The organism is Craterilacuibacter sinensis, from assembly GCF_009831765.1.
GTDB lineage: Bacteria > Pseudomonadota > Gammaproteobacteria > Burkholderiales > Chromobacteriaceae > Craterilacuibacter > Craterilacuibacter sinensis.
This window is the reverse complement of record NZ_WSSB01000002.1, coordinates 1-56538: the sequence shown is the minus strand read 5'-3', so window position 1 is coordinate 56538 and position 56538 is coordinate 1. Positions and strand designations below refer to the sequence as shown.

At 58.7% G+C, this 56538-nt stretch carries 53 protein-coding genes (1 of these 53 only partly in view); 19 read left to right on the top strand and 34 right to left on the bottom strand.

What is annotated here, in order from left to right; translation table 11 throughout:
* Positions 1 to 237: the 3' portion of a nucleotide pyrophosphohydrolase gene (locus GQF02_RS02795; protein WP_124735534.1), read on the top strand. 96 nt of this gene lie to the left of the window's left edge; only the last 237 of its 333 coding nucleotides appear in the window; its start codon lies off the left edge, out of view; its stop codon occupies positions 235 to 237.
* A gap of 4 nt (positions 238 to 241) precedes the next feature.
* On the opposite strand, the gene GQF02_RS02790 is transcribed toward GQF02_RS02795, so the two are convergent.
* The 3 genes from GQF02_RS02790 to GQF02_RS02780 form a co-directional block, all read right to left on the bottom strand.
* On the bottom strand, positions 242 to 1456 hold the full coding sequence (locus tag GQF02_RS02790; protein WP_160794699.1) for an HD-GYP domain-containing protein: 1215 nt from the start codon (positions 1454 to 1456) through the stop codon (positions 242 to 244).
* A 45-nt stretch (positions 1457 to 1501) separates the two neighbouring features.
* Complete coding sequence (locus GQF02_RS02785) at positions 1502 to 1990, bottom strand: YaiI/YqxD family protein (protein ID WP_160794697.1); 489 nt, start codon at positions 1988 to 1990, stop codon at positions 1502 to 1504.
* A gap of 89 nt (positions 1991 to 2079) precedes the next feature.
* Complete coding sequence (locus GQF02_RS02780; protein WP_160794695.1) at positions 2080 to 6249, bottom strand: DEAD/DEAH box helicase; 4170 nt, start codon at positions 6247 to 6249, stop codon at positions 2080 to 2082.
* 159 nt (positions 6250 to 6408) lie between these two features.
* Between GQF02_RS02780 and GQF02_RS02775 the strand changes: the two genes are divergently transcribed.
* Both GQF02_RS02775 and GQF02_RS02770 read left to right on the top strand, forming a co-directional pair.
* Positions 6409 to 7029, top strand: a complete 621-nt coding sequence (locus GQF02_RS02775) for a LysE/ArgO family amino acid transporter (RefSeq protein WP_160794693.1) — start codon at positions 6409 to 6411, stop codon at positions 7027 to 7029.
* Positions 7030 to 7090: 61 nt separating this feature from the next.
* Positions 7091 to 7282, top strand: coding sequence for a Lar family restriction alleviation protein (locus GQF02_RS02770; RefSeq protein ID WP_124735541.1), 192 nt, complete (start codon positions 7091 to 7093; stop codon positions 7280 to 7282).
* 7 nt (positions 7283 to 7289) lie between these two features.
* Here the strand turns inward: GQF02_RS02770 and GQF02_RS02765 are convergent, their stop codons facing one another.
* Complete coding sequence (locus GQF02_RS02765) at positions 7290 to 7796, bottom strand: FUSC family protein (RefSeq protein WP_124735542.1); 507 nt, start codon at positions 7794 to 7796, stop codon at positions 7290 to 7292.
* A gap of 48 nt (positions 7797 to 7844) precedes the next feature.
* Positions 7845 to 8237 (bottom strand): helix-turn-helix domain-containing protein, encoded by a 393-nt coding sequence (locus tag GQF02_RS02760; RefSeq protein ID WP_160794691.1) that lies wholly within the window; start codon positions 8235 to 8237, stop codon positions 7845 to 7847.
* Between the two features lie 560 nt (positions 8238 to 8797).
* On the opposite strand from GQF02_RS02760, the gene GQF02_RS02755 reads away from it, so the two are divergent.
* From GQF02_RS02755 to pyrI, 4 genes are all read left to right on the top strand, one after another.
* Positions 8798 to 10621 carry a phosphoenolpyruvate carboxykinase (GTP) gene (locus tag GQF02_RS02755; protein ID WP_124735544.1) on the top strand — a complete coding sequence of 608 codons (1824 nt, stop codon included), beginning with the start codon at positions 8798 to 8800 and terminating at the stop codon, positions 10619 to 10621.
* Positions 10622 to 10914: 293 nt separating this feature from the next.
* A complete protein-coding gene (locus tag GQF02_RS02750) occupies positions 10915 to 11280 on the top strand; it encodes a hypothetical protein (RefSeq protein ID WP_160794689.1) in 366 nt (121 codons plus the stop codon).
* Positions 11277 to 12197 carry an aspartate carbamoyltransferase gene (pyrB, locus tag GQF02_RS02745; RefSeq protein WP_124735545.1) on the top strand — a complete coding sequence of 307 codons (921 nt, stop codon included), beginning with the start codon at positions 11277 to 11279 and terminating at the stop codon, positions 12195 to 12197. Before GQF02_RS02750 ends, pyrB begins: the two co-directional genes overlap by 4 nt.
* 28 nt (positions 12198 to 12225) lie before the next feature.
* Complete coding sequence (gene pyrI, locus GQF02_RS02740; RefSeq protein ID WP_124735546.1) at positions 12226 to 12684, top strand: aspartate carbamoyltransferase regulatory subunit; 459 nt, start codon at positions 12226 to 12228, stop codon at positions 12682 to 12684.
* Between the two features lie 114 nt (positions 12685 to 12798).
* Here pyrI and GQF02_RS02735 read toward each other — a convergent pair whose 3' ends face one another.
* Positions 12799 to 16284 carry an indolepyruvate ferredoxin oxidoreductase family protein gene (locus tag GQF02_RS02735; protein ID WP_160794687.1) on the bottom strand — a complete coding sequence of 1162 codons (3486 nt, stop codon included), beginning with the start codon at positions 16282 to 16284 and terminating at the stop codon, positions 12799 to 12801.
* A gap of 254 nt (positions 16285 to 16538) precedes the next feature.
* On the opposite strand from GQF02_RS02735, the gene rarD reads away from it, so the two are divergent.
* On the top strand, positions 16539 to 17441 hold the full coding sequence (gene rarD / locus GQF02_RS02730; RefSeq protein WP_124735548.1) for an EamA family transporter RarD: 903 nt from the start codon (positions 16539 to 16541) through the stop codon (positions 17439 to 17441).
* Position 17442: 1 nt separating this feature from the next.
* On the opposite strand, the gene GQF02_RS02725 is transcribed toward rarD, so the two are convergent.
* The gene (locus GQF02_RS02725; protein ID WP_124735549.1) at positions 17443 to 18234 is read right to left on the bottom strand and encodes an inositol monophosphatase family protein; all 792 of its coding nucleotides are present in this window, start codon (positions 18232 to 18234) and stop codon (positions 17443 to 17445) included.
* Positions 18235 to 18354: 120 nt separating this feature from the next.
* Between GQF02_RS02725 and GQF02_RS02720 the strand changes: the two genes are divergently transcribed.
* The gene (locus GQF02_RS02720) at positions 18355 to 19080 is read left to right on the top strand and encodes a 16S rRNA (uracil(1498)-N(3))-methyltransferase (protein ID WP_160794685.1); all 726 of its coding nucleotides are present in this window, start codon (positions 18355 to 18357) and stop codon (positions 19078 to 19080) included.
* 3 nt (positions 19081 to 19083) lie between these two features.
* Here GQF02_RS02720 and GQF02_RS02715 read toward each other — a convergent pair whose 3' ends face one another.
* Both GQF02_RS02715 and GQF02_RS02710 read right to left on the bottom strand, forming a co-directional pair.
* Complete coding sequence (locus tag GQF02_RS02715; RefSeq protein WP_124735551.1) at positions 19084 to 19626, bottom strand: hypothetical protein; 543 nt, start codon at positions 19624 to 19626, stop codon at positions 19084 to 19086.
* Positions 19627 to 19719: 93 nt separating this feature from the next.
* Positions 19720 to 20157 carry an Mpo1 family 2-hydroxy fatty acid dioxygenase gene (locus GQF02_RS02710; protein WP_160794683.1) on the bottom strand — a complete coding sequence of 146 codons (438 nt, stop codon included), beginning with the start codon at positions 20155 to 20157 and terminating at the stop codon, positions 19720 to 19722.
* A gap of 137 nt (positions 20158 to 20294) precedes the next feature.
* On the opposite strand from GQF02_RS02710, the gene hutC reads away from it, so the two are divergent.
* Positions 20295 to 21023 carry a histidine utilization repressor gene (hutC, locus tag GQF02_RS02705; RefSeq protein ID WP_124735553.1) on the top strand — a complete coding sequence of 243 codons (729 nt, stop codon included), beginning with the start codon at positions 20295 to 20297 and terminating at the stop codon, positions 21021 to 21023.
* A gap of 418 nt (positions 21024 to 21441) precedes the next feature.
* On the opposite strand, the gene GQF02_RS02700 is transcribed toward hutC, so the two are convergent.
* Positions 21442 to 21987, bottom strand: coding sequence for a DUF2059 domain-containing protein (locus GQF02_RS02700; RefSeq protein ID WP_124735554.1), 546 nt, complete (start codon positions 21985 to 21987; stop codon positions 21442 to 21444).
* A 267-nt stretch (positions 21988 to 22254) separates the two neighbouring features.
* On the opposite strand from GQF02_RS02700, the gene GQF02_RS02695 reads away from it, so the two are divergent.
* A complete protein-coding gene (locus tag GQF02_RS02695; protein ID WP_160794681.1) occupies positions 22255 to 23643 on the top strand; it encodes an aminopeptidase P family protein in 1389 nt (462 codons plus the stop codon).
* A 123-nt stretch (positions 23644 to 23766) separates the two neighbouring features.
* Positions 23767 to 24234, top strand: coding sequence for a GNAT family N-acetyltransferase (locus tag GQF02_RS02690; RefSeq protein ID WP_160794679.1), 468 nt, complete (start codon positions 23767 to 23769; stop codon positions 24232 to 24234).
* Here GQF02_RS02690 and GQF02_RS02685 read toward each other — a convergent pair.
* From GQF02_RS02685 to GQF02_RS02670, 4 genes are all read right to left on the bottom strand, one after another.
* Entirely contained in the window at positions 24212 to 25111 is a 900-nt protein-coding gene (locus tag GQF02_RS02685; RefSeq protein ID WP_160794677.1) for an NAD(P)-dependent oxidoreductase, read from the bottom strand. The two genes, GQF02_RS02690 and GQF02_RS02685, sit on opposite strands and share 23 nt — an antisense overlap.
* Positions 25112 to 25129: 18 nt before the next feature.
* On the bottom strand, positions 25130 to 25759 hold the full coding sequence (locus GQF02_RS02680) for a YbhB/YbcL family Raf kinase inhibitor-like protein (RefSeq protein WP_160794675.1): 630 nt from the start codon (positions 25757 to 25759) through the stop codon (positions 25130 to 25132).
* A gap of 18 nt (positions 25760 to 25777) precedes the next feature.
* Positions 25778 to 25981: a hypothetical protein gene (locus GQF02_RS02675; protein WP_160794673.1), complete on the bottom strand. Its 204-nt coding sequence runs from the start codon at positions 25979 to 25981 to the stop codon at positions 25778 to 25780.
* A gap of 85 nt (positions 25982 to 26066) precedes the next feature.
* Positions 26067 to 26480 (bottom strand): hypothetical protein, encoded by a 414-nt coding sequence (locus GQF02_RS02670; protein WP_160794671.1) that lies wholly within the window; start codon positions 26478 to 26480, stop codon positions 26067 to 26069.
* A gap of 117 nt (positions 26481 to 26597) precedes the next feature.
* Here GQF02_RS02670 and GQF02_RS02665 point away from each other — a divergent pair, with 117 nt between their 5' ends.
* Positions 26598 to 27182, top strand: coding sequence for a phosphatase PAP2 family protein (locus GQF02_RS02665; RefSeq protein ID WP_160794669.1), 585 nt, complete (start codon positions 26598 to 26600; stop codon positions 27180 to 27182).
* Between the two features lie 44 nt (positions 27183 to 27226).
* Here GQF02_RS02665 and GQF02_RS15780 read toward each other — a convergent pair whose 3' ends face one another.
* The 12 genes from GQF02_RS15780 to GQF02_RS02605 all read right to left on the bottom strand — a co-directional run bounded on the left by GQF02_RS15780 (position 27227) and on the right by GQF02_RS02605 (position 41450).
* Positions 27227 to 27421, bottom strand: a complete 195-nt coding sequence (locus GQF02_RS15780; protein WP_220789303.1) for an aquaporin — start codon at positions 27419 to 27421, stop codon at positions 27227 to 27229.
* A gap of 215 nt (positions 27422 to 27636) precedes the next feature.
* The gene (locus GQF02_RS02655) at positions 27637 to 29400 is read right to left on the bottom strand and encodes a solute:sodium symporter family transporter (RefSeq protein WP_160794667.1); all 1764 of its coding nucleotides are present in this window, start codon (positions 29398 to 29400) and stop codon (positions 27637 to 27639) included.
* Between the two features lie 436 nt (positions 29401 to 29836).
* On the bottom strand, positions 29837 to 30610 hold the full coding sequence (locus tag GQF02_RS02650) for a sulfite exporter TauE/SafE family protein (protein WP_160794665.1): 774 nt from the start codon (positions 30608 to 30610) through the stop codon (positions 29837 to 29839).
* Between the two features lie 310 nt (positions 30611 to 30920).
* Positions 30921 to 31985 (bottom strand): LacI family DNA-binding transcriptional regulator, encoded by a 1065-nt coding sequence (locus GQF02_RS02645; protein ID WP_220789302.1) that lies wholly within the window; start codon positions 31983 to 31985, stop codon positions 30921 to 30923.
* Positions 31986 to 32169: 184 nt separating this feature from the next.
* Positions 32170 to 32955, bottom strand: coding sequence for an SDR family NAD(P)-dependent oxidoreductase (locus GQF02_RS02640; protein ID WP_160794663.1), 786 nt, complete (start codon positions 32953 to 32955; stop codon positions 32170 to 32172).
* A gap of 236 nt (positions 32956 to 33191) precedes the next feature.
* Positions 33192 to 35207 carry an alpha-glucosidase gene (locus GQF02_RS02635; protein ID WP_160794661.1) on the bottom strand — a complete coding sequence of 672 codons (2016 nt, stop codon included), beginning with the start codon at positions 35205 to 35207 and terminating at the stop codon, positions 33192 to 33194.
* A gap of 51 nt (positions 35208 to 35258) precedes the next feature.
* Entirely contained in the window at positions 35259 to 36122 is an 864-nt protein-coding gene (locus GQF02_RS02630) for an NAD(P)-dependent oxidoreductase (RefSeq protein ID WP_160794659.1), read from the bottom strand.
* Between the two features lie 59 nt (positions 36123 to 36181).
* Positions 36182 to 37060, bottom strand: coding sequence for an SMP-30/gluconolactonase/LRE family protein (locus tag GQF02_RS02625; protein ID WP_160794657.1), 879 nt, complete (start codon positions 37058 to 37060; stop codon positions 36182 to 36184).
* Positions 37057 to 37959, bottom strand: coding sequence for an aldose 1-epimerase (locus GQF02_RS02620; protein WP_160794655.1), 903 nt, complete (start codon positions 37957 to 37959; stop codon positions 37057 to 37059). The genes GQF02_RS02625 and GQF02_RS02620 overlap by 4 nt, the downstream gene beginning before the upstream one ends.
* A 4-nt stretch (positions 37960 to 37963) precedes the next feature.
* Complete coding sequence (locus tag GQF02_RS02615) at positions 37964 to 38785, bottom strand: HpcH/HpaI aldolase family protein (protein WP_220789301.1); 822 nt, start codon at positions 38783 to 38785, stop codon at positions 37964 to 37966.
* Between the two features lie 13 nt (positions 38786 to 38798).
* The gene (gene araD / locus GQF02_RS02610) at positions 38799 to 40535 is read right to left on the bottom strand and encodes an L-arabinonate dehydratase (protein WP_160794653.1); all 1737 of its coding nucleotides are present in this window, start codon (positions 40533 to 40535) and stop codon (positions 38799 to 38801) included.
* Between the two features lie 216 nt (positions 40536 to 40751).
* Positions 40752 to 41450 (bottom strand): oligogalacturonate-specific porin KdgM family protein, encoded by a 699-nt coding sequence (locus GQF02_RS02605; protein ID WP_160794651.1) that lies wholly within the window; start codon positions 41448 to 41450, stop codon positions 40752 to 40754.
* Positions 41451 to 41635: 185 nt separating this feature from the next.
* Here GQF02_RS02605 and GQF02_RS02600 point away from each other — a divergent pair, with 185 nt between their 5' ends.
* Positions 41636 to 42400: a sulfite exporter TauE/SafE family protein gene (locus GQF02_RS02600; RefSeq protein WP_160794649.1), complete on the top strand. Its 765-nt coding sequence runs from the start codon at positions 41636 to 41638 to the stop codon at positions 42398 to 42400.
* A gap of 8 nt (positions 42401 to 42408) precedes the next feature.
* Here the strand turns inward: GQF02_RS02600 and GQF02_RS02595 are convergent, their stop codons facing one another.
* From GQF02_RS02595 to dnaA, 7 genes are all read right to left on the bottom strand, one after another.
* Entirely contained in the window at positions 42409 to 42804 is a 396-nt protein-coding gene (locus GQF02_RS02595) for a DUF2721 domain-containing protein (RefSeq protein ID WP_160794647.1), read from the bottom strand.
* Positions 42805 to 43422: 618 nt separating this feature from the next.
* The gene (locus GQF02_RS02590) at positions 43423 to 43977 is read right to left on the bottom strand and encodes an antibiotic biosynthesis monooxygenase (protein WP_160794645.1); all 555 of its coding nucleotides are present in this window, start codon (positions 43975 to 43977) and stop codon (positions 43423 to 43425) included.
* 275 nt (positions 43978 to 44252) lie between these two features.
* Positions 44253 to 44519, bottom strand: coding sequence for a UDP-N-acetyl glucosamine 2-epimerase (locus tag GQF02_RS02585; protein ID WP_160794643.1), 267 nt, complete (start codon positions 44517 to 44519; stop codon positions 44253 to 44255).
* A gap of 995 nt (positions 44520 to 45514) precedes the next feature.
* A complete protein-coding gene (gene hepT / locus GQF02_RS02580; RefSeq protein WP_160794641.1) occupies positions 45515 to 45856 on the bottom strand; it encodes a type VII toxin-antitoxin system HepT family RNase toxin in 342 nt (113 codons plus the stop codon).
* Positions 45857 to 46126: 270 nt separating this feature from the next.
* Positions 46127 to 48517: a DNA topoisomerase (ATP-hydrolyzing) subunit B gene (gene gyrB / locus GQF02_RS02575; RefSeq protein WP_160794639.1), complete on the bottom strand. Its 2391-nt coding sequence runs from the start codon at positions 48515 to 48517 to the stop codon at positions 46127 to 46129.
* Between the two features lie 136 nt (positions 48518 to 48653).
* Positions 48654 to 49760 carry a DNA polymerase III subunit beta gene (gene dnaN / locus GQF02_RS02570; RefSeq protein WP_124735578.1) on the bottom strand — a complete coding sequence of 369 codons (1107 nt, stop codon included), beginning with the start codon at positions 49758 to 49760 and terminating at the stop codon, positions 48654 to 48656.
* 43 nt (positions 49761 to 49803) lie between these two features.
* Complete coding sequence (gene dnaA / locus GQF02_RS02565; protein WP_124735579.1) at positions 49804 to 51195, bottom strand: chromosomal replication initiator protein DnaA; 1392 nt, start codon at positions 51193 to 51195, stop codon at positions 49804 to 49806.
* A 307-nt stretch (positions 51196 to 51502) separates the two neighbouring features.
* Here dnaA and rpmH point away from each other — a divergent pair, with 307 nt between their 5' ends.
* The 5 genes from rpmH (at position 51503) to mnmE (ending at position 55366) form a co-directional block, all read left to right on the top strand.
* Positions 51503 to 51637: a 50S ribosomal protein L34 gene (gene rpmH / locus GQF02_RS02560; RefSeq protein WP_124735580.1), complete on the top strand. Its 135-nt coding sequence runs from the start codon at positions 51503 to 51505 to the stop codon at positions 51635 to 51637.
* 4 nt (positions 51638 to 51641) lie between these two features.
* Positions 51642 to 52004 (top strand): ribonuclease P protein component, encoded by a 363-nt coding sequence (rnpA, locus tag GQF02_RS02555; RefSeq protein WP_124735581.1) that lies wholly within the window; start codon positions 51642 to 51644, stop codon positions 52002 to 52004.
* Positions 51980 to 52189 (top strand): membrane protein insertion efficiency factor YidD, encoded by a 210-nt coding sequence (yidD, locus tag GQF02_RS02550; RefSeq protein WP_124735582.1) that lies wholly within the window; start codon positions 51980 to 51982, stop codon positions 52187 to 52189. Before rnpA ends, yidD begins: the two co-directional genes overlap by 25 nt.
* A 20-nt stretch (positions 52190 to 52209) precedes the next feature.
* Positions 52210 to 53853: a membrane protein insertase YidC gene (yidC, locus tag GQF02_RS02545; protein WP_124735583.1), complete on the top strand. Its 1644-nt coding sequence runs from the start codon at positions 52210 to 52212 to the stop codon at positions 53851 to 53853.
* Positions 53854 to 54019: 166 nt separating this feature from the next.
* The gene (gene mnmE, locus GQF02_RS02540; protein WP_407924821.1) at positions 54020 to 55366 is read left to right on the top strand and encodes a tRNA uridine-5-carboxymethylaminomethyl(34) synthesis GTPase MnmE; all 1347 of its coding nucleotides are present in this window, start codon (positions 54020 to 54022) and stop codon (positions 55364 to 55366) included.
* 17 nt (positions 55367 to 55383) lie between these two features.
* On the opposite strand, the gene ugpQ is transcribed toward mnmE, so the two are convergent.
* Complete coding sequence (gene ugpQ, locus GQF02_RS02535; RefSeq protein WP_160794635.1) at positions 55384 to 56160, bottom strand: glycerophosphodiester phosphodiesterase; 777 nt, start codon at positions 56158 to 56160, stop codon at positions 55384 to 55386.
* Positions 56161 to 56538 lie beyond the last annotated feature (378 nt).

Here is a 56538-nt window from a genome sequence, read left to right as displayed (position 1 = left end):
AATCTGGTGTTGGCGCTGACCGGGGAGGTGGGAGAACTGGCCGAGATCTTCCAGTGGAAAACAGATGCCGAAGCGGCTGCCATCGCTGATGATCCGGCCGAGTTCGAGCACTTGGGCGAGGAGATCGCCGATGTGTTGCTGTATCTGGTACGGCTGGCGCAAGTGACCGGCGTTGATCTCGAGCATGCGTTAGCTGACAAGCTGCGCAAGAATGCGGAAAAATATCCGGCGCCTTGATCTTTTACAGGAAGCGTAAGGGATCCAGCCGCCATTTGCTGGCGGACTCGTGCCGTACGATTTTATCTCCGCCTCCCATCCCTAGGTTTCGCGACAGATCGACGATTTCCGGCCGGATATGGGTATTACTCTTGCTGCTGAAGAAGACCTTGACCTTGGGTGCGGCCAGACTGTTATCGTTCTGTTCGATAACGACACCCAAGCGGCCACTTTCCAGCATGACCAGCGTGCCGACCGGATAAATGCCGATACAGCGCATAAATGCCTGCACCAGCTGAGGGTTGAAGTGGAATTTTGACCACTCGTAAATTTTCCGGAGTGCATCGGTTGGTGACATGGCATTGTGGTAGCAACGCTCTGAAGTCAGCGCATCGTAGACATCGACAATGGCCGCCATCTGGCCCAGTTGAGAAATCTCGTCTCCCTTGAGTCCTGCCGGATAGCCGCTGCCATCATGCCGTTCGTGATGCTGGGCTGCGACTTCGATGGATTGGCTGGAAATGCCGTTGGTCGCTTGCAGAATTTGTTTGCTCTCGACGACATGGCATTTGATGATACCGAACTCGTCTTCGGTCAGCCTTCCCGGTTTATTGAGGATGCTGTCCGGTATTTTCATCTTGCCGATATCGTGCAGCATGCCGCCTATACCGGCCAGATGTATGGTTTGCTTGTCCATTCCCATCGCGTTGCAGAAGCTGATCATCAGCGCACCCACGCTGACTGAATGGCGGAAGGTGTAATCGTCCTTGTTTTTGATACGGCACAGCGATAGCAGGGCGCCATTATTGCGCAGAATGGATTGCGTCATCCGTGTAACGGCAGGCTCCATTTTCTCCAGCTCGACCTGCTGTCCCAAGCGCACATCCTGCATGATGTCGAAGACAATTTGATTGGCTTGCTCATTGATCTGTCTGGCTTGGGATAGCTCGCTATAAGCTTCCACCTTGCGCGGCAAAGCTTGCGTACTGCTGGCAAAAGCAATGATCTCGCTTTCCAGTTGCTGTTTGACTTCATGCGCGGTAGGGGCATGGTCCACATCCAGCCCCTTGCTGGTGTCGATGTACACCTCATGGATTCCGCTGGCGGCAATTTTTTCGATTTCGTCCGGTCTGCGCACCAGAAAGCGTTTGCTTAAGAAAGGGTGTGACATCCAGTCGCAATTAAGGTCATGGATGTACATGCCTACCCTAAGGTCGGCTACGTTAATACACTTGATCATATTGTTCGGAATGCAGCTGGGTGAGTCGCAATTTTAGGGTAAATATCAAGCTGTTTGGTGTTGTTTGCCAATGTAAATATGTTTATTGCATTTTTTCCGGGCAAGCCAGCTATCGAGCTGGCGGGCAAAAGCCTGCCGGTCGGCCTGACTAAGCGTGGCCGGGCCACCGCTCTGGATGCCGCTGGCGCGCAGTGTTTCCATAAAGTCGCGCATGGTCAGTTGCGCTGCGATGGTTTCCGTGGAAAACGGCTCGCCGCGCCAGTTCAGTGCGGCTGCCCCCTTGGCCAGTACCTCGGCCGCCAGTGGAATATCGCCGGTAATCACCAGGTCGCCGCAGTTTACCCTGCGTACGATTTCGTTGTCGGCTACATCGAAGCCCTTGGGAACCTGCAGGGCGCGGATGTGTGGCGAAGATGGCACGCTCAACAGCTGGTTGGCGACAAAGGTAGTCTGCATGGCGGTGCGTTCGGCTGCACGGCACAAGACTTCGCGGATGACCTTGGGGCAGGCATCGGCATCAACCCAGATAGGCATGGGCGCTCCGCGGTTTAGACAATTTCATGAGTTTGGTTTTCCTTATGCCCGCCGCGACAGGGCTGCGGGCAGTTTGATGGTCAGGGAGGTCAGCCGCGTATTAATGCCAACAGGTCTTCGCCGGACGGTACGACGGCGCCGCCACCGTCTTCCAGTATGCCGTCAGCCAGTGTGCGCTTGTCGTGGTGCATTGCGATAATGTTTTGTTCCAGCGTGTCTTCATTGACCAGACGATAGACGGTGACCGGGCGTTGCTGCCCCATACGGTGGGCGCGGCCCATGGCCTGGTCTTCGGCTGCCGGGTTCCACCACGGGTCGGCGATGATGACATAGTCGGCGGCGGTCAGGTTAAGGCCGAAACCGCCGGCCTTGAGGCTGATCAGGAATAGCTCGCCTTCGCCGGCCTGAAATGCCGCTACGCGGCGATTGCGTTCGGCAACCGGAGTCGAGCCATCCAGATACTGGTAGGCAATACCGGCGCTGTCCAGCGGCTCGCGCAGCAAGGCCAGAAAATCGACAAACTGGCTGAACACCAGCACCTTGTGGCGGTTGGCAACCAGTTCTTCGGCCAGTTCGGCAAAGGCCTGTACCTTGGCACCGGTCAGACCCAGTTGCGGATTGACCAAGCGCGGGTCGCAAGCGGCACGGCGAAGCTTGGTCAGTTGCGCCAGCATATTCATCCGTGCCTGCGCGCTATTGCCCTCGCTCATGCTTTGCTCGGCTTGCTGCAAGGCCTGACGGCGCAGGGTTTCGTAATGGGCCAGTTCGGCCGCACCGGGTTTGACCGCCAGGACCAGTTCGGTGCGTGGCGGCAACTCGTCCAGCACCTGCTGCTTGGTGCGGCGCAGGATAAAAGGCGCTATCAGGCGGCGCAGCGTGCGCTGGGCATGGCGGTCGTTTTCCCGCTCTATCGGATTGGCAAAGCGTTCGCCAAAGCGCTTGCTGCTGCCAAGCAGCCCCGGGTTGCAGTAGCGCATGATGGCCCACAATTCGGACAGGCGGTTTTCGATTGGAGTACCGGACAGCGCCAGCCTGAAATCGGCATTGAGCTCGAATACGGCCTGACTGCGTTTGGCTTGTGCATTCTTGATGGCTTGCGCCTCATCGACCACCAGTGTGTGCCAGACCTTTGCTGAAAAAGCCGCGCTGGCCTGCAATAGCAGGGTATACGACACCAGTAGCACATCACCGGCCTGTGCTTTTTCTATCATATCGCTGCGGCTGATATCGTCGCCCTCGCTATAAACGCTGACATTCAGCGTCGGTGCAAAACGCCGTGCTTCGGCTTGCCAGTTTCCGGTTAGCGAAGTGGGGGCGACGACCAGCGCCGGGCCGTCTTTGGCGCGCGCCAGCAAGACGGCCAGCGCCTGTAGCGTTTTACCCAGACCCATATCGTCGGCCAGGCAGGCACCGAAACCGGAGGCGGCCAGACGCATAATCCATTGATAGCCATCGTGCTGGTAGTCACGCAGTTCGGCCTGCAAGCCGCCGGGCAAGGCGGGCTTGCTGTCGCTGGCGGCACTCAGGCGTTGCAAGCGTTCACTGAAGGCCGGATCCGTGGTGATGTCCAGCCCGTCCAGTGCATGATCCAGCCATTGCGTTGCCAGTTGCGGTATGCGCGCTTCGTCCTTGTGGATGTCGGCGACGGTGGCGATTTCCGCCAGCCGCGTGCGTAATTCCTGCGTCAGCGTCAGATACTGGCCATCGCCCAGCGCGACAAAGCGGTTTTCTGTCTTGGCAAACTCGAGCAGGGTCGATAACGACAGCACCAACTGCTCGTCTATGCTGGCTTCGCCTTGCAGAGCCAGCCAGTTCTGCCCGCTACTGACGCTGATTTTGACTGCAGCAGGATGCAGGGTCGCTACACGTATGGCTTTGCCGCGCGGCCAGTCTATGCCGGCGATTTGCGGCAGTTCCGGCAGTATGGCCAATAGTGCCAGTGCGTCGTCCGGCGCAGCAATCTCCCATTCCTGTGGTGCTTTGCTCGGCAGCGGGTCCAGCATGTCGGCGGCGGCCAGTACCTCATCCAGATGCCTGGCTTCGGCTTTCAGGTTGCGGCTGGCACTGAGCGCCTCACCGCCCAGACGGGTAATCAGCTGGGCGCGCCCATGGCCCGGTATCAGTCGTGGGCCGGCTTCGCCCAGCGGAGCCGCGACCAGACGCAGCACCAGACCGTCATCCTTGGGCGAGAGTTCGGCGCGCAAGCGCGCATCGGCAACGGTTTCGCGTGCCGCATCAATCTGATTGCCTTCAACCTGAAAATGACCGGCCAGCCCCGTCAGTGCCTGTTGCAATTCCTCGCGTGCCTGAGCTGGCAGGCTCAGTCCTGTTCCTACTAGCTGTGCGGCACGCTGTTGTTCGGGGGTAAAGCGGACCAGCCGCGCGCGGGTCGATGAATCGCGCAGTACGCTAATCAGCCTGAGCGCCTCATGCTCTTTTTCTTGCACCGCTGTCAGGTAGGAGTTTTGCGAGAGTGGCGACGGGCGCATGGCGGGTATGACCTTGATCTTGAGTTCGCCATTGAGCTCGACGACTTCCAGTTGCGGCATGGCCTCTATCAGCTCGATGTTTTGCCCGGGTGCATCGGAAAGCTCGATCATGGGGTGGCCGACCAGGGCCACGATGGCGCTGGCCAGGTCCAGATACAGGGTATTGCCGTAGGCCTTGCGGATGGCGCGGACGACGCGCAGGTCTTCTGGCGGCAGTTTTTCGTCCTTGGCCAGTCGCGACAAGGGCGCCGCCTTGGGCTTACCCCAGCCGCGTACCCCCTGTTTTTGCTCAAGCGGCGTGATGGCGCGCACCTCGTCATTGTCGCCAAGCTCAATCTGCCAGATCAGGCGCGTGCTGGTGTCGGTCGTGGTGTTGGCCGTGCTATTGCCCAGGGCCGTCAGCGCGGCCAGCGTGATACGCCAGCTTTCATTACGCTGGCCGGCAAAAAACGGGCTGCTTACCGATTGTCCATGGCTGTGTGCCCGTGCGGCATTCAGCTGTTCCACCATCCAGTTAAGGCCACAGCTCTTGAGCAGGGCATGCACCAGCGCAACGGCTTCTTTTTCGGCATCGGTCAAAGAGAGAGTCTTGCCTGGTTCCAGCAACCAGACGCGCGCCAGTAAGCGCCAGAAATCGACATCGTGGTAGTAATATTGCGAGCTTTGCAGGCTGAAAGAGCAGGCCGCACGCGGCAACTCGCCCAAGCGGATACGGACGGCGTTGCACAGTACCCCCCAGTGGCTGTCGTTTCCCGGATTCTTGCTGCCGGCTTCGGCGGCGCAGAACTTGCGCGCCAGCTCCAGCTGGGCCGGTGTCTGCTGCGCCATCAAGGACAGCGGATAGAGCCAGGCGATGGTGTCGTGTATCAGTTGTTTGCGCCGCCCGTTGGCTTTTCTCAGTAGAGCCAGGCCCTGCTCGAAGCCCTGTTGTGCGCTGGCCCATTGTCCGTGCGTAGCCGCCACGGCGGCACGGGCGCAGGCGATATAGCCCGGCCATGTGTTCTGGTAGGCGCTTTGAGCCTGGTCAACCTGACTGATGATGGCTTCCACCCGCTGTGGCTGGCCGGACAGAATGGCGTATTCGATCAGGGCTTGGGGCAGCGGGCCGGCATGATGACCCCGATCCAGCAATGCCTGTGCCAGTTGTGGCATTTCTCCATAGCGCTCATCCCATCCCAGTTGCAGGCGCAATAGCGCGACTGTGGCCAGATGGGCCTGCATCTGCGGGTGCAGGCGTTTAAACAGCATGGGGTCGAAGTCATCCAGTCCCGCCGATTGCAGCAGCGCCTCCCAATCGTCGCTACTACGGCACCAGGACTCGAAGCTGTGCATGCGTTGCGGGTTGCTGCCACTATACAGTTCCAGCCGCAGCACGCTGACGGCAATTTCCGGGCTGGAGAAATAGGGCCGCCACATCCGTAAGCTGAGTTCTCCTAATTCATGCACATCCAGCAGTGCCTGTTGCAAATCGCGGGCAGGCGCACTATCCAGCATGTCGAGGTAAGCCGCAGTGATGATCTCGACCGCGAGTTGCCAGTAACCGGTGCGGTTGGGCAGTTCTTCTACCCAGCCTTGCTCACGCAATAGCGTAAGCGTTTCCTGCAGCGTATTCATCTTGAAACGCCGGCTCTCGTCATCGTTCCAATTAAGGCTGGCCAGCAGCTTGCCCAAGGTGGTGCGGGTACAGGGCTGCCTGTACAGGGCCAATGCGCGCAAAATGGTACGGGAGTTATGCGGCTGCAGGGCAAACGCTTCGGTCGTAATCTGCATTGAATGGTAAGTGGCGGGAGGATGGTGCCGGCTATTCTAGCGCAGCACCTGTTTCAGAGATGCGCTTCTATCAGGAGAAGCAGGTGGCAAAGCAGGGCGGATATTGTTTTATTTGTATGGTTAAGATGTATGCTTATGGTTTAATTGTGGCGGCCAGTTATGTTTAATATCAATGTTTTCCTGTCCGCATTTGCGCTGGCTGCCGGTCAGATTATCGGCATCGGACCACAAAATGCTTATGTGATCCGGCAGGGTATTGCCCGCCGTCATATCTTGCCTATCGTTGTAATCTGCATTGTCTGCGATGTGCTGCTGATCAGTCTGGGGGTGTTGGGCATCGGTACCTTGCTGGCTGCTATTCCGGGGTTTATCACCATTGTCAGCTGGCTGGGTGCCGGGTTTATTGCCTGGCTTGGGTTACGCGCTTTGCGCTCGTCGTTGCAACCACAGGCTTCCTCGCTGGAGGGTGACATCGTGCATGAGCGGCGCGGTGCTATTCGTAGTGTTTTACTACTGACCTTGCTCAACCCTTATGTGTGGCTGGATACCGTGGTATTGATTGGCGGCTTGTCTGCCGCTTACGGCGAGGCCGGGCGACTGTCCTTTATCGGAGGCGCATTGCTTGCCTCCGTCTTGTGGTTCTCTACGGTAGGATTTTTAGCCGGACGGCTGGCACCTTATTTTGCCAAGCCGGCCAGCTGGCGCATTCTGGATGGTGTGATTGCCGCGGTAATGTTTGCAACTGCCATTTCCCTATTGCTTAACTTTGGCTTGAAATGAAAGCGGGTCAAGCGTGGTCATACGCTATGATCCTGATCTAGCGAACCGAAAAGAGATGACCATGACGGAAACTAACACCACTGTGATCAAACCATGCAATAAATGCGGCTCGCGCGCCGAGCTGGTCAAGGCGGGTTCACACCGTTTCTGGGTGCAGTGTATGGAGTATATAGGTCAAGGCAATTGCACCGGCATCGGCGCCCAAGCGGACAACAAGAAAGAAGCGATTCATAACTGGAACAGCAGGCGCTGACAGTCAGTCAGGGTCTGGCCATATCCGGGTGTGGCCATAGCCAGGCCAGCAACAAGGCAATACCTGAACCTATCGCGGCTTCGAAAAAGCGCAGGCTGGCGTTGACCAGCGGGGGCAGCCCGGGATGGACGGCTGAAATGACCAGTACTACCAGTACGGTGACGCAACCCAGACGGCCGTTGTCCGGTACGCTTAGCAGCTGGCTGAGTAATATCGTCAGAAATACACAGACAAAACCTGCAGCCCAGTTATTAGGCAGCAGAATCAGATAAAGCCAGCCCACGGTGGCACCAATCAGGGTACCCAGCACCCGTTTGCTGGCGGCCTTGATGGTCTCGTCACTTGTCGCCTGCAAGACCACTATGCCGGAAATGACTGCCCATAAACGGCCTATCTCGGCTGAAGCACCGGGTATCTTTCCGCCAAGCACATAGCCGCAAGCGCCAGTCAGCATGACCAACAGCATGATGCGTATAGCGGCAATAAAATCCAATTTGCCAAATTTGATGCTCACAGCTATTCCTACACATCATCAATATGCTTAAGAGTGTAGACCTTAGCCTCAGAACTCGATGGTGACTTTCTTTGCACCCAGTATCTTGGCCCGGGCAATCAGTTGTTCCAGTGTCGCGTCGGTTAGCAGGATGGCCGGTAAGACAGGGGTAGCCAGTTCGGTCTGGGGTAGCGGATCCATCATGGCCGGTGCCGGACGCATCCGTACGGCAGGCTGCACAGTGGATTTGACCTGCAATTCGGCCAGAACGCGAACCAGGCGTTCGTATGCCTGAGGGCTGGGTTTGATGTGGCTGTTGTCTGTTGCCTCGTAGCGCTGGATTGCTGCAGTAGACAAACCTACCTTGTCGGCCAGGGCTGTACGCGAGAGCTGTAATTCCTTGCGCAGGTTTTTCAGTGCTGACGGGAAGTCCGGGCTCTCAAGGACAGGCAGAACAGTCATGGTGGTCTCACTCGGGTTCATTATGGTTTGTATCATACACCCCTAATTCATACATGCATACAGCGTAGTGTGTGAATTGTTTGCGATGTATGTATGAATGCAAATAGATACAGTCCTGATTAACGGTAATCCCTGTATGATTTGTTGTGTATCAATGGGTTGTAAGTGTGTTGTTATGTGTATGATTTGTGCGAAGCGGTGAAATAATACAATGCTACAGGGGTAGATTGCCAGATTTAATTAATCATACAATACACACGTAATAATACAAACTGTGTCAGCACGGTATCGCATCATAGATCTGTTCCCAAGGGCGCTGGCTAAATACAGTATGGATTATGTTTATGGGTTAGGTGTTTAGGGTTTGTTTTGTGCAGTTAAAATGCTTCTGTTGTTTTGTGTCAAGCAAAGCAGCCAGCTAAAGCCATGGACGCTACTTGTTGTGTGGGCAAAAACGCAATGCGGCTATGCTGATGACAGATTGTCGAGACGCTGGATTGCAAATCTGTGAAAATCGCATAGCCAAATTAAATATTCGACTCATTAAACAGAGGTGTTACATGCAGTCCACTGCTCCCGATTACATCAAACATGCAGGTCTGCTTGCCTGGGTTGCCAAAGTGGCCGAGCTGACCCAGCCGGATGCTATCCACTGGGTAGATGGCTCCGAACAGGAAAATGCTTTGCTGCTGGAGCAGATGGTCGCGGCCGGTACGCTGACTCGCCTCAACCCGGAAAAGCGGCCCAATAGCTATGCTGCTTTTTCTGATCCGTCCGACGTGGCGCGCGTGGAAGATCGCACCTATGTCTGTGCCGCAAATAAGGCAGATGCAGGCCCGAACAATAACTGGATGGATCCGGATGAAATGCGCGGCACATTACAAGGCTTGTTTGCCGGCTGCATGCGTGGCCGTACCTTGTATGTGATTCCGTTCAGCATGGGGCCGCTAGGCTCGCCGATTGCGCATGTCGGAATCGAGCTGACCGATTCGCCTTATGTGGTGGCCTCGATGCGCATCATGACGCGCATGGGACGGGCGGTGTACGACGTGCTTGGTGAAAATGGCGACTATGTACCATGCATTCACACCGTCGGTGCACCGCTGGCTGCCGGAGAGGCCGACAAACCATGGCCTTGCAATCCTGATACCAAGTACATCGTCCATTTCCCCGAGACGCGCGAGATCTGGTCCTATGGCTCGGGTTATGGCGGCAATGCTCTTCTGGGCAAGAAGTGCTTTGCGCTGCGCATTGCCTCCACCATGGGGCGCGACCAGGGCTGGCTGGCCGAGCATATGCTGATTCTGGGTGTGGAAAGCCCCAAGGGTGAAAAGTCTTATGTGGCAGCCGCATTCCCCAGCGCCTGCGGCAAAACCAACTTTGCCATGCTGATTCCGCCGGCGGCTTATCAGGGCTGGAAAGTCACCACGGTAGGGGATGATATTGCTTGGATCAAGCCGGGTAGCGATGGCAAGCTGTATGCCATCAATCCGGAAAACGGTTACTTCGGCGTGGCGCCTGGCACCTCGGTCAAGTCCAATCCTAATGCCATGGCCATGTTGCAGCAGAATGTAATCTTTACCAATGTCGCGCTGACCGATGATGGGGATGTGTGGTGGGAAGGCATGAGCAAGGATGTCCCTGCGCATCTGACCGACTGGCAGGGCCAGGATTGGACACCGGAAATCGCCAAGGCGACCGGACGCAAGGCTGCCCATCCCAATTCGCGCTTTACCGTTTCCGCCACCCAGTGTCCTTCGCTGGACCCGGCGTGGAATGATGCCGCTGGTGTACCTATCTCGGCCTTTATCTTTGGCGGCCGCCGCTCGTCTACCGTGCCGTTGGTGTTTGAAGCGACTGGCTGGAGCGAGGGGGTATATATGGCGGCAACCATGGGGTCGGAGACTACGGCCGCTGCCATGGGCGCACAAGGTCAGACCCGACGCGATCCTTTCGCCATGCTGCCTTTCTGTGGCTACCACATGGGGGATTACTTCAACCATTGGCTGAAGGTGGGGGGGGAACTGGAGCAGGCGCCGGCTATTTTCTGTGTGAACTGGTTCCGCGTGGATGAAAACGGCCGTTTCCTGTGGCCAGGTTTCGGTGAAAACATGCGGGTGCTGGAATGGATCGTCGGTCGGGTGCAAGGAACCGCCAAGGCCGAGAAAAGCGTACTGGGCTGGATGCCAAGCTATGACGATCTGGACTGGAGCGGTCTGGATGAAGTCAGCCGCGAGCAGTTTACCGACCTGATGAAGTTGGATACCGAGGCTTGGCGTAAGGAGGTTGCGGCGCATGGTGACTGGCTGGCCAAACTGGCCGACAGGTTGCCAGCGAGTCTGGCCGAGCAGCGTGTCCGTTTGAGCGCGGTTCTTGAGGGCTGATTTTCATCCGTGCAAGGCGGATTTTATGTCAGGCTTTAATATGATTTTCGTCTGAATCCAGCAGCCCGGCAGGCTAGACTTGCCGGGCTGTTTTGTTGGGTTTTTGAATGCTTATCCGGTTTTTCCGATGATAATGCGCGGTCTCTCCGTGTTGGCATCAAGCCTGGGCTGACCTGGCGGTTCTTTGCATCGGCTTGCAAGAAGGCCATTTTTTCTTGCTATAAAATCTGCGTGCTTTTGTTTGGCTCCAGCATATTTTTTGATGTTAAGTCGTTGGGTTGGCGGGGTGAAAATTGCTGGCTTTAGCCGATTTTCGGATTTTGAGTTTTAAATTTTTAAATTATCTGCATTTTCATGCCAAAATCCGTATTGATTTGTTGTTTTTTGGTCTTGTTTTGTCGTTGATGCGACATGGGGCTTCTTCATTTCGACAACTACGATTAGAATTGCGCGGTTTGTTCGGAGGCATGAAAAAGTGGCATATAAGCAGGAAATTATTCAGCAAATCAACGCGGTCAACCGCGCTGTTGCTGTTTTCTTTGTCGCGCCACTGCTGCCCGAGCAGACATATTATTTTTTTAAAAAAAGCTCCTGATTATTCAGGAGCTTTTTTTTCATCTAATAACATCAAAACGACAGGAACAGGAGCCATACCATGACAAATACGCTCTACCGCAAACACATTATCTCTATTCCGGACTTTACCCGTCAGGAGCTGGAGCTTGTCGTGGAAACCGCAGGCCGGCTTAAGCGCGAGCCGCGTAATGATCTCTTGCAAGGCAAACTGATTGCCAGCTGCTTCTTCGAGCCATCCACTCGCACCCGCTTGTCGTTTGAAACGGCAGTCCAGCGTCTGGGCGGCAATATCATCGGCTTTGCCGATGGCGGCAATACCTCGGCCAAGAAGGGTGAAACCCTGGCCGACTCGCTGAAGATCATCGGCGACTATAGCGATGCAGTCGTGATGCGCCATCCGAAAGAAGGCGCAGCCCGTCTGGCCAGTGAATTTTCTCCGGTACCCATCATTAATGGTGGCGACGGCTCCAACCAGCACCCGACCCAGACCCTGCTTGACCTGTTTTCTATCTATGAAACCCAAGGTACGCTGGAAAATCTGACCGTCGCTTTTGTCGGTGACCTCAAATATGGCCGCACGGTGCATTCGCTGACCCAGGCGTTATCGCTGTTCAATGCCAATTTCTATTTTGTGGCGCCGGAAGCCCTGGCTATGCCGGACTACATTTGCGAAGAGCTGGATGAAAAGGGTATCAAGTACACTCTGGTCAGCAGCCTGGAAGAAGTCATTCCGGAAATCGATGTGCTTTATATGACCCGTGTGCAGCGCGAGCGTTTTGATGAAGCCGAATTCAAGAAGATTCAGGGTCAGTTCATTCTCAAGGCCGATATGCTGAAGCATGCGCGTGAAAACATGAAAATCCTGCATCCACTGCCGCGCGTCGACGAGATTGCGGTCGATGTGGATGCCACGCCTCATGCCTATTACTTCCAGCAGGCCAAGAACGGGGTGTATGCGCGTCAGGCGCTGTTGTCCCTCGTGCTGAACGAAACCGTCTGATAAAACCGGATACAAGGAAGGATTCACCATGCAATACACGCGCACCGTAGAAGCACTGAAAGAAGGCACCGTAATCGACCACCTGCCCGCCGGACAGGGCCTGAAAATCCTGCGCCTGTTCCGTCTGGCCGACACCGGCGAGCGGGTCACTGTCGGTTTGAACCTGATCAGCCGCCATATGGGCAACAAGGACATCATCAAGGTCGAGAATGTGGCGCTGACCGCAGAGCAGGCCAACGAGCTGGCATTGTTTGCGCCGCAGGCAACGGTCAACGTGATCGAAAACTTCGATGTTGTCAGAAAGCACAAGCTGGTGTTGCCGGAAACGATCGAAGGTATTTTCGCCTGTCCGAACTCGAACTGCATTTCCCACAACGAGCCGGTTAGCAGCTTTTTTTATGTCAAAGAACATAAAAATGACACAAAGATGCGCTGCAAGTATTGCGAAAAGGTGTTCAGTAAGGATATCGTTGCCGAAGTGCGCTAAGTCGTACGAAGGGTGTAGAGGGAAGCATGACATAAAGCACCGCGTTTGACGGTGCGTCAAAATACAGAAGACGCCACGGTAAACCGTGGCGTCTTTATGTTTGCGCCGCTTGAATCAGGCAGCCTGACGCGGGTGTTTTTTTGCCAGCACACTCGCCTGCAGCGCCGTGATTTTGACATCAGCTGCCTGATAGTTGCGCTGTTTGATATGACCGAAGCCGCGGATGGCGTCGAAACTGCGTACCAGTTCGCAGGCTTGTTCCAGATTGTTTGCGTTCAGTAAAGGCAGCAGAGTCCTGATCTGCTGCTCGAAGCGGGCAATCAGCAGGCGCTCGAGTTTCCGGTCTGCTTGCCAGCCAAACGGGTCAAAGGCGGTATGACGCAAAAACTTCAGTCTGGCCAGCCATTTCATCGCCGTCAGCATCCAGGGTCCGAAGGCCCGCTTGTTTTGCCGCTTTCCGCTTAGCCATGATGGCGCCAGCTGAAAGACCAGCCGGTAGTCTCCGTCAAAGGTGGCGGCAAGCTGCGCCATAAAATCGCCATCGCTGTACAGCCGTGCCACCTCATATTCATCCTTGTAGGCCAATAGTCTGGCGTAGCTGTGCGCAACGGCCAGCGCCAGACGCGTGCTGGCCGGATTGGCTCGTGTTTCCGCCTGTTGCACCTGCTCGACCAGCGCGCGGTAGCGTACGGCCAGCGCTTCATTCTGGTAGGCGGTGAGCAGGGCGCTGCGTTGCTGCACGACATGTGCCACGGTTTCACGTGAAACAAAGGCCACTACACTGCCCGGGTTCAGCATCTTGTCCAGCATGGCCGGCTGATGGGCTGCATGGCGCCCCCACTGGAAAGCCAGCTGGTTAAAGTCGACTGCCGCACCATTAATGCGGATGGCCTCCAGAATGGCCGCGGCACTCAAGGGCACCAGGCCCTGTTGCCAGGCATAACCCAGCATGAACATATTGCTGGCAATCGCGTCGCCTAATAGCCGGGTGGCATGGCCGGTGGCGTTGATCTCGAAATAGCGTCCGGCACCAACCGATTCGACGATGGCATCCTTCATGGCACGGGCTGGAAAGGCTTGATCGGGATGGGTCAGAAAAGCACTGGTTTGTGTCTCGTTGCTATTGATGACGGCGTAACTGAAGCCGCTACGCATTTTGGCCAGTGTTTCTTCTGCGGAACTGACGACCAGATCGCAGCCCAATACCAGATTGGCATCGCCGGCGGCGATGCGCACGGCGTGCAATGCCTGTTGCGAGCGGGCGATGCGCACATGCGACCAGACCGAACCGCCTTTTTGTGCCAGCCCGGCCATATCCAGCACGGTAATTCCTTTGCCGTCCAGATAGGCGGCCATGCCCAGAACTTGGCCGATGGTGACGACACCGGTGCCGCCTATGCCGGTAATTACGATGCCGTAGGGGCTATCCAGCGTTGGTAGAACGGGTTCGGGCAGCGCCGGCAAGCGGCTGATATCGAACTGTCTGGCGGCAGGTTTTTTCAAGTGGCCGCCTTCGATGGTGACAAAGCTGGGGCAGAAGCCTTCCAGACAGCTGTAGTCCTTATTGCAGCTGGACTGATCGATAACCCGTTTTCGTCCCAGCGGGGTTTCGATGGGCATGACTGACAGGCAGCCGGATTTTTCGCCACAGTCGCCGCAGCCCTCACATACTTGCTGGTTGATAAACACACGTCGTGCCGGATCGGGGTAGAGGCCGCGCTTGCGACGCCGGCGCTTTTCCGCGGCACAGGTCTGGTCGTGAATCAGGATGGTGACGCCGGCAGTGGCACGCAGTTCAAGCTGCAGACGTTCGATCTCGCGGCGGTGGAATACTTCTACGCCGGGTGCCAGCGTATCGATCAGGCCATGTGCCGCATGATATTTTTCCGGTTCATCGCTGGTGATCACGATACGTGCCACGCCTTCGGCCGCCAGCTGGCGCGTAATCAGGGGGACATCCAGCTTGCCGTCCACATGCTGACCGCCTGTCATGGCCACGGCGTCGTTATACAGAATCTTGTAGGTGATATTGACGTTGCCGGCGACGGCCGCACGTATCGCCATCAACCCGCTGTGAAAATAGGTGCCGTCGCCCATATTGGCAAAGACGTGCGCGGTGCTGGTAAAGGGTGCTTGCCCAAGCCAGGCGACGCCTTCGCCACCCATCTGGCTGAAGGTCTTGGTATGCGGCTCGATCCAGGTCGCCATATAGTGGCAACCGATACCACCCAGTGCACGGCTACCGTCCGGCACCTTGGTGCTGGTATTGTGCGGGCAACCCGAACAATAGTGCGGCACGCGCGCCAGGCTTGCGCGCGGCCTGACCAGCTGGGCTTCTTTTTCCCGGTAAAACTGCAGACGCTGGTGGATAAGCGGACTGTCCACGATGTTGGCGAGGCGGCTGGCGATGGCGCGTGCAATCATGGCCGGTGTCAGCTCGCCAGCTGCAGGCAGCAGCCAGTCGCCATGGGGCAGAGCCCATTCGCCTTTCTCCGCAAACTTGCCTACCACGCGCGGGCGTACATCTTCACGCCAGTTGTACAGCTGCTCTTTCAACTGGTACTCGATGATCTGGCGCTTCTCTTCAACCACTAAAATTTCGTCCAGCCCTTCGGCAAAGTGGCGCACGCCTTCCGGCTCCAGCGGCCATACCATGCCGACCTTGAAAATGCGCAGGCCGATCGCGGCTGCGAGGCTTTCGTCTATGCCCAGATCGTCCAGCGCCTGCATTACATCGAGATAGCTCTTGCCGGTAGTGATGATGCCCAACCGTGCAGTAGGCGAGTCCAGCGTGATGTGGTTAAGCTGATTGGCGCGCGCATAAGCCAGTGCTGCATACAGGCGCTCATGCAGCACGCGCTTTTCCTGTACCAGTGGCGGGTCGGGCCAGCGGATATTGAGGCCACCTTCGGGCAGCGGGAAGTCGTCGGGAATGACCGGCTGCAAACGCTCGGGTGACACATCGACGATGGCGCTGCTTTCTATGGTGTCGGTGATGGCCTTGAGTGCCACCCAGCAGCCGCAGTAGCGGCTCATGGCCCAGCCATGCAGGCCGAAGTCGAGGACTTCCTGTACGCCGGACGGGCTGAGTACCGGAATCATGCTGGCAGCGAGAATATGGTCGGACTGGTGCGGAAAGGTCGATGATTTGGCTGCGTGGTCATCTCCACATACCAGTAGTACCCCGCCCTGTGCACTGCTGCCGGCCACATTGCCATGTTTGAGTACATCACCGGAGCGGTCGACGCCGGGTCCCTTGCCATACCACAGGGCGTAGACGCCATCGACTTTGGCACCCTCGAACAGGCCTAGCTGCTGGGTGCCCCATACCGCCGTCGCGGCGAGGTCTTCGTTCAGGCCGGCGTGAAACACCACCTGATGAGCCTGCAAATGTCCGGCTGCCGCCTGCATGGCGAGGTCGACATTGCCCAGGGGCGAGCCGCGGTAGCCGGTGACATAGCCGGCGGTATTAAGTCCGGCCTGCCGGTCGCGCAACTGCTGCATCATAGGCAGGCGCACCAGCGCCTGAATGCCGTTCATCAGCACCTGGCCATTCAGGATGGTGTATTTGTCTTCCAGCGAAGTCTGGCGGATGGACATGGATGCTCCTTGACGATGGGCGCTTGTGGCGCAGTGGGCGGCGCAGTTGATCTTGTGGATCGTGCTTTAGTTGTAGCGTCTGCATTGCCATCCATCAGCAAGATAGATAAGCCGGGAATAAAGGGCAAAAGGCTTGACGTTTATCTCTGCGCTTTGTGGCCTGTACGCCAGTGCAGCAAAGTTCGCCGCCGCCGATTTAACCGATACCCATATGTGTTAATGTGGTTTCCTCTGCTGAAACCCGATTGTCTGCCATGACTACCCTTTCTTCAGCCAGTACCCGTCAGGGACTGGTTTTTGCTGCTGGTGCCTACCTGTGCTGGGGCTTGTTTCCCTTGTACTGGAAACCGCTGCACGAAGTGCCTGCCTTACAAATTCTGGCCCATCGCATCGTCTGGTCGGCCTTGCTGCTGACCCTGATTCTGGCGATACGCGGGCAATGGGGCTGGCTTGCCGAATCGCTGCGCGACAAGCGGCGTATGGCTTTGCTGGCCGTTTCAGCCACCATGTTGTCGTGCAATTGGCTGGTGTATATCTGGGCGGTGACGCATAACCGGGTGATCGAGGCCAGTCTGGGATATTTCATCAATCCGCTGGTCAATGTTCTGCTCGGATGGCTGGTGCTGGGGGAAAGGCTGACGCGACTGCAGAGTATCGCTGTCGCGTTGTCGGCGTTGGGGGTTGCTTGGTTGACGTTCAGCGTGGGCACGCTGCCATGGATCGCGCTGGTGCTGGCAGTGTCTTTCGGTATTTATGGTTTGTTGCGCAAGACCGCGCATCTGCCGTCGCTGGAAGGACTGGCACTGGAAACCTGGCTATTGTTTCCGCTGGCCTTAGGGGCTTTGCTGTGGTTTGAAGCGCAAGGAGAAGGGGTATTCGGTCACGCCGCAAGCGGGATCAATCTGCTGCTGATTGGCGCCGGTATCGTGACGACCATCCCGTTGCTATTGTTTGGTGCCGGCGCGCGGCGCTTGCCGATGACCATGCTGGGCTTGCTGCAATATCTGTCGCCGACCATACAATTTTTGCTGGGGGTCTGGCTGTATCACGAGCCTTTTTCCGGCACGCGTCTGATTGGTTACGGCCTGATCTGGAGCGCCTTGCTGCTGTACTCCGGGGTCAGCCTGTTTGGTGCACTGCGCACGCGCCGTACCTGAATCAGCGGTTGCTGCGCACCCAGCCCAGCCACTGGGTAAACAGGGCCGGGTTGATGGCGGCAATGGCCGAGCGCGTCCAGAGCGGCCCCTGCCAGTAGTCGTCATCGTCCAGCGTTGCGATGCAACCGCCGGCCTCCTGCAGGATGAGGGCACCGGCAGCATAGTCCCATAGCCGCTGGCCGCCGTGCAGGTAGATATCGTAGCGGCCGCTAGCCAGATAGCACCAGTCCAGCGTACTGGAACCCATATTGCGCTGGCTGGCACAGGGCGCCACGCTGTGTATGCGCGAGGCCAGACGCACCGAACGCAGATATTTGATGTCTATGCTGGCGATGGCGTCACTGATGGGTTTGGCGGTCTGCTTGAGCGGCAGGCGGCTGCCGTTCAGATAGGCACCCAGTTTGCGGCGCGCATAGAACATTTCGTCGGCCACCGGGTTATAAATCACGCCGATTTCGCTTTTTCCGTGGCGCATCAGCGCCACCGATACGGCAAAATAAGGCAGGCCGTTGACGAAGTTGGTGGTGCCATCGATCGGGTCGACCACCCACAAACCATCCTGGTTTTCCTGCCACAAGGCATCCTGTTCCGCCGGACTCATTTCTTCGCCCAGTACCGGATAGGGCAGGATTTGCGGCAGCAGACTGGACAGCGCCTGCTGACAGGCAAGGTCGGCCTCGGTAAACAGCGTACCGTCATCCTTGCGGCTGGCTCCCACATGCAGGAAGCGCGGCATGACTTCGGTTTGTGCGACTTCGCGCACGGCACTGATCACCTGATCGACAACATGCATACTGGCGGCCTTTTGCTGGATGCCGGTCAAACACCGGCCGAACGCTATAATAGCGAACTCATTATATTGCGGTGCGGATAAAATATCCGTTCCGCCTGCTTATCTCGGGATGACCCAATAATGCCAAGGTTTTACGTCGACACGCCACTTTTATCCGATCAGGAATTTTCATTGCCGGAGGAAGTGGTGCGCCATATCCAGGTTTTGCGCTTGCAGGCAGGAGACAGCATCACCTTGTTCAACGGCCAGGGCGGCGAATATCCGGCAACTTTGCTGATGCTGGGCAAGCGCGACGCGCGCTGCATGATCGGCCCCCATTTGCCTGCCGGCTGCGAAAGTCCGGTATGGCTGGGCTTGGCGCAAGCCATATCGGCCGGGGACAAAATGGAGTTTACCCTGCAAAAGGGGGTGGAAATGGGGGTCAGCGTATTTCAGCCGCTTTCTACCGAGCGTTCCATCGTCCGTCTGTCGGGCGAGCGCGCGCAAAAGCGCATTGAACGCTGGCAGGAAATCGTGGTGTCGGCGTGCGAGCAGTGCGGCCGCAATACCATCCCTGAAGTCCGTCCTATTCTGACGCTGAAAGAATGGCTGGCGCGCCCGCCTGAAGCCGATGCCCGTCTGATCCTGTCGCCACTGGGCGAGCGCAAGCTGGCGGACCTCGCGTGTGCACCGCAAAAACTATGGTTGATGGCCGGGCCCGAAGGCGGGTTTTCCGGACAGGAAGAACAGGCGGCACTGGCATCCGGCTGGACGCCTTTGCGTCTGGGGCCGCGCGTGCTGCGTACGGAAACCGCCGCACTGGCCGCGGTGGCTGCGGTACAGACGCGCTGGGGAGATTACTGCTGAGGCTCAGACTTCGCGGTAAACCAGATTGCCCGAAAACAGCAGTTCTTTGTCGCTAAGCTGGGCATGGCTGGCACCGGGCTGGATGCGGTCGAACACGAAGCGGCGTGCACCGCATTGCAAAGTGGCCGGGATGGGGGCATTTTCGTAGCGGCCGACAATTTCTTCCGATGGTACCGGCTCTACCCCTGCCGGCAGCGATACGCCTTGTGCTGCCGGTAGTTCCAGTTCCCAGTCCTGGGCATCTTTTTCTGGCAGTTTGGCCGGTGCTGCCTGACGCAGCCATAGCAGCAGCAGCCATTGCGGCAGCAGGGCCTTATGCACGCGCTTGTCGTCGGTGATAACGCAGCTCACCTTGAACTCGCTGTTGCAGCCTGGGCAGCGCGCCAGCGCGACGATAAACAGACGGTCTTGAACCATGACAGCCTCACCTGCCATATTGTCTGCCGCGACCAGTTGCTGGCACTGCGGACAATGTTTGGCAAAACGGCTGATCGAGTTGCCATTGTTGAAGCGGATAGGTAAGTAGCGTGCGATAGGTCCGGACATGCGATGACGTTGCCTGTGGTAAGTAGCGCCGTCATTATACGTCAGCCCGCAAGGTGATTGCGCCTGGCGTGTGCTATATGGCAAGACTGCTGTTTAAAACTTCAGGTGCAGGGCACGGAACAGATGCGCCAGCGTCCAGGCCGGGCCTATCAGCAAAAATTGCACATCCTTAAAGAAGGAAGGCTTTTTGCCCTCTATCTTGTGGCCGATAAACTGACCTATCCAGGCCAGCACAAAGACCAGCAGCGACAGTGGCAAGACCGGAATGCCAAACGCGGGCAGCCAGGCCAGTAGCCCCAGCATGGCACCACACATCAGACCCATCGCCAGCGCCATGCGCCAGGATAGCCGCGCATAAAACAGCAGACCCAGTGTCAGCAGGACATAGGCCGGATTAATGGGCGCTGGAATGGACGAGACCAGTCCGAACACGGCAAACACGATGGCGGGTACACATAGCTTGTGGATGGCGATATTGGTCGGGTGGCGGTGGCTATCACCATAATCGTCCAGCCATTGCGTCAAAGTCATGCCTGATCTCCGTCTTTTTATTCCAAGACAATAGCTTTTGCCGTCCAGGATTGGCAAGGCATTTGATATGGAACAAACCTGCGGCCATTGGCAATAGGGCATTGCATCGTCCATCGTTAGAATAAGAAAACCCTACTATGGACATTGCAGTGAACCAGACCGCCAAGCCCCGTTTCCAGTGCATCAAGGAACATATCCTGGATGGCATCCATCGCCAGCTGTATTTGCCCGGCTGCAAAATCCCGTCCGAGCTTGATCTGGCAAGGGATTTTGCTGTTTCGCGCATGACGGTGAACAAGGCTTTGCGCGAACTGAGCGATGAAGGGGTCTTGCTGCGTTTTGCTGGCGACGGCACTTATGTGGCGGAAAACAAGGTGGCCGCGCCTTTACTGGACGTCAATAATATCCGGCAGGAAATCCATACCCGCGGTCATCATTATGTGGCGGATGTCGTCAGTTTATGTGCGCTGAAGGCGGATCAGGAGACGGCGCAATATCTCGAAGTCGAGCCCGGAACTCGCCTTTACTATTCGCTGATCGTGCACCGAGAGGACGGATTGGCGGTGCAGCTGGAAGAGCGTTTTGTACATCCGCACTGGGTGCCGGATTATCTGGCGCAGGATTTCAGCAGCGAGACGCCGAACAGTTATTTGCGGCGTAGCGCGAGCCTGACCGAAATAGAGCATGCCATTTCTGCGGTCATGCCGGGTCTGCGGGAGCAGAGCTTGCTGGCGCTTAATGCCAACGAGCCCTGCTTACTGGTACAGCGCCACAGCCATTCGCACAAGAATCTGGTGAGCTTTACCCGGCTGTGGCATCCCGGGCACCGTTACAGCCTGCATTCGCGCGTGTTGCTGGACAGTTAGACGCGACAAAAAAGCATTGTCCCAATGACGAGTTGGCGTAGAGAGGGGCTTTGGGTTTTGTATCCGCTGCGCGGACCTTTTTAGCTTGCCGCTTCCGCGCGGCATGCAGGAAAGGGGCCGGACGTGCCCGGCCCCTTTCATCCCCGGCGCCCCCGAAGTCTCGTGAATTCCCGGCGTAAAAGCCTCCGGCGAGGCGCTGGCCCGTGTTTGAGCGATTCGCTAGCGTCGAATCGCTCAAACACGGGCCAGCTTAAGACCTCGCCAGAGGCTTTTGCACCGGCGCGAGCCTAACGGGGAAGGGGGCTGACGCATGAATAGCCTGCATCGCACACCATAAATACCAACGCACAAGCAGAACACCACCCAAAAAAAGGCCACAACCGCAAGCGGTGTGGCCTTTTGTCTATTTTTCAGTGGCTTACTTGCCGCTGATGCTCTTGCCGTAGCTGGCAGCTGCGGCTTCCATTTTCGGCAGCAGCGCTTTTTGTGCGGACTGCATCACATCGGCGGCGGCACGGTCAATGACTGCGCCATTGGACTGCAGCCATTTCTGGCCGGCAGGCGTTTTGACGAAGGCGGTAATCTGCTTGATCTCGGCGGTGGTAAAGGCGGAGCCGTAGCTGTTTACCAGCGCCTGTTCGAATTGTTGCTTGGTCGCATTGGAGTCGAAGTAGTCTTTCACCAGTTTCATCTGGCCATCGCCATAGGCTTTCAGACCATCTTGTGCTTTTTTCTGCTGTTCAGCGGTCAGCTCGATCTTGTTGTCGACCAGGTATTTTTGCAGCAGTGGGCCGGCGCTGGTGGCGGCGCGTTGAGCCAGCATAGGCAGCATGCCGTTGATGCGGGTTGCGCTGATCAGTTCCTTGACCGCGGCCGTATCGGCTGCAGGCGCGGCCTGAACCATCATGGGTACAGCCAGAAGCAGGGCGGACAGCAGACCGGCGATGCGGCGTTGAGCGAACATGAAGTTTCCTTTTCAATTAAGCCAGATGCACAGGGAAAGCAGTTTGGCATTTGCTGTGCTTTTGGTCAAAGGCTGTGCAAATGCTTACTTTTCTATTGAAGCAGCTATTGTGGTGTATTGCCCGTATTCAATAGGCAGCACTGCTAAAACTCGGGGTCGGTTAGTTGCTACTCTGTCTGGTACAGGGCGGCTACGCTATGTTAAGTTAGTCGATTGTATACAAAACACCACAGCTCAAGGCTGCACTTACACGCAAGGACACACACTATGTTTGCAGCAGAAATCTATAGCGCCCGTCGTGCCCGGCTGGCGGATGCCGGCTTGTCCGGTCTGGTGGTATTGCTGGGCAATGTCGATGCACCGATGAATTACGCGCATAACCCCTACCACTTCGTGCAGGACGGCAGCTTCCGTTATTTCTTCGGTCTGGATATGCAGGGCCTGGCCGGCGTGCTCGATCTGGATCAGGGCGAGGTCGCGCTGTATGGCGACGAGCCCGAGGTCGCGGACATTGTGTGGACCGGCCCCTTGCCTGCGCTGAGCGCGCGTGCGGCCGATGTCGGTGTCGGCATTACCCGGCCTTATGCCCAGCTGGCAACGGCGATACATGCGGCGCAGGCAGCCGGTCGTCCGGTGCATTATCTGCAGCCTTACCGTGGCGAAACGGTGCTGGAGCTGGCGCGCCTGCTCGAATGCAGCAGCGACAATATCAAGCCCGGCTTTTCCGTGGCGCTGACTCATGCTGTCGTTGCCCTGCGTGAAATCAAGCAGGATGTCGAAATCGCCGAAATGGAAGCGGCGCTGGCCGTGACGCGCGAGATGCATATCGCGGCCATGCGCGCAGCGCGCCCCGGTGCTTTCGAGTATCAGGCAGTAGGTGCAATGGAAGGCATTATGCGCAGCCAGGATCTGCGTCTGGCCTACCCGTCCATTTTCTCGCGTCGCGGCGAAGTGCTGCATAACGAGCACTACAAGGGACAGCTGCAAGCCGGCGATCTGGCGCTGAACGATACCGGCTGTACCTCGGCCGGCGGCTACGCCAGCGATATCACCCGCACCATTCCGGTGGGCGGGCGCTTTAGCGACAGCCAGCGTGCCATTTACGAGATCGTGCTGGAAATGCAGGAAAGTGTGATCGCCGCACTGCGCCCAGGCGTGCGTTATCTCGATATGCACAAGCTGGCGGCACGGGTGATGGTCGAAAGAATGACGGCGCTGGGCTTTTTCCATGGCGACGCGTCGGAAATCGTCGAGTCGGGCGCTTACGCCATTGCCTTCCCGCATGGCCTGGGCCACCAGATCGGGCTGGATGTGCACGATATGGAAGCGCTGGGGGAGGATCTGGTCGGCTACGGCGAAGGGCTGGTGCGCAGCGAGCTGTTTGGTCTGGGTTATCTGCGTCTGGCCAAATCGCTCAAGGCCGGCATGGTGCTGACCGTCGAGCCCGGCATTTACTTTATCCCTGCACTGATCGAAGCTTGGCAGGCCGAAGGCCGCCACGCCGGTCTGATCAACTACGCCCGCTTCCTGGAGTACCGTGATTTCGGCGGCATCCGTCTGGAAGACAATGTGTTGATTACGGCCGATGGCAGCCGCATTCTGGGCGAGCCTATCCCCAAGACCGTGGCCGAAGTCGAAGCGGTGATGGCCGCTTAAACCGGATGCAATGTTGCATGAAAGCCGCCTGCTGGCGGTTTTTTTGCGCCTGCTGCCCGGCCTGCTTGCGCTTGGCGCGGCTTGCTCCTAGCTTGTCAGCATCCGCACAAAGAGAGAGTCATCATGAGTCGGGATGTCAGAATTCGTCTGGCCGAGTCACAGGATATCGATGCCATCCTGCCGCTGTTTACTGCCTACCGGGTGTTCTATGGCTTAGAGCCGCGCACGGCAGACAGCTGGGCCTATCTGGCGGCGCGGCTGGCGGATGGCTCGGCCATGGTCTTGCTGGCCGAGGACGAGGAGGGCGAAGGGCTGGGGCTGGTGTTGATGTATCCGGGGTTTGATTCGCTGGCGCTGGCGCCAAGCTGGCTATTGTCCGACCTGTTTGTCGAGCCGGAAGCGCGCGGCCACGGCATTGCGCTGGCCTTGATGCAGGCGGCGCATGCTCTGGCCGCCGAGCGCGGCGCCGGCAGCATGCTGCTGGAAACCGCGCACGACAATCTGGCGGCACAGGCACTGTACCGCAAGCTGGGTTATGTGCGCGACAGCGTGTTCGGGCGCTATGCGCTCAAGCTGGCCCGGACGGATTGAGTGCCGAATTTGCCTGCGGCCAGTCGAACAGGCGCACCAGTGCACTGACATTGTCGCGGCCGAAGCCGCGGGCCTGGGCAATGGCCAGCACCTGATGGACGGCCTGACTGGTGGGCAGCTCGGCCTCCAGTACGCCTGCTGCCTCCAGCAGATAGCGGAAATCCTTTTCGAGCAGGTCCAGCGATAGCTGCGGTGCGAAGTTGCGTGCCAGCATCAGCCGTGCGCTGGCACAGACTGCCGGGCTGGCGATGGGGGTGGAGCTGATGATGTCCAGCGCCCGGTCCGGGTCGACGCCGGCCTTGGCCAGAAAGCCGAGAATCTCGGCCATGGCAGTCATCTGCGTACCCAGCAGCGCATTGAGCGCCAGTTTAAGCTGCGCGCCCTGACCGTTGCCGCCTACATGATGCACCACGCTGCCCATGGTCTTGAGTATGGGACGGGCGCGGCGGAAGGCGCTTTCCTGGCCGCCGACCAGATATACCAGTTGGCCGGTCTCGGCCTGACTGCGCGAGCCGGAGACGGGAGCATCCAGAAAATTGGTATGACCCAGCGCCTGAGACAACTCGTGTATCCACGCGGATGACAGCGTGCCGGACTCTATCGCCAGCACATCGTCCCCCAGGGCGGCCAGTGCGCCGGTTTTGGCGTCCAGCCACACGGCACGCGAGGCCGTGTCGTCACTAAGCATGGTAATCACCACATCGGCATCCTTGACCGCCGCGCGCGGCGTATCGGCCATATGGGCACCATGGTGTGCCAGCAGGCGGCGCTGCTCATCTGACCGGTCCCATACTGTCAGCGGGTAACCTGCCATCGCCAGCCGTCCGGCCATGCGCGAGCCCATGCCGCCCAGGCCGAGAAATGCGATTCTGCTCATTGTTCCGTTCCCCTGTTTTCAGCCGGCCAGTGCCGGGTTCAGGCTGTAACTGCCGGTCAGGCTGGCGCTGGCCAGCGTGTGGCGGGCGATCGCCGCCCGCACCGTCGCGCCGTCCGCGCGCTCGCCCAAACCGAGGCTGGGGGTGTCGAGCGCATACAGGGTGAACACATAGTGGTGCAACCGGGCATCGTTCCATGGCGGGCACGGGCCGTCATAGCCGTAGTAGTCGCCGGCCATGTCGGGGTTGCCGGCATTCCAGCCGGTGTAGTCATTGATGCCGTGACGCATGCCGCCCGGCGCGGCCGGCCCCGCCTTGCCGCCTACGGTCACGCCACGGCTATGGCTGCCTTCGGCAATGTCGTGGGTGGTTGCCGGGATATCCAGTAGCAGCCAGTGGAAAAAATCGGTACGCGGCAGATCGGCCGCGATGGTGCGGCCCTCTATGTTGACATCGGTGCCTATGCTGGGCACATCCGGGTCATGGCACACCAGCGCAAACGAGCGTGTACCTGCCGGTTCGCCTTGCCAGTGCAGATGCGGGTTGAGGTTGTCGGACAGAGCGATATGGCCGCTTGTCGCCGGCACGGCGAAGGCGTAGCGGCCGGGAATACGGGCGCCATCCTGAAAACTGCCGCTAAAGAGTTGCATGAAGGTCTCCTTGAGAATTCAGCCTTGCCGCAGCGGCGGCTCGTTGAACAGGGTTTTGTCGGCGTGCGCCAGCTGAAGACCCAAGGGCATGGCGGAATAACGGCGGATGGCGCGGATAACGCGCCCCAGGGCCTGCTCGGCCTCGCTCTCGTCGGCCGAGTATTGGCACATCGGCGTGACAATGATGCGGTTGGCCAGCATCAGCGTATCCAGCGTACTCATTCCGGCTCCATTCGCAACGGGCCCACTTCGCGGGCAATGAGTACCAGTCTAGACGCTGGCGCCACGCTTCACTGGCGCGATGGCGTCAGAACGGGCGCGGCCGTTTGCTGTTGGGGCCGCCCAGCTTGAAGTTGTCGTCCAGCACGCCATAGGCCAGCGGCGCCATGGCTTGCAGCGCCTCGGCTTGCGGCAGGCCGGCAAAAACCAGCTCGGCGTCAAGCAGATGCAGCGCGCGCCGTGCCGCAGTACACAGGCCGACGGCAATATCAAAATCGGCGCTGCTCAGCACCTTGCTGTTGCGCAGCTTCTTGGCGTAAACGCGACACATCTGGGCATATTTATAGGCCGGTTCGCGCGCCTCGAAACCGCCGTCCGTCTCGAACCCGTCAAAGGCCGAGATCACGGCATGGCAGGCGGCTTGTGCGCGCTCGAAGCGCTTGAGTGTCGCGGCCTGCATGGCCGCATCGGGTTGGGTGGAGCTTTTCTTTTTGCCGGCCATGGTACGGCCCTCGCTGAAATAAGATGGATAGGGCGCGATTGTAGTCGATGGCGGCCCTGCTCAGGAAACCGCGCCCACGGGTTTGCCTATTGCGGCAGACTGTCCCACCATGACCGCATGTGGCATACCCTGACCAACTTCGGCGACTCTGCCGTAATGATTCCCGCCGCGCTGGCCATCGGCCTGTGGCTGGCCCTGCGCCGCGCATGGAGCCAGTTCCTCGCCTGGTGGCTATTGCTGGGCGCAGGCAGCCTGCTGGTGTTGTCCAGCAAGTTGGCCTTTATCGGCTGGGGCATAGGCATCCCGGTCATCCGTTTTACCGGTTTCAGCGGCCATGCCTTTATGTCGGCCTCCACCCTGCCGGTGCTGGGTTATCTGCTGCTGGAAGGCTATCGATCCGGCCTTGGGCGTGCCGGAGTTCTGCTAGGTATGGGCGCGGCGCTGGCGGTAGCCGTTTCACGGGTGGTGGTCGGAGCGCATTCCCCGTCGGAGGTGATCAGCGGTTGTGCGCTGGGCCTGTGGGTCGCCGTCCTATTTCTGCGCATGCAGGGTAAGACCGGCCGGCCGCAGCAGACCGGCCTGATTATCGCAGTCTGCCTGCTGGTGGCTGCCGGTGCGTTGTTCGGCCTGCGTGCCCCTTCGCAGGACTTTATCACCCAGCTGGCGCTTTATCTGTCCGGCCATGCGCCTGCTGGCTGGTAGTGCCGCCAGCTTGGGTTCAATGCGAAATAGGGGGCAAAGCAGGATTAGCGTGGCAGGTGTGGCGAGATCAGCTTCAGGTAGAGCAGGGCACCGATCTGTGCGCCCAGTAGCGGACCCAGTACCGGTACCCACCAGTAATCGCTGACACGTCCGCCGTTGAAAGCGACAGAGTCCCAGCCGGCAAGTGCAATGAATAGCCGCGGACCCAAGTCGCGCGCCGGATACACCGGCGACGACATAGACCGCCAGCGCGATACCCAGTCCCCAGGTTAGCGAGATTTCCCACTGCCCCCCGACAGTTGCATGCCGGCAACGGCGCCCACTCCAAACAGAATAAGCAGTGCAGTGCCGATAAACTCGGCCAGACAGGCATCGGCAAGGCAGGGGCCTGCCGTTGCTGCCGGCAGGGTATCCGCTATATGTATCGTTTCCTTCATTGAATGGTGCGGAACGATCAGGCCGTTTCTATTGCCGGTGCCTGCATTGGTGCCGGGCTGCGGTCAAGACGGCGCAGATGCCGTACGGCGTATGCCAGGAACAGCAGCCAGAGCGTACCCATCAACATACCGTATGGCAGGCCGGGGCCGCCGACAGTGGCAAAGCCCAGTGGCGAGAACGTCAGGTACATCGAGATCAGCAGGCAGACGAGTAGCACGCTGGTCAGCTTGGCATAGCGCCATGGGCGCAGGTGTGCGGGCAGTTGTTCGCCATCGGCCAGACGGAAATCGATGGTTCCTGCCCGGCCATGGCGCGGCCAGAGCCAGCCACAGCCAGCGAGAATGAATGCATGCAGGGCAAACATCATGCCCATGATGTGGACGAAGTTGATTCCCAGACGCTTGTCGATATCAAAGCCGACAACCAGAATGCCGTACAGCAGGACATGCAGTATCAGCACCAGGCGGGCGCTCCATCCGGGAACACGCGGCAGGAAGAAGCCGGCCAGCACGATAGCGATAATCGGGATGTTATAGAAGCCGGTGACCCGGCGGATCATCATGTAGATGCCATCCGGCGCATACAGCATCAGCGGCGCGATAATCATCGAAACCAGCGCGAAGGCCGTGCCGGCAATCTTGCCGACGCGTACCAGCTCCGCATCGCTCGCCTGCGGGCGGAAAGCGCGGTGCCAGTCCATTGCAAACAAAGTCGCGGTACTGTTGACGATGGAGTTGAAATGGCTGATGACAGTGCCGAAAAAGGCGGCAATGAAGAAGCCGAGCAGCCACCACGGCATAACCAGCTTGATCAGTGCCGGATAGGCGAGATCGGGTCTGGAAAGGGAGTTTCCGAATAGATGGAAGGCAATCACGCCGGGTACCAGCATGACCAGCGGAACCAGAATTTTGACGAAACCGGTAAACAGAACGCCTTTCTGTCCTTCGGCCAGGTTTTTCGCAGCCAGTGTGCGCTGGATGGTCGACTGGTTGGTGCACCAGTAAAACAGGTTGGCGAAAATCATGCCGGTAAACAGGGTGCCGAAGGGCACGCGGCTGGTTTCATCGCCGATAGCATTGAGTTTTTCCGGCTGGCTGGCGACCAGAGTGTTGAGTCCTTCTGCCATCGAGCCGTCGCCCAGAGCGATCAGTCCGAGGATAGGAACCGTAAGGCTGGCCAGCAATAATACGACGCCATTGATGCTATCCGAAATGGCGACGGCACGCAGGCCGCCGAATACGGCATAGGCTGCGCCCACGCCGCCCATGATCCAGACCAGAATCCAGATCATTGTTTCATGTCCGACGCCGATGGCGCTGTGGATATTGAAAACTTCATCCAGCGAGAGGGCCCCCAGATACAGGGCGACCGGGTTCGCAACCAGTGTATAGCCGAGGATGAACATGCCGCTTACCAGCCGGCGTGTTGTGGTGTCGTAGCGCGATTCCAGATATTCCGGAAGGGTTGTGAAGCCGCCCTTGAGGTAACGGGGCAGGAAGAACATGGCCAGCATGATGGTGGCGAGTGCCGCCGTGCTCTCCCAGGCCATGGAGCTGAGGTTGTCGGCGTAGGATTGGCCGTTAAGGCCGACAAGCTGTTCTGCCGAAAGATTGGTCAGCAGCATCGAACCGCAGATAAACCAGCCGGTCAGGCCGCGACCTGCCATGAAATAGCCGGCGGCTCCCGTGTCTTTGGCTTGGCTCGTCAAGCGAGAAGAAAACCACGCCACGCCCAGAGTGAAAAGCAGGAATGTTGCCAGTGCAAACAATGATTCGGTCATTCCAGGTTCCGTTTCTTTATCGTAGCGCAATGATATTTGTGTCGGGATTGGTTGTCGATTGAATGTGAGCAAAAAGTATCATTTTTTTGCTTCAGGTCAATTTGTGGTGTTACTTCGAGTGCCGCACGTCTGTGGTTTGTGTCGAGATTTTCTGTGTTTTGTCTTGTAACATATTGTTTTTTTGGTTTTTATTCGAATTGTGTTTTTATATTAAGCGGATGTTTTTGGCGGGAAATTTTAATTTATTATTATTAATAGCTTAAATAATAGCGCTTTTATATTGATTGGTATTTATTGAGCGAAATGCTGATGTGGCAGGCACCGCGATCATTGGCGGAGAGGGGATAAAAGAAGGCGGGAGAGGGGTCAATGCCCTATTTTCCATTTGGAAAATCAGCTGCCATCCGGATGGATGGCAGCTGAAAACGGGGAAGGGTTACAGGCCCAAAGCACCCTTGACTAGCATGATGCCAGAGGCAAGCAGCAGTGCGAATACGAGCTTCTTGAATTTTTCTGCCGGGATACGCTTATGCACCATATTACCGATCAGAGAACCAGCGATCATGAACGGGATGGATAGCACAAGCATTTTTAACACGTTAATGGTCAGCAAGCCGCTGCCGAACAGGCCGCCGACAATGGCGATGTTGTTTGCGGTAAAGAAGGCATTGAGCGTGCCGCGGAAGGCGCTTGGAGCCAGGTCGCGCAGCGTGCCGTACAGCACAACTGGCGGGCCGTTGGTCGAGAATGCTGCACCCAAGCCACCGGCGAGCAGGCCGAATGGGCCCGCAATCCATTCCTTGTCATACTTGGGCATCTTGGGGGCGAAGATGCAGTACAGCGCATAAATGATCAGGAATACGCCCAAGCCGCCCTTCATCATATAGTCGGGCGCATTTTTCAGGATGTACAGGCCGACCGGGATACCGGCAAAAGAGAAACCGATCAGAACCGCTGCCGATTTCCAGTTTACCTGCTTGCGGTCGAGGATGGTTGCGTAAAGGGCGGTTGAAGTGCCGACGATTACGCTGATCGGGGTGGCCATCTGCACCGGCAGCAGCATGGTGACCAGTGGCATGGTAGTGAGCGCCCCGCCGAAGCCGGCGCAAATGCCGACAAAGGTGTACATGAACATCAGTGCTGCGGCGGTGAGGACGGCGCTGGTGGCCAGCAGGCTGCCATCCGGCAGGAACACGGTGAGCATTTCCATAATGGATCTCGCTGTTTTGAGTTGAAAAAGTCGCACTTATCGAGATAAAGGACTTTGGCTGGTGAACCCCTTAAATCGCAGCGCTTCGATATTTATTCATAATAGCGCTGCGAAAGAGTGCTATCAATTGAATAATGAGAAAAATGTGTGGAAAATAACCAAAATTTGCTGAATATCAAACTTTATGTCTGCAGGAGGCGCAGGGGTATTGCAGCTTGGTGGCGTTTTGTGTCACAGCGCTATGTAGCTGTTAACATGGGCTGTGGATAAGATGATCCCCCAAAGATGATAGAGGGGGATCTGACCTGCTTCAGATGATACGGGTGGTATTGCGCGGGATAAGTTCGAAACCGACGTCGATGGCTTGTTCCGGCCACTCGTGACTATCTTGCGATTCGCAGCGCTCGATCAGGATCTCCATCAGTCTGCGGCCAATCTGCTGGCGATGCGGGCGGATGGTGGTCAGGGGCGGGATAGTGCACTCTGCGAAATCGAGGTCGCCAAAGCCGACAACCGACAGGCGCTCCGGCACCCGGATGCCGCGGCGTTGTGCTTCGAGCAAAACGCCCAGTGCCAGCGAATCGTTGGAACAGATCACGCCGTCGATCAGCGGATCGCTGGCCATGGCTGCGGCTATGGCCTTGCCGGCCTCCTGGACGATATGTTCGTTGTTGGGCAGGTCGATGATGCACGGCGCATGGCGGCCGCTTGCCGAGGCTGCTGCGGCATAGCCTTCAGCGCGGTAGCGCGCACGATGGTCGACATCGAGCCGGACGCCCAGATAGATCACGCGCTGGCAGCCGCCCTGGTGTAGGTGCTGAAGGGCGGTGCGGCCGACTGCCGCGTTGTCAAAGCCGACTTGCAAGCCCAGGCTGGGAGAGCCCAGATCCCACATCTGCCCGACAGGAATGCCTGCCGACGCCAGCATGCCCTGTGTATTTTCCGTATGGTCACATCCTGTGAGGACGACGCCGGCAGGCGACCATTCCAGAAAGGTGCGTACCAGTTCCTCTTCCCGCTTGAGGTCATATTCTGAATTGGCCAGCAGCAGGTTGTAGCCCGCCTTTTCGCTGATCGACTGCATCGCCTCGACCGTGCGCGCGAAGAAGCTGTTGGCGATGGAGGGGATGACAACAGCAATGGTACGGCTTCTGGCTGCAGCCAGGCTGCCGGCAATGCGGTTCGGGACATAGTGCAGTGTGTCGATAGCCTGCTTGACCTTGTCGCGCAGTTTTTCGGAAACGGCCTCGGGGCGGCGCAGGTAGAGGGAAACCGTGCTGGGGGAGACGTCCGCCAGGTGGGCGACATCAAGCATGGTGGCGCGCTGGGTGTTGCGGCGTGCTCGGGATTTGGGTTTGCTGTTTGGCTCCATCATTTTTGATTCCATTCGGGGCGGCCCGGAGTGCTTTGAGATGCGGTTTTTATTGGAGTAATGTCGTACGTGGTACGTGCTATTTTGCGCATATCTTAGCGCAATGATGCATTGCCCGCCCATCTGTCCATATAAAAACGGCCGGCATCCTCAGCGAGGGCCGGCCGTTGCTTATGGAGGGCGTGTCTTACTGGATGGACAAGCCTGCGTCGACTACAAAATTCTGGCCAGTGCAGCCACGGCTTTCATCCGAGGCGAGGAACAGGGCCAGGCGAGCGCAGTCAGTGGCATCGAGGCGGAATTTCAGCATTTGCTGGTCGATAAACAGTTGATTAGCCTGCTCGAAACCCTCGGGGTTGCCGGCCCACATGGCATCCTGGCGTGCGGTACGGATTGCACCCGGTACCAGCGAGTTTACACGGATGCCCTTCACGCCCAGCTCGCGCGCCATGGTGCGGGTCATGCCGTTGATGGCTGCTTTCGGTGTGGTGTAGCACACCATGCCCGGGCGACCGCGCATCCAGGAAATCGAGCCCATGTTGATAATGGTGCCGCCGCCATTTTTTTCCATGATCGGTACGACAGCCTGGGCTGCGAAGAACTGGTGGCGCAAGTTGGTGTTAAAGCGCTCATCCCAGTATTCCGGGGTCACGTCCATCATGTCGTGGCGGTCATCGCGTGCGGCATTGTTGAACAGTGCATCAATGCGGCCCCATTTGGCCTCTACATTCTTGATGCAGGTGCGCAACAGTTCGATATCGCGTACATCGCAGAACTGGAAGTAGACATTCTCGGTATTGAGCGAGGCGACCAGCTGCTCGGCGGTTTCGCGGTCAAAGTCGATGAAGGCAACCTTGGAGCCCTGCTGCAGGAAGGCTTCCACGTAGGCGGCACCGATGCCGGACGCGCCACCGGAGATGAAGATCACCTTGTCTTTGAGCGAGGCGTACATGGCAGATTCGTAGGTTTTCATGCGGGGACTCCTGTATTGATCATTCCTGATATTTCGTAGCGCTTCGATTTGTGTTGCAATAATAGCGCTATGATTTGATCGGAGCAAGGGACATGGATGCCGAACTACCCATAAATTGACTTGGGTCAGTTTTTTGCGCTTGTGTCAGGCCGGTGCATGTGTGGTGTCTGGCAAGCCGCTTCACGAATGAAAAAGCGCCCGCATGGGGCGCTTGATGCTGGTGCCGGTTGCCACCCTTAAAGTGCAGCCAGTTCTGAAAACAGTTCGGCCCAGCGGCTGTGTGCCCGGTAAAAGACTGGCGGCTGGCCGATCGGCGCGGGGAGGGTGATGCGCTGGCCGCCGGTGATCTTGCGCCCGCTCCAGACGTGCACCCAGTCTTCTCCTGCCGGCAGATAGCTGGTCCACTCGGCGACGCCCGGTTTGTGCACCGGTGCGACCAGCAGATCCGGGCCGTACATGTACTGCTCCTGGTTGGCGTAGGTTTCCGGGTCATGCTCGAAATGCAACAGCATTGCGCGCTGGACCGGATAGCCCTTGTCCGCAGCTTCGGCGGACAACTGTTTCAGGTAGGGCGCCAGATGGCAGTAGATGCGGGTCATGCGGGCGAAATGGGCGAGGGTGGCCGCATCGTGGTCGAACTGGAAGTTCTCTCCGGGGCGGTTGCTTTCATGGGTACGCATCACCGGGGTGAAGGCGGCCATTTCCGCCCAGCGTTCGAACAGTTCCTTACTGCGGCGGTTGCCGAAGAGCGAGGTATAGCCGCCGATATCGCTGTGGTGGTAGGCATTGCCCAGCATGCCCGAAGACAGTGCGCCGGAGATTACGGTGACGAGGCCATCGTGGCGGCTCCAGTCCACACTCTGGTCACCTGCCCACAATAGCGGACAGTAGCGCTGTGTGCCGGTGTAGCCGGCACGCATGAAGTACAGAGCCTCGCCGGTCTGGCCGGCGGCCTCGACTGCGTCGGCATTGCACTTGGCCCACAGCACAGGCCAGGCATTGTGCATCAGCTTGGCATCCACACCGTTGGCGAGGCGCACATTGTCCGTAGGCAGGTACTCGCCAAAATCGGCCATCCATCCCTTGATGCCCATCTCCAGCATGTTTTTGCGGATCACCGTGTCGCCATACCATTGGGCGGCTTCCGGCAGGGTCAGGTCGATGATGCCGCAGTGAAACTCGCCGAAATCGACCAGCGCGGTCTTGCCACTATCATCCAGCGCCAGGTAGCCCTTCTCTTCGGCGATGGGGAAGAGAGCGCCGTCACTGCACAGATGGGGGGTGGCATAGGCCATAAAGGCAATGCCGCGCGCTTCCAGTTCACGGATCTTCTGCGGCAGGTTGGGGTAGCGCGCCTGATGGTCCTGCCAGCTCCAGTCCCAGAACAGGCGTGAGCCGAAGCTGGTCTGGCGCAGTCCGCACCAGTCCTCGCTCCACACGGCAGACACCTTGATGCCATGGTTGAGAGCATTGTCGAGGCGGGTGAAGGTATTGGTTTCGCCGCCCTTCAGGCCGAGGATGGCACCCTTGTAGACCCACTCGGGTAGCTTAGGCTGGCGCCCGAAGCGCTCGGACAGTTTGCTGACCAGGTCGAGGAAAGTCTTGCCGCTGCGGATTTCCAGCGCGTCCGGAACCGCCCACACCTGCAGTTCGTGGAAATGTTCGTGGCGGAAATCGAAGTCGGCATAGGCGGTGGTTTCGATATGGGCCGCGTACCTGCGCGAGGAGATGAAGGTCGGTTGCGGGTAGTTGGTGTGGTAGTAGTCCCCGCCGGCCTTGCCCGTCACATCGGATTTGAAGGTGATTTCGGTCGATTTGTCGCGACCGACGCCAGGCTCGGAGGTCCACAGCGGGAAGTGGCGGCCGCGCAGGTCGAAGTAGGACATCTGCTCGCCACAGCCCCAGACATGTTCCTGCTTCTGTGCCGGCAGGCGCAGCCAGAAACGGTTGAGCCGGGGGTCGTGCGTCTCGAACGTGAATTTGAAATCGTCGCCGTCGATCTTGAGCGTAGCCGTGAGTAGTGCCGTCTGGTCTGGAGCCGTGGACAGGGCGATCCGGTTGCCCTCGATCCGGGCATGAGTCAGGGCGATACGCGACTCGAGGTAGTCTTCGATGTCGAAATTGCCACGGTACATCTCGATTTTCTCGATGCCGCAGCCAACGAAGAAGGCCGGAGAGCCGGCCTTGTGGAGAAACAGTTGCTGTGTGTCGTGGCGGATTTCGAAGCCGCCGTCGAAGGCGATGAGTTGCATGCCATAACCTTTCGGAAAAACCGGGCTGCGGCGGACGCAGCCCGGCAAACATCAGTGCGCGCGCAGCTTGACAGCCTTGATGGAAGCGCAGAAGTCTTCGCGCCCCATGCTGTTTTCGATGGCGAAGTTGTAGACGCTCTGGCAGTTGAGTACGCCCGGCAGCTTCAGGCCTTTAGGCTCGGCCATGCGAACCATGCAGTCGATGTCCTTGCCCATGTTTTCCAGCGAGAAGGCGGTGGTGTAATCCTCGGCCTTCAGCGCATTCAGTTTGCTGGTCAGGTAGAAGTTGCTGGCGCCGCCATAGGATACGGCCGTCGCGAAGTCTGCAGTAGAGATGCCGAACTCGTGGGCAACGGTCAGCATTTCGTTGACACCGTTCTGGATCTCGGCAACCAACACATTGTGTGCCAGCTTCATCACCAGGCCGCGGCCGTTGTCACCCAGATGGATGATGTTGTTGCCCATGCAGGCGAGGATGGGCTGGACCTGTTCGAAGCTGGCCTTGTCGCCACCTACATAGATGCCCAGCGTGCCTTCCTTGGCTGCCGGTACGCTCTTGACTACCGGTGCGTCAAGCATGATGGCGCCGGTCTTGGCAGCCAGTGCGGACAGTTCGACCGAAACCGCCACGTCGATGGTCGACATGTCGATCAGGATCTGGCCTGCGCGGGCAACCGGCAGCAGTTCGCGGTATACCGCTTGTACATGCTCGGATTTCGGCACCATCGAGATCACCACATCGCAGGTCTCGCCTACTTCGCGGATGGAGGCGGCGGCAGTCGCACCGGCAGCGGTCAGGATGGCAACCTTGGCCGGGTCAAGGTCGAATACGGATACCGGGTGGCCGGATTTTTTTACCAGGTTGAGGCTCATCGCTTCGCCCATCAGTCCCAGACCGATAAAACCTATTTTCATTTGTTTGCTCCTCTAAATTAAATTCGGTGCGGTGGCGCCTTGGGCGCCACCTGAATCCATCAGCCGCGGTACAGCGGCTCAGGCCGGCCGGCAACGTTCACGCGCACGGCAAATACATTGCCGGATAGCGGGTATTCGGCCAGCTCTTCCGCGCTGCGGTTTTCACGGCTGGAGGTGATGTAAAGCGTCTTGAGATCGGGGCCGCCGAAAGCCACCATGGTCGGCCAGCGTACCGGCAGCTTGATTTCGTCTACCGTCTCGCCGGTTTCCGGGTGGATGCGCAGCACGCGGCCGCCATCGAACATCGCGGTCCAGTAATAGCCTTCGCTGTCGAAAGCCGCGCCATCCGGACGGCCGCCGGTTCCGCGCTCGAATTCGCGCAATACTTCGCGCTCGCCGATGTTGCCGTCGGCGTCGACCGGATAGCGGTACAGCACATGGTTAGGCGTGTCGGTGTGGAACATCCACTTGCCATCCGGGCTGAAGCCCAGACCGTTGGAGACCAGCACATCGCCGGCCATCACTTCGCATTCGCCCGTGGGCTTGACGCGGACCAGCTTGCCGCCCTTGTGGTCACGCGGCTCCCAGATGGTGCCAGCCCAGAAGTTGCCGGAGAGGTCGACATGGCCGTCGTTGAAGCGGCTCTTGCTGTGGTCGGTCGGATTGTCGCCGACCTGCTTTTCGATATTGCCTTCGGCGTCGGTCAGGAAGATCCCGTTACGCAGGGCCACGATAAAGCCGCCGTTTTCACGCAGGCCAAAACAGCCGATATGCGCCGGCATGGGGTAGACCCGGTTTTCGCCGGTGGCCGGATCGAAGCGGTTCAGGGCCGGAGCCAGAATGTCGACCCAGTAAAACACCTGCTCGCGCTCGGACCAGATGGCGCACTCGCCCAGATGGGCTTGTGCGTTGAGTACGGATTCAACCTGATAGCTCATGCTGCATTCCTTTCTATAGTCAGGCGCATCGTGACTTCGAGTGTTGCGCCTGCGGCGATTTCCTTGATGCCATGAATGGCAGGGTTGCTCATATTGATGGCATTGTTGGCATGGCTGACCGGCTCGACCGCGAAAAAGTCCGCCGGCGCTGCCGGGGTGAACACCACCAGGTGTCCCAGCTCTTCGCTGGCGCTCATGCGGATGGCCATGTTGCTGCCTGGCCATGCGATGCGTGCTTCGCCGTGCCACATCGCGAAGCAGTTATCCAGACCCGGCTGGCCCAGAGGGCGGGCTTGCCGGTAGTCCCATTTGGCCGGTATGGCCTCCAGGGCGCACGGCAGGGCATGTTCGTCCATCTTCCATACACCGTCGGCGCTGAATTCCAGTGTCGCGTCCCGTCCATCCAGCGTGCGCGGGAAGAAGGGATGCCAGCCCAGCCCGACCGGCACCACGCTGTCGGCAAGGTTATGGTAGGCCAGCGTGACCGTCAGGCTGCTGGCGGTCAGGGTGAAGGTCTGTGTCGCATCAAATGCCCAGGGCCAGTCATCGGCACCATCCTGTTCGGGGCGGTGTGCCAGGCGCATGATGGCGGAGGCATCCGCGGTCTGCTCCAGCGTCCACTCGCGCTGCCAGCCCAGGCCATGCAGCGGATGGGGATGGTCGCCGAAGTTCAGCCGCAGCGACTGTGCCTTGCCGCCAAAATCGAAGCGGCCGTTGGCGATGCGGTTGGAGTAGGGAATCAGCGGATAGCTGGCCATGCGGCGTACGCTGGCCTCGCCATTCCATTCACGCAGCAGCGGGATGCCGGCCGCGCTGAAACCCGCCAGCCCGCCGCCGAGCGACGGGCACAAGCAGACTTCAAGGTCGCCATTTTTAAGGGTGGTCAGCGCGGGCGTCATGTTCTTAGTACACCCCGCCGGCAGCTTGTTGCTGCTTTTCGCCGCGTACGGCAGCGATCTGCTCTTTGGCACGGGCCAGCAACATGCTCATGTCGGAACCGATGGCAACAAAGTCGTAACCCAGTTCGATCGCCCAACGCACCATTTCCGGGTTGCCCAGTACGATGCCGCATGGCTTGCCTGCCGCGTGTACCGCATCCACACCGGTCTTGAGCGCGTGACGCACATCTTCATTGGCGATGTTGCCCAGATAGCCCATATTGGCCGACAGGTCGCCCGGGCCGATAAAGACGGCATCCACGCCTTCAACCGCCGCGATGGCAGGAATGTTAGCCAATGCTTCAGGTGTTTCGATCTGCATGATGGTGCAAACCGAATCGTTGGCTGTTTTCAGGTAGTTGGGGATCGCGCCATAGCGGCTGGCGCGGTGCACTGCGGCGCAGCCGCGGGTGCCGCCATTGCCATCCAGCGGGTAACGGGTCGATGCGACCGCGCTACGTGCTTCATCTGCATTCTGGATGAACGGGAACATCAGCGTGGTTGCACCGCCGTCCAGCAAGCGTTTGACGATGATAGGGTCGTTCCACGGCAGACGGACCACAATCTGGCCACCCTTGGTCGGCGTGCCTTCCAGTGCGCGCATGATGGTGACCGCATCGGCCGAATCGACCGGTACGTGTTCCATGTCGAGCACCAGGAAGTCGAAACCGGCAAAACCCATCGCTTCGGATACCTGTGCGCTGTGGGTCATCATCCAGGTGCCCAGCGGAACCGGCTTGCGGCGTTCTTGCATCCAGGCCTTGAATTGGTTAAGGGGAAGGTTCATCAGTCTCTCCAAATCAGAAAATGTCGGGTTCGCGCACAGCGGATGGCGACTGCAGGAAATCGAAGTCGCAGCCTTCGTCAGCCTGGGTCACGTGTTGCTGATACAGCGCAGCGAACGAGCGGGCGTACTGGTGGTGAACCGGCTTGAACTCGGTGCGGCGGCGCTCCAGCTCTTCGTCGTCGACGATCATGTTCAGCGAGCCTGCGGCAATATCCAGCTCGATCAGGTCACCGGTGCGCACCAGTGCCAGCGGGCCACCGATTGCAGCTTCCGGTGTGACGTGCAGGATGCAGCTGCCGTAGTGGGTGCCGCTCATGCGCGCATCGGTCATGCGCACCATATCGCGCACGCCTTTTTCCAGCAGCTTCTTCGGGATAGGCAGGTTGCCCCATTCCGGCATGCCTGGCGCACCAACCGGACCTGCGTTACGCAGGATCACTACGGTGTCTTCGGTCACATCCAGATTCGGGTCATCGATGCGGTCGGACAGTTCCTGATGGGTATCAAACACCAGCGCCGGGCCGACATGTTTGCGGAACTTCGGGTTGGCAGCCGAAGACTTCATCACCGCACCACGCGGCGCGAGGTTGCCGCGCAGCACGGCCAGCGTGGCGCCTTTTTCCAGGGCAACAACCGGGTTGTCCAGGCCGCGGATGGTTTCGTCGTCGTAGCAGTTGGCATCGGCCAGCAGCTCTTTCAGCGGCTTGCCGGAAACGCCGGCACAGTCGGTGTGCAGGAACTGCTCGATTTTCTTCATCTGTGCCAGCAGGCCGCCGGCAAAGAAGAAGTCTTCCATCAGCTTGTCGCCGGAGGGGAACAGGTTGGCCAGTACCGGCACCTTGGTCGCCATTTCGGCCATATCGTCCAGTGTCAGCTCGACACCGGCGCGGCGGGCCATCGCGATCAGGTGGATCGCGGCGTTGGTCGAGCCACCAAGCGCCATGTAGACCGCGACGCCGTTGAGGAAGTGTTCGCGGGTCAGCCACTTGGACGGCTTGCGGTCTTCCCACACCATTTCGACGATGCGGGTGCCGCAGGCGGAAGCCATTTGCGGGTGACGGCTGTCGGCAGCCGGAATGCTGGATGCGCCCGGCAGCATGAAACCGATCGCATCGGCGATCGAGGTCATGGTCGAGGCGGTACCCATGGTGTTGCAGGTGCCGATCGAGCGGGTCATCGCGCCTTCGAGGTCGACCCAGTCATGCTGGGTGATATTGCCCAGACGCAGCTCGTCCCAGTACTTCTTGGTATGGGTGCCGGCGCCGGTGGTGGTGCCGCGCCATTTGCCGTTCGACATCGGGCCGGCCGGGCAGAACAGCATCGGAATATCCATGCTGATGGCGCCCATCAGCATCGCTGGCGTCGACTTGTCGCAACCGCCCAGCAGCACGGCACCATCAATCGGATGCGAGCGCAGCAATTCTTCGGTTTCCATCGCCAGGAAATTGCGATACAGCATGGTGGTCGGCTTGACCAGCACCTCGCCTACCGACAGTGCCGGCAGTTCGACCGGATAGCCGCCTGCCGCCCATACCGCGCGCTTCACCGCCTCGGCCCGCTCGCGCAGGTGCGAGTGGCAAGGAGACATATCGCTCCAGGTGTTGATGATGCCGATCACCGGCTTGTTCATGAACTCGTCGCGGCGCATCCCCATTTGCTGGGTACGCTGGCGGTGGGCAAAGGCACGAATGCTGTTGGGCGCATACCAGCGCTGGCTGCGCAGTTCGCTCAGTTCTTTCTTTTCCGACATGCTATGAATTCCTCGGTATCTGCTTTCGCAGCGTTGCGATGTATTTTTTGATGCCTCAATAATAGCGCTACGAATATGGCGATGCAAGCATTACCGTCTGTGCAATATCACGTGGCAGGCAACGGCCGGCCGCTCTTGCCGACAGGCATAATAAAGGGCGGCAGGAGACCTGCCGCCCTTGTCATGCAATTTCAGGCATAAGGCTGTAGCCGTGGCTTACAGCGGAATCTTGACCCCGACACGTACCCAGGTACGGTTCACTTCCTGGCCTTTCTTGTCGCCCTTGTCGACATAGCGGATGTCGAAATACGGGGTGAAGTCCTTGCTGACGCTGACGAGACGGGTCTGCAGGCCCAGTTCGAACATGTCATCGCCGGTAAACTTGTTGAAGTCAGGGCCGGACACGCGCTTGGTGTATTCCGGGTTGAGCGAGAAGTGGACGTGGTCATTGGCTTTCCAGGTTGCCCAGATCGAGTAGTTGTGCGCCTTGACCTTTTCGTTCGCGCTATTGGTGTCGATGTGGCCCTGCTGGTAGCGGTAGCGCGGGTTGATCGAGAGCGTTTCGCTCAGCTTCCAGCGCAGTTCCATATAGGGGCGGGTCTCGGAGCCATTGCTGTTCCATACATGGGCGACGCCGGGAACCAGCGACAGCTGGTCGTTCAGCTTGTAGTTGTAATAAACACCCGCCTCGTTATCACCGGCGGTGAAGCTGTCGTAGCCTTCATCGGAGCCGGAGCTCTGGTTTGCCGTGAGTTCAGTCCAGCCGCCGATGCCGGAGCTCCACTGGTGGCCGATCAGGGCGCGCGAAAACCACTTGTCCATCCCGGTATCGTAACCGGTGCGCAGGTCGAGTTCGGCGGCGCCGGCGCTGCCACAAGCGATAGCCAGCAAGGTGGCGATCAGGGTCTTATTCATGATGCAGTCCTTTAGTTGGTATGTCAGGATGGATGACTTAAAAAATAATAGCGCTATTATTATGGTTTTATAGTAGCGCTGCAAATGTTGAATGCCATATCGCGGGCATAAACGGCGGGTTTGCTGATCTGGATCAAAAACAGGGGCAGATCGGGTATCTATCTGAAGAACGGGGAACAGGAAGAATGAGCGCTTTACTGGCCTGGCCATTGGCAAGCGTGATACAGGGCGGCTTGCTAGCAGCCGTTGTTGCCTTGGCGGCCTATTTGCAGTCATTGACCGGCTTTGCATTCGGTCTGGTACTGCTAGCCCTGTCGACCCAGTTGGGGCTGCTAAGCATTGCCGATGCATCGCAGCTGGTGAACAGCCTCACACTGGCCGGTGCCCTGCTGCTGCTTTGGCGCGGCCGGCTGGCACCGGACTGGCGCTTGTTCGCATGGGGTGTTTTGCCGGCCTTGCCCATGGTGCCGCTCGGCTTGTGGCTGCTTGGCGCGCTGTCCGGCGATGCCATCTACTGGCTGGGAAAATTGCTGGGTCTGGTGGTGGTGCTATCCAGTCTGACCATATTGTGGCCGCCACCACTGGCTACATTGGCCGGCAAGCGCTGGGTCAAGCTGGGTTGCGGCGCGCTGTCCGGTCTGATGGGCGGGCTGTTTGCGACCGCCGGCCCGCCGCTGGTGCTGCTGTTCTACCAGCTGGGCTTGCCCGCGGAGCGTGTGCGCGACACGCTGATGCTGGTTTTTGCTGGCTGCGGCCTGCTGCGCTTGCTGGTTTCGGTGCCAGGTGGCGTCTTTAACCCCGACTTGCTGCTGCCAACCCTGTTCTTGTTGCCGGTCTATTGGGGCGCAAGCCGGCTTGGCCTGCATCGGGGTGCGGCCAGCAAAGGGCCGGGACTACGGCGGCTGGTCGCCTTGCTGCTGCTGGGGAGCGGGCTTGCGATGCTGGCATAAGCACGCAGTCAGCCTCTTTGCTCCAGCAAGCCGGCCAGCAGGATATTCAGCGCATCGGAGGAAAGCTTCAGCTCGTATAGCGACAGCAAGAGCGATACCAGCATCAGGCTGATACTGGCGCTGAAACTGTAATAGGCATAGTGCGACCACTGCATCAGGATGCCGAGCAGCGCCAGCACGCAGCCCAGCAGTGCGGCCATGCCGCAAAGCTGCATGTATTGCGTCAGGCGCAGCCGGCGGCGCAGGCTGCTGATCTGCAGGATGATCTTGCGGTCCCGGGTGCTCTGGTAGTCTTTGCACAGGTTGCGAATGATGCCGGCCAGTGCCAGAAAGCGGTTGGTATAGGCAATCAGCAGCATGCACAAGGCAGGGAACAGGAAGCCCGGTGTGGCTAATTCCATCATTATTTTGGCTATGTCCCAGTGACGAGTTGGCGTAGATAGGTTTTGGACTTTGTGTCCGCTGCGCGGACGAGTTTTTTACTTGCCGCTTCCGCGCGGCATGCGGGCAGGGGCCGGACGCGCCCGGCCCCTTGCATCCCCGGCGCCCCCGAAGTCTCGCGAAACCCCGGCGCAAAAGACGCTGGCGAGGCGCTGGCCAACTCGCGATTCGCTATCGTCGAATCGCTCAAACAAAGCCCAGCTTAAGACCTCGCCAGCGTCTTTTGCGCCGGCGCGAGCCTAACGGGGATGGGTGGCTGACGCACTGATAGCGCACATCGCATGCAATCAACACCAACGTGTAATTGGGACATCGCCACTATTTTAGTGGTGCTTGAGATTTGCCGGCTGTGCAGAATGCGCCGCAGACAGTATGCGAAAGAAGAGGATTGTAGCGCTACGATCGGCTCGGGGAAAGGGGACGGACAAGTAGTCCGTATGCCATGATGCTTTTCATGGACCTGCTCCGCCCCCTGCGCTTGCCTGCTATTTATCGTCTGGGCGGCCCAGAATGGGCAAAACCGGCACCCGCGCCAGCTGGCAAGTCCGGTCCTCTCCTATATACAGCGGCCACCCCGCCTTTTATGGCAGGCCGGGGTGTTGCCTTGGGTATGCCGGGGAGGCGGGCTGCAGCCAGTTTGCCAGCAAGCGGGTTACCCACGGAATGATCACACACACCATCAGCGGGGTGAGCAGCAGGGTAGACAGCAGCACCCGCAGTAACAGCGGCAGGCCGGCCAGCCACTCGCCCAGCACCGCATTCATCAGCAGCGACACCGGAAAAAACGCCAGCCACACCGCCACCGCCTGTTTCCAGCGCGGCGGGGGTGAGACAAACCAGCCATCCAGCCCGCTGGCACAGCGTATGTCGCTTTGCTGCACCAGATGGGTGCCGCTGGCCAGCCAGTCGCTGCGTTCCGGTGCGTGCATCCACAGTTCAAGACTGGCGGCATCGGCAAAGCGGAACACGATCTGCCAAGTGTTGTCGCCCGGCGGCGGCGCAAACAGGCCGGCGCCCAGAAAGCCGTCAAAGCCGCCGGCCAGCGTTTCGCCGGCCAGCATCCAGCGGGTGAAGTCCTGCTGCCGCGCAGGGTCCACGCGGCGGGTGACGAGAAAGGTCAGCGGTTCGGTGGGCATGGGGATCTCCTTGCGTATCACGTCCGTCTGGCCGGGATGGTGGCCGACGAAGCTGCTCCCGGATGTGGGGGCAGTTGATCTTAAGCAAGAAGCGGTCCTGCGTGGGAGGGGGCGTTGACGTATTGCTATGGGGGCAATACGTCAACGAAGAATTAATGGAATTTCCAGAAACATCAAATTCCAGCAGGTCTCCTGCTGTGAGTAAAAAACGCTACTTTTGGGCGCCGCTGATTTCAAGAGGGATTACCTATCCACCAATATCCATAAGCTAGGGCTTAGTTGCCTCTACGCTTTCTTTGCTTTTCCTGTAGGGCCACCAGTCGAGCCTCAAGTGATTCGCTGCCCGTTTGGTTTGAGGTAACAGGAAAGAGTAGCTGTAAATTTCGGCTTTTCTCCAAGGCAATCAGCGCCTTCAGAAATGTCTCTAGATGCGCTTTTCCATCAGCTTCAAGGCGTTTGAATGTGCGCAAGGAAATCCCAGCACGCTTGGCAAACTCTTCTTGAGTCTCCTCGCGTAGTCTTCTTTCACGCCGAATTTTCATAGCAAGATATTCACATAGCGCGGTATGCGATTTGTCTTTCAGGAGTTCGGACTCTAGCTCTGGCGTCATATTGATGAGAATAGGCCAAATTTGGCACTAGATGTGGATAACTTGCATGGAAGAGTTGAGGAGATGCTGTGTTGTTGCTAGCATTGGTAATGCGTAATCAACTAAGCACAATATATTGTGTTTAGTGGTGCGTGACACAAAAACCAAAGGCCAGCGAAAGGCTGGCCTTTGGTGGCTGAAGAAGATACCGTTTGATACCTTAAACCGCTCTTTTGATGGGGATCACTAGAGTACATCGGGAATGAGGTTATCGCAATTGGTTGTCTTCTCAGACGTTAACCACTTCATATGAGGATAATCTCATGAGCCATTCAAAAGTTACTAATCCAAAAGCTGCTACTGCAGCCTCGAAAACACTCAACAGCTTTTCCACGGGAGCAAGCTCCAAAACGGCAGCTGGTAGTGCCCTATCTCAAGTTGGTGCACCTAAAAAGCAAACATCAGCATCTGCCGCATCTGCCGCGTCCTCTGTTCTGAGGGATGGTCGTACCTGTGCGGCCTCGAAGTCTGCTGCTGGTAGCGCACTCTCGCAGGCCAAGCGCAGGGTCTCCTGACTGAGAACCTTAATCCACAGAGATGCTGTCAAATTTACACATCTCTGTGGTGATGGTGATCTGCAACTCTTGGCAAGTACAAGCGTGGCGGAGTACGCCTCGCGCACTGCTGCCTGTTCCAAGTTTCCCTGAGATGAGTGTTATGCGACAGTTGAAGTTGGATTTACCACTACCTGAAGGCTACAAGATACAGTTTCGAGCTTTTATTACCCTGAAGAATGGTCGGAAGTTGTACGCGAAACAGTACGGATTGAGAGGTTTTCCGATTCCCGTGAAAGTAGCTTAGTGATAGAGAGGCAAGGCCTTTGGCCTTGCTTTTCATCTGATGGCAGATGTTCCGCCAAAACAGTCACAATCCTAGTGAGCTAACACTTATTCCTTGCCTGCAAAATTGCGAAAGCCGACCATTTTTTTGAGCGAGTCGGCTAGCGCCGTGGCTATCCAGCCGCCTTGGGCCAGCAGAGCAAACACATCGCGTGCGCTTTGCGGGATGCCCAACCGCTCGCGGCGGATCAGATGTTGGCCCATGTCGAGTGCGGCGTTGCAGGCGCGGACGATATTGCACACTGCGGCATCCTGACGGCTGAGGCTGGCAGCAAAGCCTTCTCCGCCATCGCCATATTCTTTCCTGCTGCGCTGTACGCAGCGGTAGATCGTTGCCGATTTGTTGGCCAATACCGGGTCTGGGAAATTGGTTTCTTTTAGCTGGTACAAGGGCAGTGTCCTGATTGCGTGTTGGTGCTGGTTGTTGGTGGTGCAAGCCACTCGTACGGTAGCAGGCAAGTCCCCGTTCGCCGCGCGGAAGCGGCACTCAAATACGTCCGCGCAGCGGACTCCGCAAACTACGGATCACGGAAACCAGCCCGACGGGGTGTAGATGCAAAAAAGGCCAGCCGTTGCAGGCTGGCCTTTGTCTGTCTGGCGGGTGGTCGCTGGTGGGTTACGGCCTTTGGCCTAACCCCCCCCTACCGTCACCCCGTCTGATCAGATGTCGATATTGCGCGCGATCAGCGCGTTGCTTTCGATGAAGGCGCGGCGTGGTTCGACGTTGTCGCCCATCAGCGTGGTGAACACGTCGTCGGCGCCCATGGCGTCTTCGATGCGTACCTTGAGCAGGCGGCGCACGCTCGGGTCCATGGTGGTTTCCCACAGCTGGCCCGGGTTCATTTCGCCCAGCCCCTTGTAGCGCTGGATGCTCATGCCCTTGCGTGCTTCGCCCAGCAGCCAGTCCAGTGCTTCGCCGTAGCTGGTGACCGGACGCAGGGTTTCGCCGCGGCGCATGGCGGCGCCTTCGCCGATCAGGCCGTTCAGCATTTCACGCGTGGTCTTCAGCTCGGCGTAGTCGGCCGATTCGAGGAAGTTCTGGTCCAGCACCGTCACCATCACGTTGCCGTGCAGCTTGCGGATGACCTTGATCAGGTAGCCGTCGTTCTTTTCGTCGCGCAGCAGCTCGAGCTCGATCTCTTCGACCGGCAGCAGCGCCTGCAGTGCGGCCAGCGAAGCGAGGGCTTCGTGTTCGTTTTCCAGACCCAGCGGCGCGGTCTTGAGCATGGCTTCCAGCACCAGATGGTCGATGACGCGGCTTTCGCGCTCGATCACGGCGCGGGCCAGCAGGAACTGGCGCGCGACAATGCCCATGGCTTCGGCCGTCAGCGGCTCGGCACCGGCGCTCGGGATCAGCTCGGCCTTGTCCAGTGCCAGTTGCAGCAAATACTGGTCAAGTTCGTATTCGTCCTTGAGGTAGCGTTCCTGCTTGCCATGCTTGGCCTTGAACAGTGGCGGCTGGGCGATGTAGATATGGCCGCGCTCCACCAGTTCCGGCGTCTGGCGATAGAAGAAGGTCAGCAGCAGGGTACGGATGTGCGCACCGTCGACGTCAGCATCGGTCATGATGATGATGCGGTGGTAGCGCAGCTTGTCCGGGTTGTACTCGTCCTTGCCGATGCCGCAACCGAGTGCGGTGATCAGCGTCGCCACTTCCTGGCTGGCCAGCATCTTGTCGAAGCGTGCGCGCTCGACGTTGAGGATCTTGCCCTTCAGCGGCAGGATGGCCTGGAACTTGCGGTCACGGCCCTGTTTGGCCGAGCCGCCGGCGGAGTCACCCTCGACCAGATACAGTTCGGACAGCGCCGGATTTTTTTCCTGGCAGTCGGCCAGCTTGCCCGGCAGGCCGAGGCCGTCGAGCACGCCTTTGCGGCGGGTGATCTCGCGCGCCTTGCGCGCGGCGTCACGGGCACGGGCGGCATCGACGATCTTGCCGCAGATGATCTTGGCGTCGGCCGGGTTTTCCTGCAGGAAGTTGCGCAGCGCTTCGCCGACCACTTCGTTGATGACCGGGCCGATTTCGCTGGAGACCAGTTTGTCTTTGGTCTGGCTGGAGAATTTCGGGTCGGGCAGTTTGCACGACAGCACGCAGGTCAGGCCTTCGCGCATATCGTCGCCGGTGGTGTCGACCTTGGCCTTTTTGGCCACTTCGTGTTCTTCGATGTACTGGTTCAGCGTGCGCGTCATCATCTGGCGCAGGGCGGTGAGGTGGGAGCCACCATCGCGCTGCGGGATGTTGTTGGTGAAGCACTGTACCGATTCCTGATAGGAGTCGTTCCACTGCATCGCCACGTCCACGCTCATGCCGTCCTTTTCGCCGGTGGCGAAGAAGGGCTTGGGGTGCATGGCCGCCTTGTTGCGGTTCATATACTGCACGAAGCCCGCTACGCCGCCGGAGAAGGCGAAGTTTTCTTCCTTGCCGCTACGCTTGTCGATCAGGGTGATCGCCACGCCGTCGTTGAGGAAGGACAGTTCGCGGATGCGTTTGGCCAGAATGTCGAAATGGAATTCGATCTTGCCGAAGATTTCCGGCGAGGCCATGAAGTGCACTTCGGTGCCGCGGTGGTTGCTGTGGCCGGTGACGGTCAAGGGCTCGACCGCGTCGCCATGGCGGAACTCCATCTCGTGGACTTTACCGTCGCGCCAGATCTTGAGCTTGAGCCAGTCGGACAGGGCATTGACCACCGACACGCCCACGCCGTGCAGGCCGCCGGAGATCTTGTAGCTGTTGCTGTCGAATTTGCCGCCGGCGTGCAGGATGGTCATGATGACTTCTGCGGCGGAGCGGCCTTCTTCCGGGTGGATGTCGGTCGGGATGCCGCGGCCGTTGTCTTCCACCGAGATCGAGTTGTCCGGGTGGATGATGACGCGCACGGTGTCGGCGTGGCCGGCCAGTGCTTCGTCAATGGCGTTGTCCAGCACTTCGAACACCATATGGTGCAGGCCGGAGCCATCCTGGGTGTCGCCGATATACATGCCGGGACGCTTGCGCACCGCGTCCAGCCCTTTCAGGACCTTGATACTGTCTGCGCCGTATTCCTGTTCGCTCATCTGTTTGCTACTCGATTCTATCTGTTCGGGAGCCGGGACCCGGGATCGGGTGCCCGGTATGTGCCACCGTGGGCAGCACGCTTACCGCTAGGACTGGCAGCGGATCCAGGATCTCTGATCCCGGATCCCGCCTGCATCAGATCCGCATCGGCATCACGATGTATTTGAAGTTGCTGTTGCCGGGGATGGTAAACAGCGCCGAGCGGCCGGCGTCGCCGAAGGCCAGTTGCAGCGTGTCGGCCGGCAGGTTGGTCAGCACATCCAGCAGGTAGTTGATGTTGAAGCCGATTTCCAGGTCGCCGCCGTCGTAGGCGATTTCCAGTTCTTCTTCGGCTTCTTCCTGCTCGCTATTGGTACACAGGATGGACATGGCGCCATTTTTCAGTACCAGACGCACGCCGCGGAACTTCTCGTTGGCGAGAATGGCGGCACGCTGCAGCGCATGCAAGAAGGTCAGGCGTTCGATCAGGAACAGGCGGTCGTTATCCAGCGGAATCACCCGGTTGTAGTCGGGGAACTTGCCGTCGACCACTTTGCTGATGATCACGGTGCTGCCGAAGCTGAAGCGTACCTGATTGTTCAAGAGCTCGATCTGGATCAGCTCGTCGCTGTCCTGCAGCAGCTTGTAAAGCTCGAGTATGGTCTTGCGCGGCAGGATGACTTCGGTCTTGGGCAGGTCGCCGTCGTGGCTCGCGGCGGCAAAGGCCAGACGGTGGCCATCGGTGGAAACCAGACGCACCTGGTCGCCCTCGGTCTGCAGCAACAGGCCGTTCAGGTAGTAACGGATATCCTGCACCGCCATGGCGAACTGGACTTGCGACAGCAGGCGCTTGAGGTCGCGCTGCGGCAGGCTGAAGGTCGATTCGGCCGCGCCGTTGGGGGCGACAAACGGAAAATCGTCGGCCGGCAGGGTCTGCAGGTTGAAGCGGCTTTTGCCTGCCTTGAGCACCAGACGGCCGCCGTCCTGCGAGTCCAGCGTGACGGTGGAGTCGGGAATGGCCCGCAGGATGTCCTGCAGCTTTTTGGCCGAGGTGGTCAGGCGGAAGTCTTCGCCGGGTAGGCTGTCCGGGCTGGCGGTGGTGATCTGGATTTCCAGGTCGGTCGCGAGAAAGCTCACGACGCCGGCCTTTTTCTCGATCAGCACATTGGACAGGATAGGCAGGGTATGACGACGCTCGACAATCCCGGTCACGGCCAGAAGCGGCTTCAGCAGGGCATCGCGTTCGGCTTGCAAAATCAGCATGCTCAGGGCTCCCGATTCAAAACAGGTGGGGTTGGATTAGGGTTCAATTGCGCAACATCGATAGCAGGGCATCGTAATCATGGGCGATGTCCGGGTCCGAGGTGCGCATTTCATTAATGGTCTTGCAGGCGTGCAGCACCGTAGTGTGGTCGCGTCCGCCAAAGGCATCGCCGATATTGGGCAGGGAGAGCTGGGTCAGCTCCTTGGCCAGCGTCATCGCCACCTGGCGCGGACGGGCAATATCGCGCGAGCGCTTCTTGCTGTGCATATCCGACAGCTTGATCTTGTAGTACTCGGCCACGGTCTTCTGGATCGCGTCCACCGTCACCTGACGGTTGCCGGCGGCCAGAATGTCTTTCAGCGCCTCTTTCACCAGCTCCATCGAGATGCTCTGGTTGGTGAAGCGGGCGTAGGCGACCACGCGCTTGAGCGCGCCTTCGAGTTCGCGCACATTGGAGCGCACGTTCTGCGCGATAAAGAAGGCAACGTTGTTGTCGAGCTTGATATTGTCGACTTCGGCCTTCTTCATCAGGATGGCGACGCGCATTTCCAGCTCCGGCGGCTGGATTTCAACCGTCAGCCCCCAGGAGAAGCGCGAGATCAGGCGCTCTTCCATGCCTTCGATCTGCTTGGGGTAGGAGTCGCAGGTCATGATCACCTGCTTGCCGCCCTCGATCAGCGCGTTGAAGGCGTAGAAGAATTCTTCCTGGGTGCGGTTTTTGCCGGCAAAAAACTGGATATCGTCGATCAGCAGCAGGTCGAGCGAGTGGTAGTAGCGCTTGAACTCGTCGAAGGCCTTGTGCTGGTAGGCGCGCATGATGTCCGCCACATAGCGCTCGGCGTGGATGTAGCGCACGCGGGCCTGCGGGTTTTTCTGGAACACATGGTTGCCGATGGCCTGAATCAAGTGGGTCTTACCCAGACCGACGCCGCCATAGACGAATAGCGGGTTGTAGGCCGGGTCGCCCGGATTCTCGGCAATCTGCAAGGCGGCAGCGCGCGCCAGCTGGTTGCCCTTACCGGTTACCAGGCTGTCGAAGGTAAAGCCGGGATTGAGACGCGTGCTCTCGTGGCTGCCGATGGCCTTGACCGCCGCCTGCTTGGCCTGCTCGGCCACGGTCGGCGTGCTGGGCGCCGCCGGCGCGGGCCGCGGGGTGTTGCTGACCATGGAGGGCGGCGCCACCGGGCGCATATTGCCGCCTACGCGCAGCTCCACGTTGGTGAGCCCCGACAGCTCGCCGACCAGTTCCTCGATGCGACCAAGAAACCTGTCCTTGATGAATTGCAGGATGAAACGGTTGGGGGCGAGCAGCACCAAGCTCTCTTCGCCGGTTTCGGCAGAGAGGGGCTTGATCCAGGTATTGAACTGCTGTGAAGACAGTTCGGCCTCGAGGCGCGCCAGGCACGCCGGCCAAATTTGATCCAGTTCGGTCATTACTCACTAACAAGCAAAACCTGCTGCCATCGCGTGAAAACGGGGACGGCAGCAGGTTGCGTAAGAAACGCTCGCCATGAAAAGGCGGGCACAGGCATTCGGGTGATGGCACTGCACTGCATGCTGACCCGCTTGTCTTCGGGTCAAGTCCAAAACTTGAGCAGCAGGTTCAGTGCCTTAAGTTTGTACATTCTAATGGTTTTTGTAAAAGTTATCCACAGGAAGGTCAAAAATAAGTGGTTGACTGTTGCAGTGTTTCTGGGTTTAATCACGCGTTTATTTCCGTTTCGAAACAGGAAACCCCATCATGAAACGCACTTACCAGCCATCCAATACCCGCCGCAAGCGTACCCACGGCTTCCTCGTACGCAACAAGACCCGTGGTGGTCGTGCCGTTCTGGCCGCACGTCGCGCCAAGGGCCGCAAGCGTCTGTCTGTATAAGGCCTTGAGCTTCCGCTTTCGCCGAGTGCACCGGCTGTTAAAAACGGATGATTTTTCATCCGTTTTTAGTTTGCGCCAGGTGCGCAGCAATCCCTTCTTCCAGGTCTACGTCCGTCCCAATGATCTTGGCCACGCACGAGTCGGTCTCGTCGTTGGCAAAAAGACCGCCAAACGCGCCAATCGCCGCAACTACATCAAACGTTCGGTACGCGAATGGTTCCGCCTGCACCAGCACGAACTCGGCAGCAACGACTACGTGGTGCGCGCGCGTTTATCCTTCGTCCGTAACAATCGTCATGAAGCAGTCGAGGCTTTGGCCTCACTCTTTGCTAAACTGCTGCGATGTCGCGCGCCCTCGTCCTCCTGATCCGCTTCTATCAGGTCGCTATCAGTCCGTGGATTGCTCCGCGGTGCCGGTATCTGCCGACCTGTTCGTGTTACGCAATCGAGGCGGTGCAGAAACATGGCGCGCGCAAAGGTGGTTGGCTAGCGGCAAGGCGGATTGCGCGTTGTCACCCATGGGGCGGTAGCGGCTATGACCCGGTTCCCTGAACTTTCCGGATAAAAGAGAGATGGACTCCAAGAGACTGATCATTTTCATTACCCTGTCGCTGGCAATCTTGCTGGGCTGGCAGGAATTCTTTGCGCCCAAGCCGGTGCCAAAAGCAGCTTCGACTGTGACGGCGACCCGGACCGGTTCCGATACTCCTTCTGCTCCGCAGCCGGCCGATTCGGCCAGGCTGGAGAGCGGCCAGCGCATCGTGGTCAACACCGACGTGATGCGTGCCGAAATCGACACCATGGGTGGCGACTTGCGCGCGCTGGATCTGACCCAGCACGGTCAGACTTCAGATCCTGCCAAGGATTTCGATCTGCTGACCGACAAGGGCGGCCGCGTGTATGTGGCGCAGACCGGCCTGTTGTCCGCGGTTGACCCGCAACTGCCAACGCACAAGACCCTGTTCACGGCTGAAAAGACCGCGTACAGCCTTGATGGCGACAAGGTTGAAGTCAAGCTGACCGCACCGGAAGTGAACGGCGTGAAGGTGGTCAAGGTTTACACCTTCAGCAAGGGCTCTTACGAAATCGGCGTGCGTTACGATGTGACCAACGCCAGCGGCAAGCCGCTGCCACTGTCGGCCTACTACCGTCTGCTGCGTGACAACAAGGCACCGGAAGGCGAGAGCTACTTCGCGCATACCTTTACCGGTCCTGCGATGTACTCCAGCGAAGGCAAGTTCCAGAAAGTCACCTTCGACGATCTGGACAAGGGCAAGGGCGAACACGTCAAGAACACCGCCGACGGCTGGGTGTCGATGGTGCAGCACTACTTCTTCTCCGCCTGGATCACCAAGCCGCTGGACGGCAACGGTGTCTGCGCCAAGGCTGAAGACTGCAGCTACGACATCAAGAAGCTGGGTAACGGCCTGTATTCGGCCGGTGTGATGGTGAACCTGCCGGTGCTGGCCAATGGTGCGACCGAGTCGATTACCGTACCGCTGTATGTCGGTCCGGAAGAGTACGCGACCATCACCAAGCTGGCTGACGGCATGAACTACGTCAAGGACTACGGCTGGGTATATATCTTCGCTTCGCCGCTGTTCTGGCTGCTGTCCAAGATCCACGGCTTTGTCGGCAACTGGGGCTGGGCGATCGTGCTGCTGACCGTGCTGGTCAAGGCCGTGTTCTACCCGCTGACCGCCGCGTCCTACCGCTCGATGGCCAAGATGAAGGCGCTGGCGCCACGTCTGGAAACCATGAAGGCGCAGTATGGCGATGACCGCATGAAGTTCCAGCAGGCGGTCATGGAGATGTACAAGAAGGAAAAGATCAACCCGCTGGGCGGCTGTCTGCCCATCCTGATCCAGATTCCTGTGTTCATCGGCTTGTACTGGGCGCTGCTGGCTTCGGTCGAATTGCGTCAGGCTCCATGGATCCTGTGGATTCATGACCTGGCCAAGCCGGATCCTTACTATGTCCTGCCGGCCATCATGGCGATCACCATGTTTGTGCAGACCTTCCTGAACCCGCCGCCGACCGATCCGGTACAGGCGAAGATGATGAAGATCATGCCGGTTGCCTTCTCGGTGATGTTCTTCTTCTTCCCGGCCGGTCTGGTGCTGTACTGGGTGGTGAACAACGTACTGTCGATGTCGCAGCAGTACTACATCAACCGCCAGATTGAAAACGCCCGCAAGGCTTCGCTGCAGTCCTAAGACGGCAGCGCCTTGAAGGCAAGAGCCCGGCCGCAAGGCCGGGCTTTTTGGTTTTTATCAGGCAAGGCCGTGTAGCCTTGCGCGGCTTTGCCTGATAAAACGCCTTAAGCCCCGATATGTTTCAGGCCGGCAGTGCTGCCGGCAAACCGGATTGCACACTATGAACTTGAGCTACGCCCCCACCACCATCGCCGCCATTGCCACCGCCCCCGGTCGTGGCGGCATCGGCGTGATCCGTATTTCCGGCCGCGAACTGCTGCCGTTTGCACTGGCGATTTCCGGCGGCAAGACACCCAAGCCCCGCACTGCCACCTATACCGACTTTTTCGCCGCCGATGGCACGGCCATCGACAATGGCCTGCTGCTGTACTTTCCGGGACCGCATAGCTTTACCGGCGAGGATGTGATCGAGCTGCAGGGCCATGGCGGGCCGGTGGTGCTGAAGATGCTGCTGGCGCGCTGCGTGGCGCTGGGCGCGCGTCTGGCCGAGCCGGGCGAGTTCACCCGCCGTGCCTTCCTTAACGACAAGATGGATCTGGCACAGGCCGAAAGCGTGGTCGACCTGATCGATGCCGCCTCGGAAACCGCCGCGCGCGGTGCGCTCAAGTCGCTCAAGGGGGCGTTCTCCGGTGAGATCCACGCCATGGTCGAAGACCTGATTACCCTGCGCATGCTGGTCGAGGCCACGCTGGATTTCCCCGAAGAAGACATCGATTTTCTCAAGGCTGCCGACGCGACCGGCAAGCTTGCTTCCATCCGTAGCCAGCTGGCGCGGGTGCAGGCCACCGCGCGCCAGGGCGCCATCCTGCGTGAAGGCATGCATGTGGTGCTGGTGGGCGAGCCCAATGTCGGCAAATCGTCCTTGATGAATGCGCTGGCCGGCGACGATGTCGCCATCGTCACCGATATTGCTGGCACCACGCGCGACACGGTGCGCGAGGAGATCATCATCGATGATGTGCCGGTGCATGTGATCGATACCGCCGGCCTGCGCGACACCGATGATGTGGTGGAAAAAATCGGCATCGAGCGCACCTGGGCGGCGGTCGAGCGCGCCGATGTGGCGCTGGTGCTGGTGGATGGGCGCGAGGGTATTACCCCGAATGTAGAGGCGATACTGGCGCGCCTGCCGGAGCGTTTGCCGCGGGTGTTCGTATTCAACAAGATCGACCTAGCCGGCGAAGACGCGCGGGTCGACGAGGAAGACGGCCATCCGGTGGTCTACTTGTCGGCCGCGACCCATGACGGGGTTGACCTGCTCAAGGGCAAGCTGCTGGAGCTGATCGGTTACAAGGGCGAGGGCGAGAGCGTGTATCTGGCGCGGGCGCGCCATCTGGATGCCATCCACCGTGCCGGCGAGCATCTGGCTGTGGCGACCAGCGAGTGGCAGCAGGTGGAAATCTTCGCCGAAGAGCTGCGCCTGGCGCAGAACGCGCTGTCCGAAATCACCGGCGAATTCACGCCGGACGACCTCTTGGGCGTGATCTTCAGCCGCTTTTGCATCGGCAAGTAAGCCGGCGTGGCAGCGGCTTAGCCTAGGGCTGGAGCCGCTGCGGCGATCGCCTGCAAACGCTCCGGCCGGTCGCTGCACAGCATATCGATGCCCCAGCCGTAGAGTTCGGCAGCACGCTCCGGCCTGTTGACGGTCCATGCCATCAGCGCAAGTCCGGCATGCTGAACCGCCAGTACGCGCTCCTGGCTCAGATCCCGTTCATTGGCATTCAGGGCACAGGCGGCACAGGCCTGTGCCTGCTGCGGCCAGTCATCCGGCCAGTTTTCTATCAGCAAGGCACGCGGCAGCCCGGGAGCTGCCGCTTTTGCTGCCAGCAGCGCCTCAAGTGAAAATGAAGACAGCATTAGTAGCGAGTGCTCGCCTTGCCACAGCAGGCTGGCCTGCTGTGCGACAATACGCCCCGTTTCCTGCTCCCGTCCGGGGCAGGGCTTGATTTCCAGGTTGACCCGCATGCCGCTGTGCCGGGTGTGTTCTGCCAGCGCCGCCAGCGTGGCGATGCGCTCGCCGGCAAAGGCAGGGTGAAACCATGCACCGGCGTCCAGCTGCGTCAGTGCCGCATGGTCTTGTAGTGCAAACAGGCCCTGACCATTACTGGTGCGTTCGAGATGCTCGTCGTGAAACAGCATGGGGACACCGTCCGCCGACAGTTTGACGTCGCACTCGACGGCCATGATGCCTAATTGGCGGCTTATTTCCAGCCCGGCCAGCGTGTTTTCCGGTGCCAATGCACCGCCCAGGCGGTGGGCAAACAGTCTGGGCCATGCCTGAACGGGTGGGTGTTCGAATAAATGCATTAAGCAACTCCCGGGAGAGGCAGGGTCAGCCCTACTGTCTTGAAAGGCGGTGGCCGGTCAAACTGTGTTATTTGTGCAACGCAATATCAACAATCATGCATAAAAACCCGAATGCTGACAGACAGCTTAGCTGATCTTGATCACAGCCTGTCAGGATAGGCTTCTCTACTCTTTGGCATCCTGAGATGCGGGATAGCCTTTGAAGGGTAAATTTGTCGCAATACTATAAAAGTATTGCGCAATGGCAACATACGTGTATTAAATAAATTTCAAACGTCCGTTCGAATGCGCCTCGGCCGGATGCAAAGATTCGATTATTTTTAAACCATCAGGGAAAGGAAGACCATGCAGATTGCCATCCCGGCAGAGACGGGCGAC

Bases quoted from the DNA above. Each gene is read 5' to 3' on its own strand.
- GQF02_RS02790 (WP_160794699.1), bottom strand. From the start codon at position 1,456: ATGATCAAGTGTATTAACGTAGCCGACCTTAGGGTAGGCATGTACATC.
- GQF02_RS02785 (WP_160794697.1), bottom strand. From the start codon at position 1,990: ATGCCTATCTGGGTTGATGCCGATGCCTGCCCCAAGGTCATCCGCGAA.
- GQF02_RS02780 (WP_160794695.1), bottom strand. From the start codon at position 6,249: ATGCAGATTACGACCGAAGCGTTTGCCCTGCAGCCGCATAACTCCCGT.
- GQF02_RS02775 (WP_160794693.1), top strand. From the start codon at position 6,409: ATGTTTAATATCAATGTTTTCCTGTCCGCATTTGCGCTGGCTGCCGGT.
- GQF02_RS02770 (WP_124735541.1), top strand. From the start codon at position 7,091: ATGACGGAAACTAACACCACTGTGATCAAACCATGCAATAAATGCGGC.
- GQF02_RS02760 (WP_160794691.1), bottom strand. From the start codon at position 8,237: ATGACTGTTCTGCCTGTCCTTGAGAGCCCGGACTTCCCGTCAGCACTG.
- GQF02_RS02755 (WP_124735544.1), top strand. From the start codon at position 8,798: ATGCAGTCCACTGCTCCCGATTACATCAAACATGCAGGTCTGCTTGCC.
- pyrB (WP_124735545.1), top strand. From the start codon at position 11,277: ATGACAAATACGCTCTACCGCAAACACATTATCTCTATTCCGGACTTT.
- pyrI (WP_124735546.1), top strand. From the start codon at position 12,226: ATGCAATACACGCGCACCGTAGAAGCACTGAAAGAAGGCACCGTAATC.
- GQF02_RS02735 (WP_160794687.1), bottom strand. From the start codon at position 16,284: ATGTCCATCCGCCAGACTTCGCTGGAAGACAAATACACCATCCTGAAT.
- rarD (WP_124735548.1), top strand. From the start codon at position 16,539: ATGACTACCCTTTCTTCAGCCAGTACCCGTCAGGGACTGGTTTTTGCT.
- GQF02_RS02725 (WP_124735549.1), bottom strand. From the start codon at position 18,234: ATGCATGTTGTCGATCAGGTGATCAGTGCCGTGCGCGAAGTCGCACAA.
- GQF02_RS02720 (WP_160794685.1), top strand. From the start codon at position 18,355: ATGCCAAGGTTTTACGTCGACACGCCACTTTTATCCGATCAGGAATTT.
- GQF02_RS02715 (WP_124735551.1), bottom strand. From the start codon at position 19,626: ATGTCCGGACCTATCGCACGCTACTTACCTATCCGCTTCAACAATGGC.
- GQF02_RS02710 (WP_160794683.1), bottom strand. From the start codon at position 20,157: ATGACTTTGACGCAATGGCTGGACGATTATGGTGATAGCCACCGCCAC.
- hutC (WP_124735553.1), top strand. From the start codon at position 20,295: ATGGACATTGCAGTGAACCAGACCGCCAAGCCCCGTTTCCAGTGCATC.
- GQF02_RS02700 (WP_124735554.1), bottom strand. From the start codon at position 21,987: ATGTTCGCTCAACGCCGCATCGCCGGTCTGCTGTCCGCCCTGCTTCTG.
- GQF02_RS02695 (WP_160794681.1), top strand. From the start codon at position 22,255: ATGTTTGCAGCAGAAATCTATAGCGCCCGTCGTGCCCGGCTGGCGGAT.
- GQF02_RS02690 (WP_160794679.1), top strand. From the start codon at position 23,767: ATGAGTCGGGATGTCAGAATTCGTCTGGCCGAGTCACAGGATATCGAT.
- GQF02_RS02685 (WP_160794677.1), bottom strand. From the start codon at position 25,111: ATGAGCAGAATCGCATTTCTCGGCCTGGGCGGCATGGGCTCGCGCATG.
- GQF02_RS02680 (WP_160794675.1), bottom strand. From the start codon at position 25,759: ATGCAACTCTTTAGCGGCAGTTTTCAGGATGGCGCCCGTATTCCCGGC.
- GQF02_RS02675 (WP_160794673.1), bottom strand. From the start codon at position 25,981: ATGAGTACGCTGGATACGCTGATGCTGGCCAACCGCATCATTGTCACG.
- GQF02_RS02670 (WP_160794671.1), bottom strand. From the start codon at position 26,480: ATGGCCGGCAAAAAGAAAAGCTCCACCCAACCCGATGCGGCCATGCAG.
- GQF02_RS02665 (WP_160794669.1), top strand. From the start codon at position 26,598: ATGTGGCATACCCTGACCAACTTCGGCGACTCTGCCGTAATGATTCCC.
- GQF02_RS15780 (WP_220789303.1), bottom strand. From the start codon at position 27,421: ATGTCGTCGCCGGTGTATCCGGCGCGCGACTTGGGTCCGCGGCTATTC.
- GQF02_RS02655 (WP_160794667.1), bottom strand. From the start codon at position 29,400: ATGACCGAATCATTGTTTGCACTGGCAACATTCCTGCTTTTCACTCTG.
- GQF02_RS02650 (WP_160794665.1), bottom strand. From the start codon at position 30,610: ATGGAAATGCTCACCGTGTTCCTGCCGGATGGCAGCCTGCTGGCCACC.
- GQF02_RS02645 (WP_220789302.1), bottom strand. From the start codon at position 31,985: ATGATGGAGCCAAACAGCAAACCCAAATCCCGAGCACGCCGCAACACC.
- GQF02_RS02640 (WP_160794663.1), bottom strand. From the start codon at position 32,955: ATGAAAACCTACGAATCTGCCATGTACGCCTCGCTCAAAGACAAGGTG.
- GQF02_RS02635 (WP_160794661.1), bottom strand. From the start codon at position 35,207: ATGCAACTCATCGCCTTCGACGGCGGCTTCGAAATCCGCCACGACACA.
- GQF02_RS02630 (WP_160794659.1), bottom strand. From the start codon at position 36,122: ATGAAAATAGGTTTTATCGGTCTGGGACTGATGGGCGAAGCGATGAGC.
- GQF02_RS02625 (WP_160794657.1), bottom strand. From the start codon at position 37,060: ATGAGCTATCAGGTTGAATCCGTACTCAACGCACAAGCCCATCTGGGC.
- GQF02_RS02620 (WP_160794655.1), bottom strand. From the start codon at position 37,959: ATGACGCCCGCGCTGACCACCCTTAAAAATGGCGACCTTGAAGTCTGC.
- GQF02_RS02615 (WP_220789301.1), bottom strand. From the start codon at position 38,785: ATGAACCTTCCCCTTAACCAATTCAAGGCCTGGATGCAAGAACGCCGC.
- araD (WP_160794653.1), bottom strand. From the start codon at position 40,535: ATGTCGGAAAAGAAAGAACTGAGCGAACTGCGCAGCCAGCGCTGGTAT.
- GQF02_RS02605 (WP_160794651.1), bottom strand. From the start codon at position 41,450: ATGAATAAGACCCTGATCGCCACCTTGCTGGCTATCGCTTGTGGCAGC.
- GQF02_RS02600 (WP_160794649.1), top strand. From the start codon at position 41,636: ATGAGCGCTTTACTGGCCTGGCCATTGGCAAGCGTGATACAGGGCGGC.
- GQF02_RS02595 (WP_160794647.1), bottom strand. From the start codon at position 42,804: ATGATGGAATTAGCCACACCGGGCTTCCTGTTCCCTGCCTTGTGCATG.
- GQF02_RS02590 (WP_160794645.1), bottom strand. From the start codon at position 43,977: ATGCCCACCGAACCGCTGACCTTTCTCGTCACCCGCCGCGTGGACCCT.
- GQF02_RS02585 (WP_160794643.1), bottom strand. From the start codon at position 44,519: ATGAAAATTCGGCGTGAAAGAAGACTACGCGAGGAGACTCAAGAAGAG.
- gyrB (WP_160794639.1), bottom strand. From the start codon at position 48,517: ATGAGCGAACAGGAATACGGCGCAGACAGTATCAAGGTCCTGAAAGGG.
- dnaN (WP_124735578.1), bottom strand. From the start codon at position 49,760: ATGCTGATTTTGCAAGCCGAACGCGATGCCCTGCTGAAGCCGCTTCTG.
- dnaA (WP_124735579.1), bottom strand. From the start codon at position 51,195: ATGACCGAACTGGATCAAATTTGGCCGGCGTGCCTGGCGCGCCTCGAG.
- rpmH (WP_124735580.1), top strand. From the start codon at position 51,503: ATGAAACGCACTTACCAGCCATCCAATACCCGCCGCAAGCGTACCCAC.
- yidD (WP_124735582.1), top strand. From the start codon at position 51,980: ATGTCGCGCGCCCTCGTCCTCCTGATCCGCTTCTATCAGGTCGCTATC.
- yidC (WP_124735583.1), top strand. From the start codon at position 52,210: ATGGACTCCAAGAGACTGATCATTTTCATTACCCTGTCGCTGGCAATC.
- ugpQ (WP_160794635.1), bottom strand. From the start codon at position 56,160: ATGCATTTATTCGAACACCCACCCGTTCAGGCATGGCCCAGACTGTTT.